We start from the raw sequence: 57,671 nt of genomic DNA on the forward strand, positions 1-57,671 counted from the left end.
ATGATAGAAAAGAAGGAACCAAACTCCTTTCCAAAGGCAGTGATGAAGCGTGTCCATGTTTTCCTCCTGATCTGCTGTGCTTCTCGCCTTTGCCGGAAAACGGCAGCACCATTCTTGCCGGAGAAGCGGTTCTTTTCCGATGGTATGCTGATCCCCGCCATGTTGCTCCCTGTGCCAAAGTCCGGCTGGTGATAATGCCCCCGGACAAAACCAGTCCCCGAATTGAAGAAGACATGCAGGCCGGAGAACTGAAGACCGTAAAAGGAGATTTCAAACCCGGAGAAATTTATCAGTGGTTTGTGGAAAAGCCGGATTATACGCGATTATCAGAGAAATATGGTTTCAGTGTTCTGAGTCAGAAAGATTCGGATGGTATCCGCGGACAGTTGGATCATATCAGAACACTTTATGCAGATGCCTCGCCCGTGTTGTATCAGGCATTATACCTGCAATTCATCAGCCATGCGGCCTCTGGCCGCGAACTGAACCTTTACCCGGACAGCCTGCGGCTTTTTAAAGACTATTTGGATGAAACCGACATTGCATTCAGACTTATCGAAAATTTGAAACGTCACTACGAGAAAAATAAACCCTGAAATCAGGAAACATCAGACCACCGGGGTTTTTTTTAAACCTCGGTGGCCCCTATTGGGGGCGGGCCATCACAACTTCCGTAATTTAAACGAAAAGCAGTCCTGAAATACGCATTTTTACGGGGTTAGTAGCCTGTTTTCAGATATGAAATCGTCTCTTTAACTCGATCATCAACTCGATCATCAAATTTTTTCCGTCATTCCTGCTTTCGCAGGTTTTTTGTTTGATCCAGGTCAAAAACCTTTTCTCCTTTCCACGCTCCGCATGAAAACGCAGGCAGAAACGCTCCGCATCGTGTAATCTTTACTCCCACCCGCCGCCAATCGCCTTGACCAGCCTCACCGTGGTAACAAGGTACTCCCCCCAAATCTGAATCCCGGCCCGTTTTGCCTGCAATGCCGTGCGCTGGGCATCCACCACATCCAGATAACTGACCAGACCGCTTTTGTATCGCTCATCTGAGATTGCCTCGGCATTTTCGGCAGCCTGAACTGCTCTGTCCTGTGCTTTTGCCTGTTCGCCCAGAAAATGAAGCCCTGTCAGCCCGTCCTCTGCTTCCTGAACCGCTTTCAGAACCGTCTGACGATAATTCGCCACAGTTTCATCATACGCGGCTTCGGCTTTGTTCATATTTGCCCTGTTGCGCCCGCCGTTAAAGATCGGCAGAGAAATCCCCGGCCCCAGAGACCAGACCCGGCTGGCCCGGTCCAGAAGAGAAGAAGTTTCTCCGCTCTGATAACCCGCACTGCCGGTCAGGCGGATTGTGGGAAAAAAAGCAGCTTTTGCCACGCCAATACGGGCATTGGCAGCCGCCACAAGACGTTCCGCCCCTGCCACATCCGGACGTCTCTCCAAAAGGGACGAAGCCAGTCCCGGGGCAATCTCAGGAACGTGTATTTTCAGATTTTCCGGGGGCAGCGAAAAATTCGAGGCCGGCTTTCCCAGCAATACAGCCAGACTGTTTTCAAGTGATCCTCTTGTTTTGCGAAGCGCTGCACCCTCGGCCTCGGTGTTTGCCAGTTCGGTTTTGGCACGTTCAAGATCAAGTTTGCTTGTATAGCCATTTTTAAACCGGCTTTGCACCAGCTTCAGCGATTCCTCACGAAGCCCCGCGGTCTGTTTAACAATATCAATCTCTCTGTCCAATGCCCTGAGCTGAAAATAATTCCGGGCAACATCTGCCTGAAGCATCAGCAAAACAGTGGCGTAATCCGCAGCACTGGCACTCAGTTCGGCCTCCGCGGCCTCGTTTGAACGCCGGACCCTTCCCCAGATATCCAGTTCATAACTCAGATCAAAAGGCAGGCTGAAGAGATTCTCAGTCACAGTAGTTCCGTGTCCGGCTGACGTGCGGGAACGCCTGGCTGAAGGATTCATGTCAAGACTCGGAAAGAATTCACTCTCCGCAATTTCCGCAACGGAGCGGGCCTGCATCACACGGGCCATTGCCGCTTTCAGGTCCTGATTGGCTTCTCCGGCCTGTTTCTCCAACTTATTCAGCACGTCATCCTCAAATATCTCCCACCAGCTGCCTTTGGGAAGATGATCTTTTGGTTCGGCAATTTTCCAATTTTTATTGCCTTTAAATTCAAGAGGTATGGGCGCATCAGGCTTTGTGTAATTCGGGCCTACGGCGCAACCAGTCAGCATCAGCCCCAGGCAAAACATATAAATACAAATTTTCTTCATGAGAATCCTCCATTCAAAACAGGTCTAAGGGATTTCCTCAAAAATAAAATACCCGGTGTAGGGTGGGTGAAGCGAAGCGCAACCCACCCTACATTTTTTGTATCGGGTATGTTGTTTATTTCGTGTTCCCTAAGTATCTGATCAAGAGTTTTCGCTATCAGAGACCTCCGAGGTTTTGGAAACCTCGGAGGTCTTTATGTCTGAAAATTTATGACCCAGTACTCAGGCAGGAACCGGCCTGACAGTTTCAGGCATCTCAGCAGATTCGCTTTCCTGTTTCTTCCGTTTCCGAGAAATGAGCAGATAGGCCGCAGGCACGACAAAGAGCGTGAGCAGGGTTCCGAAGCTCATGCCGCCCACAATGACCCAGCCGATCTGCTCGCGGCTCTCCGCACCCGCGCCGTGTGCAAGGGCCAGGGGAACGGATCCTAAAATCATGGTTCCGGCAGTCATCAGAATGGGACGAAGCCTCATGACAGCGGCTTCAAGAATGGCCTCAGATTTGTTTTTTCCCTCTTCCTGCAACTGGTTGGCAAACTCCACGATGAGAATCCCGTTTTTCGTGACCAGTCCGATGAGCGTGATCAGCCCCATCTGACTGTAAATATTCAGCGTGTTGCCGGTGAGTTTCAATGCCAGCATTCCTCCGAGTGTGGAAAGCGGAACCGTGAGCATGATCACGAAAGGATCAACAAAGCTTTCAAACTGGGCCGCCAGCATCAGGTAAATAAAGGCCAGTGCCAGGAAAAAGGTGGTCAGCAAACTTGCGCCGGACTCCCGATATTCCCGTGACTGTCCGCCATAATCCACCTGCGCATGTTCCGGAAGCATCTTTTCCGCGGCAGTTTTGAGAAATGCCAGGGCTTCTCCCTGGGAATAGCCCGGAGCCAGGTTCGCACTGATGGTCACGGATCGCATTTTGCTGAAATGGTTCAATGACTGAGCTGTCACGTCTTCGCTGATGTTCACAAGGTTGGAGAGTTTCACCATCTCCCCGGAGGGTGCGCGGACAAATATCTGGTTCAGATCATCGGGTGAGGTGCGGAGCTGGTCTTCGGTCTTCACGATCACATCATACTGCTCCCCGTTCATCTTGAAACGGGTCACATCCCTGCCCCCCATGAGAGTTTCAATGGTTTTGCCAATGGTCTGCACGGAAATCCCCATGTCCGCGGCCTTGTCCCGGTTGAGAGTGAGCCGCAGTTCGGGTGTGTTGAGCTTGAGATCGGTACGCGGGGTTGTGATACCCGGATTTTTCATGATTTCCGCCATGAGCCGGCCTGTGAGTCTGCTTAATTCTTCCCATGTCCCTGATGTCTTGATAATGAATTCCACAGGCTGGCTGATGAAATCCTGCCCCAGTGAGGGCGGATTAATGGGAAAGGCCAGCACCCCCGGGATATTGAACATGGGGAATCCCAGAGTTTTCACAATCTCCTGCTGTGTGCGTTTCCGTTCCTCCCAGGGCTTGAGCATGAGAATGGACAGGGATTCCGTGACCACGTTCATACCGGTGACATTCAGAGAATAGGCTTTTTCCGGAACCGCATTGAGGATGTCTTCGACCTGTTTGCTATAATGGTCTGTGTAATCAACGCTTGCACCGTCCGGTGCGATGGCCATACTAAAAAATGCCCCGCGATCCTCCACCGGAGAAAGTTCCGAAGGCAGATGCGTAAACAGATGCACTGTTCCGAATGCCGCAAGAATTGCCAGGGCCGCCACGATGGCGCGCAGTTTCATAGACAGTTGCAACATCCGGCGATACATATTTTCCATACCCGTCAGGATGCGATCCAGAAACCGACTGAAAAAACCGGGGGTGGTTTCGTGTCGCAGCAATTTGGAACACATCATGGGAGATAATGTCAGGGCAACAAAACCGGAGACCACCACTGCTCCGGCCAGGGCCAGGGCGAATTCTGTAAACAATTTTCCGGTGCGGCCCGTCATAAACGCGACCGGCGCATATACCGCGACCAGCGTCAGGGTCATTGCAATGACCGCGAAACCGATCTCCCGGCTGCCCCTGATCGCGGCTTGAAAAGGACTCATGCCGTCTTCCACATGGCGATGAATGTTCTCCAGCATGACAATGGCATCGTCCACCACCAGTCCCACGGCCAGAATCAGCGCCAGCAGGGTCAGCGTGTTGATGCTGAAGCCCATGGCCCACATGAGTGCAAACGCGCCGATAAGGGAGACCGGGATGGTAATCAGAGGAATCAGGGTGGAACGGAAGCTGCGGAGAAAAACGAAAATCACCAGCAGCACCAGTATGACGGCCTCGAAAATCGTCTGAAACACATTGTCAATGGAGCGTTCGATAAACACGGAGGAATCATAATTGATATCCATGTCCATGCCCGGAGGCAGGTTCTTCCGCACATCCGGGAGAATTTTTCGGACAGCTTGTGAAATTTCCAGCGGATTGGCCGTGGACTGCTTGACAATGCCGATACCCACCGCATTTGCGCCGTTACTCCGTATCCGCTGCCGGTCGCTTTCAGGGCCGATTTCCACGCGGCCCACATCCCTCACCCGCACGAGATAACCGTGTTCGTTCCTCAGAATCAGATTCTCGAATTCTTCCACGCTGCTTATGGCGGTATCCGTGAGAATGGTAAATTCCCGCGCCGCGCTCTCAATGCGGCCCCCCGGAATTTCGATATTCTGCTGCTTCAGAGCGTTTTCCACATCCTGTACGGTAATTTGGCGGGCAGCCATTTTGACCGGATCAAGCCAGATACGCATGGAATAGGTGCTGCCGCCCAGAATCTGTGCTTCGGATACGCCGGAAATGGTCTCAAACCGATCCTTGATGATTCGGTCCAGATAATCCGTAATCTCTCCGGGAGTATGACGGTTGCTGTAAAAGGCCATGAAGATAATGGGGGTTGCATTGGCCTCCACTTTGGCGACAATGGGTTCCTCCACATCACCGGGAAGGTCTCCCCGCACCCGGCCCACGCGGTCTCGCACATCCGCAGCCGCGTTATCCGCATCCCGCTCCATATGAAATTTAATGGTGATTTCACTCTGCTCCTGCCGGCTTTTGGAGGTGATGGTCTTAATGCCTTCCAATCCTGAAATACCGTCTTCGATGATTTTTGTGACCTCAGTTTCGATGATCTCCGGGCTGGCTCCCTGATAAATCGTGGTGACAGAAACCACCGGCTCGTCAATGTCCGGATATTCCCGCACCGTGAGGCGGTCGTATGCGACCAGTCCCACAAGAAGGATAATCAGACTCATCACCGTTGCCAGCACAGGGCGTCGGATGCTGATATCAGATAAATACATATTTTTTCCTCCGTTTTCTAAGGGTGTTAGGTGTTAGGTGTTAGGTGTTAGGTGAAATGCTCAAATATGAAAGTGAGATCAAAATTTAACACCTGACACTTAACACTTAACACTTAACACCTGACACTTAACACTTAACACTTCACACTTCGCAAACATATCCGGATCCGCCTCAACAGCGTTTACCGGCATTCCTTCGGCAACTTTTTGAATTCCGCCGGTGATGACCATATCTCCGGGCTCAAGGCCGCTTTGAATCTCCACCATGCCTTTTTCCCGCTTGCCGGTGATCACTTCAACCATAACCGGCTTGTTATCCGCCACTTTCCAGACAAAGCTGCGTTCAGGCTGCTGCATCACGGCCTGTTCCGGCACAAACAGGGCGTCAGATGTCTCATCTGCCACCAGTGCAACGCGAACAAACAGCCCGGGACGAAGCCGCTGATCAGGATTTTCCATAACTGCCCGAAGTTCCAGGCTTCTGGTTTGCATATCAATCCGGGGATTCACAGCATAGACCTCAGCTTCAAAGACCTCATTACCGAAAGCATCTGAAGACAGACGGATTTTCTGGCCCGCCGCGGCCGCTCCGGAATATATCTCAGGAATTTTAAAAGAAACTTTGAGACTGGAGACATCTTCGAGGTTGACCAGTTCCTGACCCGCGCTGATAAAATCTCCTTTGCTCACCTTCCGGATGCCAAGGACACCGCCGAACGGAGAGCGAATCACGGTTTTGTCGAGATTTGCCTGGATGAGCTGCTCATTGGCTTTGTCAAGCTGCCACCGGGCATAAGCCTGGTCCCGCTCTCTCACTGAGATGGCCTTGTCTTTGAGAAGTTTTTTTGCCCGCTTATAATCTGCGAGATGAAGATTCAGGTCTGCCCTGGCTTTTTGCAGTTCCGCCTGAAGCACGGACTGATCCAGTGTGAAAAGCACCTTGCCCTGCTCAATGGCCTCACCTTCGGCAAATCCGATGGAAGTAATCCGTCCGCTCACTTCGGATCGGATCATCACGGATTCATTGGCCTGAAGCGTCCCCACGGTCACGATTTCACGCACTGCCGGTGCGATCCGTACTTTGCTCACCTCCACCGTGACCGGCGGCATGGCCGGGGGAGCGGCCTTGTCCTCTGGTTTGGGAGAAGCAAATAATCCCGAATACCAAAGCATACATACGCCCATGAGAATGAGGACTGTGAAGGTCCCGAAGAGTCCGCATCGGCTCAACGCCTTTCTGTTAAGTTTTTCTGATTTCAACATGCTGTCTTCTTTCATAACTGATTGTCTCCTTATTTTCAGGGTTAAAGAGTGAATGTTCACTCCGATAAAGCTTCAAAGACATCAGGAATTCCGCACCTCTGGTCTCCCCACTTCAGAACTTCAGTGCGTCCCAACAGGCTCCTGCCATTTTTCCCCCAAGCTCATCATCCAGCCGGACAGAACCGGTGAGATGTTCTTTAAACAAGAATAGGATCGGCCCGAATGCGATTGCACATAAAATTTTGTTGTCCATATCTTTGACAATATGCCGGGATTTTGCGTAATCCAGAAGGTCTGTAAACAGTGCTTCGTCCGAGGCAGATTTTTCTCTTTTTTTATTAAAATAATAAGGTGAATGATGGTATTGTTCCAGAAATTTGTATGTGTCAGGATGGGCAAGCAGATATTTCACGCGAGCTGTGAAGATTCCCATAAACCGGTCTCGGACAGGCAGCTCTTCAGAATAGTCTCTGTATATGATGTCATCCATATCCTGGCGAACTTGCATATATATCTCTCTGATCAGTGCGTCCTTGTTTTTAAAATAACGATAAAGGGTTCCCACACCGACCCCGGCATTTCGGGCAATCATGGCCGCGGGACTGGCATGAAACCCGTTTTCCGCTATCAGATGAAGGGCTGAAGTCATAATTTTTCTGCGTTTGTCCCATGCCTTGTCTTTCAAAATTTTTTCTCCCAGATTTCGGAATGATCATTCACTCCGAATATGAAAAAAATTTTTTTTGTCAAGTGTGATTTGTAAAAAATTAAAAAATTACTGATTATAACGGATTCAGGGGAGGCCGCCACGGCATATTTGCATGCTGCAAATATGCCGCCCCCTCGGGGCTTCAATGCCACAAAGACACGAAGACACAAAGACGCACAGAGAGCCTTCGTGAGACTTCGCGCCTTCGTGCCTTTGTGGCATTATTGCAGGTCGCACATCGCGCGGGTTTTCCCCTGAATGACGTCCGGGGAGGACGGCGTCCTGTGACATGATAGTTTCAGCATGCAGCGTCCTCCCCTGAATCCGTTATAATCAGAAAAATTATTTTGTCTTTTGTGTAAAAAATGGTGCTGAACATCCCGCCCCGACATCAATGTCAGGGCTGAAAGCAAAAGCAGCCTGAGGGCAGCCTGTTCAGGGTTTGTGAATTTCTCCGTCTTCTATCAGTTGAAGATACGCTTTTTCGAGTCTGTTCAGAATATTATGTGCATCAGGCGTTTTTTTTTGAAACAACAAATTTCAGACCCATGGCAGATATTTCATTAAAGCGTAATTCAGGAAAATCCATCTTTTTTAATATGATTTCCGAAACCCTTTTGTAGCTAAGTAAATAATCTGCCCGTTTTGCCCTGAGCATTTTAAATGCCAAATCATTGGAAAACACCTCATGATATTTGACATGGTTCGCAGGATTCTTAATGTAATGTATCCATCCGCCATAGCTGTAGCCGATTAAGGTGATCAATGTTTTTCCTGAAAGGTCTTCTTTGTTTATAATCGGCGGGTTTTCTCCCTTGGTGTAAGCGCACTGCGTGGCTTTGGCTATTTCGTGCCTGCCGATGACAGTGGTTCCCTTAAATCCCGGCAGAGTGGGCAATCCGAGCCACATATCCGCATCTCCCCGGACAATGGACTGAACCATTCGTTTGGCAGGGTAAGAAATTGTGTTCCACTGATATCCGGCTTTTTTCATTACCTTATCAACGAGGTCTATAAGAATGCCCTGGGATTTTCCGGATTCGTTGGTAAAATAAAAAGGTTCTGATTCAATATGAACCATCTTGAGGGTTCTGGCCTGAGCAACTGATAACATAAGATTCAGACAGAACAGGCAGAAAATAAATATTTTTAAAGCGGTTACGAAGTTCATAATTCTTCTTTTCTGAACAGAATGATTTATCCTCTTCTTTGCGAACAAAGAGGTAAAATCAACGCTTCAGCCCGTCCCAGCAGGCTTCGACAATTTTTCCGATCATTTCGTCATCTATCTGAATAAAACCTGCAATATGATCTTTAAGCAGAAAAATAAAAGGCCCGAAAGCAATGGCGTGCAGCACATGGTTATCCAGATTTTTGATAATGTGCTGTGATTTTGCATAATTCATAAGCTTCCCAAACGGGTCATCGCCTGATGACAGTTTTTCTCTTTTTTTGTCAATGCCATATGGCGAATTATAATACTGTTCTAAAAACTTGGAGATATGAGGATATCTGATCATATATTTTATCAGATTTGTAAAAACCCGAATAAACCGCTCACGTACTGGCTGTTTTTCGCTGTCCTCACTGAAGATTTCCGTAATCAGTTTTTCATGGGTCTCCTGATGAATCGCCTCTATCAGCGCGTCCTTGTTTTCAAAATAGCGATATATGGTTCCCATTCCCACCCCGGCATTTTTGGCAATCAGCGATGTGGGACTGGCGTGGAATCCGTTTTCCGCGATCAGATCAAGTGCGGCATTCATAATTCGGGTGCGTTTGTCTGTTGAATTTTTTTTCATAATTTTTCTCTGAAAACAGAGTGAATGATCATTCCGTTCTTTCCTTAAAAATAAATTAAATTTCAGATTTGTCAAGTCCTAATTTGATTTTTTTGTCATCGGGAAAGAAATGAGAAGGGTACTGAAAAACAATTTAAAGCTTAATATTTACGACTTCAGAGGTTTAAAGGGAGATTAATCCTGAAAGACCATTCATTTTTTTATCATACATTTTATTTTCTTGACAAAACTCACCGTATTTCATAGAAATAAATTATATTTATCTTTGAGATTTGGCAGGGGGATAAGGTTTTGTTTCACAATCTCAGCGCATCTGAAATCTTGCAGATATTGAACTGACAAAAATATTTTGTTCTTAATTGGTGATTATACTTGTCATCGCCATAAACCGAGCTTCTCGCGAGGCAGATTCCTGCTTTCGCAGGAATGATATTCTTTGTCATTTTGGAGCGATGTCACCGGCCTGTCATTCCTGCGAAAGCAGGAATCCAATTTTCAGAAAGCGCAATTTATGCCAGTGAACAGTATATAAGCAGTTAAATAAGAAGCTGGAAAGGGGGGTACATGCTGAAGGTAAAGGATATTATGACAAAAGACCCGGTCACGGTCTTACCGACAACGGAAATTGCTCATGCGACAAAACTCCTGCTGGAAAAACGGATAAACGGCGTCCCTGTAATGGATGAAAATGGCGCACTGGTGGGAATTCTCTGTCAGAGCGATCTTATTTCACAGCAAAAAAAACTTCCCATTCCTTCGCTTTTCACATTTTTGGACGGACTGATACCCATAACCTCTATGAAGCATCTTGAAAAGGAAGTTCAGAAAGTGACAGCCACGACCGTGGAAGATATTATGTCACCAAATCCGACAACTGTGGATACTGATACGGATATTGAAACCGTGGCAACCCTCATGGTGGAAAAAAATTTTCATACACTCCCCGTAACAGAGGGAGGGGAACTGGTCGGAGTTGTGGGAAAGGAAGATGTTCTCAGAACACTCATGCCCGGGACAGAGAAGTCCCAATAGCCAGGGGAGGAGTGCGAAAATTTTATTTTCGCAAAAGCCTCTCAGTATCAGACTGGGCGAAAATAAAATTTTCGCACTACCGGGGAATACATTGTTTGTTTAACCGCTTTTGAAAAAAAATTCGGAGGAGAGACATGTCCATAAAAAAAATTGCCTGTTGCACAGATTTTTCAGAAAATGCCGAAGCGGCTTTTGAAACTGCCCTTGAAATGGCTGAGAAATACCAGGCCAGACTTTCTGTTATTCATGTATTGCCGCCTGTTGTGAATCCTTTAACTGATACTGAACTGATGATGCTGACGGATGAGTCAAGACCCTCTCTGATTCTGAAATTGGAAGAGCGGATGGAGCAGACCTACGGGGGGAAGATTCCGGATCATATTGATCACCGGTTTGTTGTCCTTGACGGGCATATTTCAACAGAAATATTAACATATCTGGAAGAAAATAATACGGATATTGTGGTGACAGGGTCTTACGGACTGACAGGCATGGGGCTTGTTTTGTTCGGAAGTGTCGCCAAAAGGGTATCTCAGAAGGCTCCCTGTTCCGTGATGATTGTTCGGCGTCAGGAAGAGGTTCAGGAAGCGTCATTGTAATGTCCGTAATCATTTTCAGAGAATCATTTTTTCGTCACTTTTTTAAAAAGGCTGTCTGAACGCCATTTTGGTTCTGGCCGGATAAGATTTCCGAAGTTTCCGAAACTTCGGAGGTCTTATTTGTGAGGAAATTATTTATTTCTTAATGTTCAGCAGGCATGTCCTGGTTTGTTCCCGGATTTTAGTTCAATGAAAGACATATCAGCTTGTCTTTTTCCTTTCATCTCTTCCAGCCTCACCTGACTCTGCATTTCTGTTTTTTTATAATTTTCCACCACCAAATCGCACAGAAACAGTTTTAAAAAAGGATATTTGATGAGAAAATCAGATAAAAAGATTTTTGCCACTTTGTTTTTTTCCATATTTACGGTGGTTACAGGGGTCGGAATCGTGGTTCCTCTGCTGCCGGTCTATGCCCATGAACTGGGGGCCAACGGTTTTTATGTTGCCATGGTATTCGGGATATTTTCCATTTCAAGAACATGTTTCTTACCTTATTTTGGCAGATGCTCGGATGAAAAAGGGCGGAAACCGTATATTGTGACAGGACTCCTCGCTTACGGGCTGATTTCGTTTGCCTTCATGTTTGCAGACACCCTTGAACTTCTTATTATCATACGGTTTGTTCAGGGCATCGCGTCCGCCATGATCATGCCTGTGATTCATGCATATGTCGGAGATATAACACCCAAAAACAGGGAAGGCTTTACAATGGGGGTGTTCAACATGTCTGTTTTCCTGGGTCTCAGTCTCGGCCCCCTGGCCGGCGGAGTGCTTAAAGATCATTTCAGTCTTCAGTTTTCCTTTTTATGTATGGGAATGCTTTCATTTGCGAGCTTTTTTCTGAGCCTTTTTTTTCTTCCGCCTACAAGATCGGAAAAAGCAGTATGCAACAAGGAAGCCCCCGCAGGCTGGAAGCATCTTCTCAGGGACAGAGCTATTGCCGGATTGTCTTTTTTCAGATTTACTTATACCGCATGTATCGGGATTATCTGGAGTTTTTTACCGATTTTTGCGGATCTGGAATTTTCTCTTTCCAGTTCACGCATCGGCATTCTTGTCATGCTCGGGGTCTTTGTCAGCGGACTGGTACAGACGCCTATGGGATTTCTGGCGGACAGGGTGAATAAGAAAGCCATGCTGATCACCGGCGGGCTGATCACCAGCTATTCGATGTTGTTATTTGTATGGGCAGACGGATTTAAGGATTTGTTTTTATCCAATATACTGTTCGGATTCGGGGGAAGCATATCCATGGCACCGCTCATGGCTATGGCTGTCCGGAAAGGAAACCAAACCGAGGCCATGGGGTCTGTCATGGCGATTATGACCATGGCGCACAGCATGGGAATGATGTCAGGGTCTCTTCTTGCAGGTGTGATGATGGATATTTTTGAACTTCGCCAAGCATTTTCTTTCGGATCATTCCTGATGATAGGGGGACTTGTTTTGTTTTTTGTTCTCACCTATTCCAGAAAAGAGTGTGTTCAGCCGCTTATGAACAGACCTTAGTATGAAATTCAGAGAAAATTTATATGAAAGTGTCAGGTGTTAGGTGTCAGGTGTTAAGTGTTAGGAAAAACTGCAAAACTTTCATACTTCGTTGTGACCGGCAGATCATGGCCGTTTATATGAAAGTGCCTGAAGTGACTAAAGTTAATAAAGTGACTAAAGTTAAAAGTTCTTTCATGTTTCGTTGTGAGCGAACCGCTCATGGCCGTTTATATGAAAGTGTCAGGTGTCAGGTGTTAAGTGTCAGGAAAAAATGCAAAACTTCCATACTTCGTTGTGACCGGCAGGTCATGCCCGTTTATAAAGAAAGGCTGAGGGGGAACCCTCAGCAAATCAGAGGTATTGTCCCGGGAGTCTCACGCCAATGCTCCGGAGTGCAAAAATTATATTTTTGCACTTGCGAAAAAATATTTTTCGCACTCCGGAGAGAACGCCGGAAAATTTGTTCAGTCTTAAAGTCACCAGCATTGGGGTCTCATGCAGGCCAACTCATGACCGGAACGGGCATCTGCTGTTTTGAGCCTGCCTGTCAGCAGAATTTGTCAGAATCAGTTTTCTCAGACCGATATTCTCAGTCAGAAGAGCCAAACTCTGAAAGAACTGGAAGCGATTGTTTTTTAAGGAATCAAAGACCTGATGATTTTCTGCAATTTCAAACACAAGACCGCGTAAAATTACATCTTGGTGAAACCGCCTGACCTGGCCTTTATCAGACCAGTTTGCTTAAAGCTCCTGTCACAGCATCATAATCAGGCTCATCAGCAATTTCTCTGACAATCTGTGTATGCTGAATAATGCCTTCACGATCCACGACAAATACTGCCCGCGCCAGCAAGCGAAGTTCTTTGATCAGCAGGCCATAATTTGAGCCAAATGCGGCATCACGGTGATCTGAAAGCGTGACAACTTTGTCAACGCCGGCTGCCCCGCACCATCGTTTCTGAGCAAAAGGCAGATCCATGCTGAGTGTGAGGATAACCACATCTGAACTGAGATTTCCTGCTTCCTGATTGAACCTCCGGGTCTGAATGTCACATACAGGCGTATCCAGGGAAGGAACCGAGGATATGACACAGATTTTCCCCTGGTAGGATGAAAACCTGACAGGTGAAAGATCATTGTCAATAACTTCAAACTCGGGGGCCAGGTCTCCCTTTTTCAGCTCTTTTCCCAGCAAAGTGAGCGGATTTCCCTTCATAGTAATAATTTCTGTACGTTCTTCCATTTTTACCTCTCTTTCATTTTATGAAAGTGTTTTGTGATTTGCAATTTGCCCTGACTTTCATTGTTCGTTGTGGCCGGCAGATCATGGCCGTTTATATGAAAGTGTCAGGTGTTAAGTGTTAAGTGTTAGGAAAAACAGTAAAACTTTCATCATTCGTTGTGACCGGCAGGTCATGGCCGTTTATATGAAAGTTTTAAGTGTTAGGTGTTAGGTGTTAAGCATTAGGAAAAACTGAAAAAAATTCATCATTTGTTGTGACCTGGAACTCATGGCCGTCTATATGAAAGTGTTAGGTGTCAGGTGTTAAGTGTTAGGAAAAACAGCAAAATTTTCATCATTCGTTGTGACTGGCAGATCATGCCTGTTTATATGAAAGTGTCAGGTGTTAAGTGTTAGGTGTCAGGAAAAACAGTAAAACTTTCATCATTCGTTGTGAGCGGCAGGTTATGCCCGTTTATGTGAAAGTCAGCAGATCGAAAAGTTTTCGGGCTGTCGCGGGACAGACACGGCGAACGGGGGAGAAACCCGGGTCTTTCCCGCGGGGGGAGCCTTCTGTCCGGGGAAAAAGCCGGGTTTCTTTGCCATGCGGCACACAATCCGGAAATTTTTCGATCTACTGAAAGTGATTTGTGATTTGTTTCCGGCTGTTATCGTTTATAAGGCTCGCAGAGCATGAAAGTTTATATGATTTCCATAGAAAAATCCTTTTTTTCGAGGATTTTCAAGCCAACTGCCAAATACCCCCTGAAGCGGCCGGTCTTTTTTTTTGTAATATGTCTGATTTCAGTTTTTATGAAGTCGGTCTGACTCAGTAATTCAATAGGATAATATTTCATCCTTAATACATCACCTATTTTCAGATAATTCAATATCACAGAATCCTCTTTTATCAGAATACAAAGCCCCCCGGGAGATATATCCTGAAGAATGAACTGATAAACAGACCCCACCTCTTCTATTGAAAATTGAACGCTGTAGTACTGCTCAATTATCGTTCTCGGTTCAACCCTTTTTTCAAAAAAATCATTTGGTTTCTGGCTGTTATCTTTCATGATATCGTAACAGAGTTCAGTTTTCAGTTTCGTCTCAAATTTTGGTCTTAAACTTTGGCTTTCAAGTTTCGAGTTTCGAGTTCCAAGTTTTGAGTTTTGAGTTTCAAGTTTCAAGTTTCAAGTTTCGAGTTCCAAGTTCCAAGTTCCAAGTTTCAAGTTTCGAGTTTCAAGTTTCAAGTTCCGAGTTTCAAGTTCCTTTCATCAGTTCTTTTAAGACATTCTGCATCTGCGGATTTAACGGTCTCCATTTGGGATGTATGGCTTTATCGTCATGCCACACAAATTCAACATTGTCGTATTTTTCCGGGATAAAATGTTTGCCTTCGGCTCCATATGTTTTGGCAGGATAGTATTCTACCCACAGCATACGATGCGGGTCAATGTTGAATTCTCTTGTAACACAGGTGGCAACATGACTGCTGCAACCTTTTACTGACATTTTACTTTCAGGTACATCTGAGACAACAATAATAATGGGTCTTAAATGGGCCAGACCTTTTGCGCCTGTTTTTTTAAGATCATAGATGCGAAGCCTGCAACTGCCGCTTCCGAGCCTGAGCTTCCGGCCCCATCCTTCCCAGGAATATATATCATCATGTATAAGCATAGGGAAACTCCTTATTTTTGATGATCAGATTTTTTGATGTGTCGGGTTCGGATTTGTAAAAATTGCTTACTGACCGAGAATTGCCAAAACCCGGCAAGATAAAAATAGCTTATAAGACTCATTTTCGTCAAGCTTTTTCCATTTCATGTTTTTATTTCAAGCTGAAATTCATCCGTCTTACAGGCAGTTAAATCCCCGGTCATAAATTTTCGGACATAAGACCCCGGAGGTTTTTAAGATTTCGGAGGTCTCTGATGCTTGATAAGCAAGTTTTTCTGGTCTGTTCCGAACGGACCGTCTGTCATTTTGTTTGACTGAGTTCACACTGAACGGAATGACAGAAAAAAATTTGATTATCAAATGATAGCAAAAACTTTTAGCCGTGTTTAAGATCGAAAAAACTCCGTGATTTTGTTAAGAAATTGTTTGGCAAGCGTTTCTTTGTCTATTTTCTTCGCCTCATTCTCATCTTTCTTTTCTTCCATATCTATTTTCCGCTTCGTCAGAACTTCGCTGAGACGCCTGGAAATTTCAGGCTGGCGTTTGATTAAAGGATAAATATGTTCTTTTGTTATCTCAAAAAGATGGGTATCTGAAATCGCGACAATTGTGGCTGTTCTGGGTTCACCAGTGAGAAGCGCCATCTCACCCACAAAATTTCCTGTTCCCAGACGGGCAACCTCAATATCCTTATCTCCGGACCGGGAAAGCACTCGTATGCTCAGGGCACCTTCTGCGATAATAAACAAAGAATCTCCGTCATCTCCCTGACGGACCACCTCCTGTTCAGGCCGGAAATAATGGCTTTTCATTCTCTTACTGATATAGGCTTTGTCTTCATTGGAAAACGGCTTAAATATGGATATTCTCTTTAAAATGGCGAGCCGTCCGCCATCCTTGTCCTCTTTCCGGTCTTCCCTGGGCTTTATCAGGCTCATCTGAACCTCGTGACGTTCCATGATATGTCGGATTCCGGCCTGTTTCAGATGGGTCCAGACATTCAGCCAGATCATTTCATTATGGGCAAATTTTTTTCCATAATCTTCCACATAAATAGACATCAGATAATTTGCAGCCCATGATTCGCTTTGCCCTGTCATGCCCGCGGTGAGTCCCAGAAAACGAGTGGCCGGGGGAATCCGCTTTGAAATCCCCTGGGTGGAGAGGGCTGCGTCAAGGAGAACTTTTTTGACCCGCTCCGGCGGATGAGAAGGATCAACATGGATGGTAAAATATTTCCAGTAGCCATTATCAGGATAGCTGAAGTTTTCAATGGGGGACTCTGACGCGTCTTTGTTCGGAATACATAAAATGGTGTCATCCCTTGTTTGCAGACGGGTCGTCCGCCAGTTAATATCCACCACTTTTCCTTCGGTAAAATTGCCGACTTTTATCCAGTCGTCAATTTTAAAGGGACGTTCAATGTTCATGGCAATACCGGAAAAAATATTTGAAATATTGACCTGAAGTGCCAGACCGATGATCATTGCCAGCACACCGCCGGTAGCCAGAAGGCTGGTGAGTTTCTGATCAAACACAAACGCGATAATTGCCATGACCGCCAGGATATAAAAAATCAGGGACATCAGACGGCGTATGATATTGGGTATAGGCTGCCCGGTACGATTTTCAGCAGGCTGCCATATAAACCGTTCCATTGCCACCGTCAGAAAGAAGGCGGATATGAGCCACCAAAACACATCAAATGTCACGACAATGATTTTAAAATAAGCGGTAGTCAGTTGTTCTGCCAGATGATCCAGCAAAAAAACCTCCAGGGACAGAAGCAGAAGATACATGAAAAAAACTTGAAAAAACCAGACAAGCTGTGAATATTCTTTAAAATTTGGCAGGGGGGGCGGAGCGCCGCCACTGACAAAATAAGCAAGGGCCAATGTCATCATGAAGCTGACAACCATGACATAGCCTGCGAATTTATTCGGCATAATTCGTCGAACAGTGATAACATCCTCAGCAATTCTGATTCCGAAATTGAATCGGGAATACTCAAGGGTTCCGCCCCGGACATTAAAATGCTGGGGGTTGCCCAACAAATCCTTTTCTGCAATATCCTGAAAAAACCAGACCTTATTCATTTTCCACCCATATGTGGGACTCAGCACGTCATCCCTTTTCATTTTTTCCAAAAGGTCTGTATCGTTCTTCAGTCTCATACCAAGCACGTCCTTCACAAGAATCAGATTATTTCGATCCATGGCCCGGGGACGAAAACTGATTCCCAGTATATGCTGACCAAAAATATGAAGATTGGGAAGAAAATCCGCACGAAATTTTCCTTTGACATGGTAGAGACGGTAATTTAGCTGATTTATTGTTTTTTTGTGGGCGGGTGTCTCCAACAGAATCGGCTCGGCCGCATTGAGAAATTCAATGTCCTGTACATTGATATCCCCCTGATACCGGAACCACAGATAAAAATCCAGCTGATAGGTAAAATCTTTGGGGTTAATGTCGCTGATCTCATTGATTTTGATACCCGTATAGACGACATTTGTTTTGTAAGAATACCTGCCATTGAACATCAGTATCTGAGCCTCTTCCACTTTTTTTTCAAAGTCAGGAACCTGATGGATATTCGGTATGACCCGGAACTGGGTCAGTGAGGATATAAGCCTCTGATTTTTATATGTTCCCATGAAAATGGCTTTCTGAGAATCCCCGGTTTCATCAAAATAGTTATATCCGGTGACGCCTTCTATCGCGTCATATATATTGTTCAGATTTTTAATCCAATCTTTTATTTTTTCCCGGTCGTCCTCTATGTTGGCAGGCTTTCCCTGAATCTTTGTATTTTTTATGGCTTCGACGATCACCATTACCGTATCGTATGCAAAAGCAGCATGCCATCCCGGATCTTCCTTGTATTTCGCCACATATGCCTGCTTGAATTTCAGACCTTTTTCATTAGTGGTGTCAAATATCAGGGGGGTGGTTACATAAATGCCATCCGTGTAAAAACCAGGATTGCTTCTTTCTTTTGGAAAATTGATAAAAGCCTGCTGAAATGCCTCAGAGGCAAAAGCATCCGGAGCCAGTATGGGATTTTTGATGAGCGCGTCCTTCATTTTTTTTATAAGTCTGACCCCCTCTCCGGCATGGGTTGAAATAAAAATCGCACCGGCATCCTCTTTATAGCGCAGCTCATTAATAATCTGCTCCAAATCCTGTTCCAGGAATTCGCTGTTCACCTCGAACTCCCATTTGTATTTTATATCAACATTGATGGCTTTGGCAGTGTCCTCAAACACGCTCGCAAGATAAGCTCCATATGGATCATCTTCATGAATGATGCTGACCGTGTTTTTTCCTAAAACCTTTTTTGCGTAGGACGCAAGAAACCGTCCCTGGATATTGTCGTTAAACGAAGACCTGAAATACCATTCATTATCCTCAGTAACCCTGACATTGGTGGACGCGGGACTGATAGCGGGAATACCGTATTTTTTATACAGACCCCCCGCATTGATGGAGCAGGAACTGTAATGATGTCCGATAACAGCCACAGCACGATTTTGGTTTACAATTTCAAGGGCTTTTTTCTTAGCCTCTCTCGGATTGTTTTGATCATCAAAAACATCCAAAATAATTTTTTTGCCATTCACACCGCCTTTCTGATTGATCTCATTCAGATACTGTCTGATTCCCCGGAGGAAAAATTTTCCCACCGAGGACTGATCCCCGCTCATGGGACCCACCATGGCAATATGTATGGTATCTTCTTTAAAAAATTTTTTATAAATACCCCAAATAAGTCCGAACAAAACTGCCAGAATTAAAAGGATAAGAAAAATTTTGGTAATTTTTTTTTGCATAAACTGTTGCCCGTTGATTTTGAAAAGAATTTCTCAAATTTTTCAATTTTGTGATTGTGTATAGATCACCTTTGCAGTTTGTTCAAGCAAACAGTTGAAATTTTTTATAACCTGGGTCATCAGTCAGAACGAAACACTGGCAAAGGCATCCCTCGATGCCCGGCAAATTAGAATTTTGTCGCTTCAGGCGGGATATGTCCCAACTTTTTCGAATTTTTTCATCTGCTGAACATGAAAATTTCAGAAATTTTTTCCTAACACCTAACACCTAACACCTAACACCCAGCACACCTAACACCCGCATTAACAAAGCCCATATGGATTTCACTTTGTGAACCTGTTCTTTGAAAAATCCTTCAATGTTCCAGGACATCCCATCAGTCCATATGAAAATTGCAGCCAGACTTATCACCAGTGTGGCCAGAATAAGCAGAGATGTTCTGATTCGGGGCCGAACCCCGATTTTTTGGGACGGAATGGGCAAATCAGCATCCCTCATATCAAACCTTTGATATTCATCCTCTGCCCGTTTTCGGATTCTTTCCCAGCGGATTTCCGCTTTTTCAATTCTGTCCAATAAGCTTCCTACGTTTATGTATTCCGCATGTTTTTCACAAATCACGTTTTCAATGTTTTTTTCTTCGCATTTTAATAAAAAATGGTAATCAAAGCGATGTTCACATCCCGGACTGCAAATACAGGGAATTTTTTCTCTGAAACGAATCTTTCTGATGGTTTTGTGAATGATGGCAAAATGAGAACGAATAACAGCTAAAAAATCCTTTTTTGCAGGACCCTCAATCTGAATCACGATAATCTTGGTATAGGGCCGGATGCTGATTCTTGCCCGGGCATCTTTGTATTTAAAATAAGCACCCTCACGCCAGCAGAGTTTTTCACCGTCACGCTCGGCCAGAAATTCGTTCATCCGCACAATCAGACGGGTGACCACCCCCGCGGGCAAAAACTCATAATGATACTCAAACTGAAGAAAATTATAAGGATTCCAATCGTATGTAACTTCTTTGGGTGATAAGAACTCCACAACAATGTGACGTCCTCTTTCGTTCAGCGGAAAAATCAGTTCAAAATTGGCCATCAGTCGCAGAATGGTCGTATATTTGTTTCGGGGGTACAACGTCTGATCCCGCCATATCCCAGGCAGATCTCTGTTGTACAAAATGCCGTTACGTTCCTGAACAATCTTAGCATCCAATACTTTGTAAACCGCGTCCGTTCCCCATTCCGGATTAAGAATAATTGTATTTCTTAAAAGGATATCATTCTGAAAATGCAAAATAATTCCCAAATCATGAAGATAGCGGCTCAGTGTCCTGGCCTCGCTGTCCTCAATGCCGGCCTTTTCGCAGACTTCCAGGTATTTTTTATGTGAAATATAATATCTGGACGTGGCTTTCAGGGCCTTGCGAACCGTCAGCCAGAAAGAGGGCCAGAATGTCCCCATCAGCGGCAGTTTCCACGCCTGTTTACAAATAAGCGTCCGCAGGGCTTTGATACCGGTGCCGTTTTTGGCGCTGACTTTCACTGATGCGGCAATCTGAGGATAACGCTGTTTTAATTCATGAAAGTTCAAATCGTTGCTTCGCTCGTCCGCTTTGTTCATCACAATCAGAATCGGGCTGTCCTCGGCAAAAGTTTCAATGGCATTCAGCCAGTAGTCAATCCGGCTGTTTTCCTCTTCCTGGCATGCGTCCCAGACCAGCAGATAAAGCGAACGCCGGGTCAGAAAAAACTGGTGGGTGGCATGGTAGATTTCCTGACCTCCGAAATCCCAGACATTGAGAGTCATCCGGATTTTGGTCTTATCCGGTCCGGTAATTTTCCATGGCTGAATGTTAATTCCCCGGGTGCTTTTCTGGTCTTCGGAATATTCATTTTTTGTCAGCCGCTTTGTCAGACAGGTTTTGCCCACTCCGCCCTGACCCACAACCATGACCTTGCCTTCATAAAGAGGTTGCCCCCCTTTGCCTGATTCTTGCAGATAATCTCTGATCGCGGAAAGTCCCTGACTGGCGATTTCCGGGGGAGGAAACCGGAGAGGATTTTTATCCAAACTGAGATGGGTCAGCTTTTCCAACTGAGCAATCTCTTTGGGAATGTCTTTGAGTTCGTTGACATCTAAACAAAGTAACGTGAGATTCCTGAGATGAGAAATCGTTCCGGGGATCATTTTCAGTTGATTGGCACTTAAATTCAGTTCTGTGAGGTTTTCAACCTGAGCGATTTCATCAGGAAGTTTATCCAGATAATTGGAATCCAGATAAAGCAAAGTAAGATTTCTGAGCCGGGCAATCTCTTTCGGCAATGTCCTCAGATGATTAAAGCTTACATTCAGTTCCGTGAGATTTCTGAGCCGACCAATTTCTCCGGGAAGTTCCGTCATCTGATTGGAACCTAAATAAAGCCGGGTAAGGTTTGTGAGTTGCGTAATTCCTTTGGGGAATTCTTTTAGCTGATTGGAACTTAAATCGAGAATGTTCAAGTTTTCAAGCCGGGCGATTCCCTCGGGCAGTTCTTTCAGATGGTTATAACTCAGATAAAGCCGGGAAAGGTTTCTGATCTGGCCGATTTCCCCGGGCAGTTCTTTCAACTGATTATAACTCAGATAAAGCCGGGTAAGATTTCTGAGCTGGCCGATTCCTCCGGGCAGTTTACACAACTGGTTGGAATTTAAATAAAGCCGGGAAAGATTCCTGAGCTGGGCAATTTCCTCGGGCAGTTCTTTCAGTTGGTTATAACTCAGATAAAGCCGGGAAAGATTTCTGAGCTGGCCGATTTCCCCGGGCAGTTCTTTCAATCCTCTGACTACCAGAACCTGTAATGAGGAGAGCCTGCCAATCTCTGGCGGAAGGTGAGTAATTTCCTGATCAGATAAATCAAGTTCGACAGCCTGTTTTCTTTCCGCGTTTCGAATAATTTTTAATACGTCTTCATGGAACACGTTTCACTCCTCTTGACTTGAAATTTGAACTTGAAATTTGAACTCAGATCCGCGGGGGCAGCATATTTGTAGCATTCATCATGCCGGGCCGGCCAGGCCCATACGCATCAGGCTAAGGACATAACATTCTGATTTCATCGGAACCGGTCCGGGAGACAGCCGAAAGGCAGAACCTTTATTTTCGGGCGTTCCGGAATCATAAAAATCCTTAGCCTGATGCATATGCCGGCCAGACCCTGTAAATGCGGCATATTCGCAGCATGATTTGCTACAAATATACCGCTCTTACGGGGGACTTGGCGGGGGGAGCCTGCAAATCTGTTGCTACAAATATGCCGCTCTTACAGAGTTTGGTCTGCCCTCCCCTAAATTCGTTATAATCAGTCAAGTTCCGAGTTCCGAGTTCCGTGTTTCAAGTTTCGAGTTTCAAATTTCGAGTTTCGAGTTTCAAGTTTCGAGTTTCGAGTTTCAAGTTTCGAGTTTCAAGTTTCAAGTTTCAAATTTCTGAAAGGCTGTTGGTTTTATGATTTTTTTTTGGGATTTATAACAGAAGTTATTATTTTCTGAAATTTCTGATACAGTTTTTTGTGCTGAGGTTCCCCGAACTCTGACTTATTTTCAGTCATCAGTGATTTTACATGAACTGAAGGATCAAGTTCAATGGAATATTTATTCTCTGTTTTTTCCCGGATTCGTTGTTCCCGGACCTCTGATTTTTCTATGGTGTCCAGCAGTTTTTTCACGTTTACCTCTTCAACAAATACCTCACACGTCTGGGTGATTTTTCCTTTTTCCTCGCATTTCAGCAAAAAATTGTAATCAAAACGATAGTCACATCCGGGATTGCAACCACAGGGGATTTTTTCTTTAAACCGGATTTTTCTGATGGTCTTATGGAGGGCGTCAAAATGAGAACGGATCATGCTCAGAAATTCCCGTCTTTCATTACCGGAAATCTGGATTCTCGCAATTTTGGTATAAGCATTGATTCTGACCATGGCCTGACTTTCGCCGTGTTTAAAATAAGCCCCTTCACGCCAGCAAAGTTTTTTACCGCCGCGTTCGATTAAAGATTTATGCATCCGCACAATCAGACGGGTAATTAAGCCGGCAGGCAGGAACTCATAATGATACTCGAATTGCAGGCAGCCTTCGGGATTCCACTCATATTCGCCTTTTCTGGGAGGCAGAAGTTCGGTGACGATATGACGATTCCCTTTGTCAAAAGGAAATGCCAGCTCGAAGTTCGCCATCAGCCGCAGAATGGCCGCATACTTGTCTGGCGGGTATAATGCTTTGTCCGTCCATATTTTAGGCAGATCGCTGTTATGCAAAATACCGTTTCGTTTCTGAACCACATTGGCGTCCAGAACTTTATAAACCGCATCTGTTCCCCATCCCGGTTTAAGAATAATCGTATCTTTTAAAAGCGCGTCATCCTGAAAATGGAGAACAATCCCCAAGTCATGCAGATAGCGGCTCAGGGTTTTTGCTTCGCTTTCCTCAATATCAAGTTTTTTACAAATTTGCAGGTAATTATCATATGGTATGTGATAATCGGGCGTTGCTTTCAGCGTGCTGCGGACTGCCAGCCAGGAAGAGGGCCAGAACGTGCCCATGAGCGGAAGTTCCCATGCCTGCGTCTCAATAAGCTTTTGCAAAATTTCAATGCCGGTTCCGTTTTTGGCACTGACCTTCCCTGATGCGATAATCTGGGGATAACGTTGTTTCAGCCCGCTGAGATTCAGTTCCCTGGTCCGTTCATCTGATTTGTTCATCACAATCAGGATCGGACTGTCTTCGGCAAACGTATCTATGATATTCAGCCAATAGTCAATACGGTCATGCTCATCTTCCTGGCGTGCGTCCCATACCAGGACATAAAGGGAATGGCGGGTGAGGAAAAACTGGTGAGTGGCATGATATATCTCCTGGCCTCCGAAATCCCAGACATTCAGGGTCATCCGGGTTTTTTCCTCGTCAGGAGCGTTTATTTCCCAGGATTGGATCCGGATTCCCTGAGTGGTGGCCTGTTTTTCAGAGTATCTGTTCTGAATCAGGCGTTCCATGAGACAGGTTTTCCCCACACCTCCCTGTCCCACGATCATCAGCTTTGCTTCATAAAGAATCTGGCCCCCTTTGTCTGATTTTTTTAAATAATTCGTGACCGCCGGCAACCCCCGGGCCACGATCTCCATAGGCGGAAACGTCAGGGGATTCTGATCCAGTTCAAGAATTTTCAGCTTTTTCAGATGAATAATTTCCGTGGGCAGTCTGTTCATCTGATTGGAGGTCAGGTCAAGTATCGTGAGATTTTTCAACTGAACAATCTCTCTGGGCAGTTCTGCCACCTGATTGAAACTTAAATCAAGCCGGAAGAGATTTTTTAGCTGAACAATATGTTTTGGAAATTCAGTTAGCTGATTAGAATTCAGATCCAGCTGGGTGAGATTTTTTAAATGAACAATCTCCCTGGGTAGTTCGCGCAGCTGATTGGAACCCAAATAAAGCACAAAAAGATTCCTGAGCCGGCCGATTTCCCGCGGCAGTTGTGTAATGTTTCGATGGGACAAATCCAGCACCACAGATTGTTCTTTTTCTGCTTTGCGGATGATTTCAACTAGTTCTTCTTGCGTCATATCTTGTGCAGCCTGTCTGTGAACGAATAGTTATAGGGATGCGGTCTCTCTCCGGCCCTTTTCTTTAAGCAGGTTTTAGGGAACACGAAATAAATAATATACCCGATACAAAAAACGTAGGGTGGGTGGAGCGAAGCGCAACCCGCCTTGTGCGGTGGGTTGCGCTTCGCTCCACCCACCCTACACCCTACACCAGGTATTTTATTTTTGGGGAAATCCTTTAAGAGTTTGGCACTCCGGATAATACAGTTTTCCGTGTGGTTACGGATAAAAAAATTTTACTTACCATAGTTTTCTAAGATACCATTTTTTAACTTTGGGCGGTAATATTCGGTTCGTCGGCTTTGCCCCGCTCGGATACTGGTCTTCCATTTTTTCTTCAAGCCTTTTCTGACGAAGTTCTGATTTTTCGATGTTGTCCAATAATTGTTCCACCTGAACTTCTTCAACGGAAATCTGACACGTCTGGGTCATTTTTCCTTTTTCTTCACATTTTAACAAAAAATTGTAATCAAAACGATATCTGCATCCGGGGCTACAGATACAGGGGATTTTTTCCTTGAAACGAATCTTTTTTATGGTCTTGTGAAGCGCTGCAAAATGAGAACGAATGAGCATCAGCAATTCCTGCTTGTTGGCACCGTAAATTTGGATTAACGCGATTTTGTCATATGGATTGATTCTGACCATGGCCTGGCTCCCTCTGTATTTAAAATAAGCGCCTTCACGCCAACAGAGGTGTTTGCCCTCCCGCTGAATTAAAAAATCATGCATTCGCACAATCAGACGGGTAATCAGACCCGCAGGCAGGAATTCATAATGATATTCAAATTGCAGAAAATCCCGCGGGGGATGCCAATCGTATTCAGCTTCCCTCGAAGGCAGAAGTTCGGCTACAACATGACCATCCCCTCTGTCAATGGGAAAAGCCAGTTCAAATTTAGCCATCAGGCGCAAAATGGTCGCATATTTTTTCCGGGGATATAATTCCGGGTCTTTCCATATATTCGGCAGGTCCTTGTTGTACAGAATGCCGTTTCTTGCCTGAACCACTCGGGAATCCAAAACCTTGTAAACCGCGTCCGTCCCCCATTCCGGCTTGAGGATAATTGTTTTTTTTAAAAGATCATCATCCTGAAAATGCAGAATGATTCCAAGATCATGCAGGTAATGACTCAGGGACCTGGCTTCATTTTCCTCAATGTCATATTGTGTGCAGCGATCCAGATACTCCTGATAAGGCATCTGATATCGGGTGTCTGTTTCCAGGGTTCTGCGGACAGACACCCAGGAAGGGGGCCAGAATGTTCCCATTAATGGCAGTTTCCACGCCTGCTTTCGGATAAAATTTTTCAGAGGAACCATGCCGGCACCGGTCTTCGCACTGACCCTTCCGGATACGACAAGCTGGGGGCATCGTTGTTTTAAGTCATTAAAATTTAAATGTTTGATCCGTTCATCGGATTTGTTCATTACCAGCAGAATCGGGCTTTCTTCAGCAAAGGTTTCTATGGTTTTAAGCCAGTAGTCAATCCTGCCGTATTCTTCTTCCTGGCGCGCGTCCCAGACCAGAATATAAAGAGACCGCTGGGTGAGGAAAAACTGATGCGTGGCATGGTAAATCTCCTGCCCTCCGAAATCCCAGACATTCAGAATCATCTGTGTTTCAAAATCATCAGGTGCGCTTATCTCCCAGGGATGAATGTCAATTCCTTCCGTTGTGATCTGACCTTCCGAGTATTTATCCATGGTCAGCCGTCTCATCAGACAGGTTTTGCCCACTCCGCCCTGGCCCAGGATTAAAAGTTTGCCTTCATACAGGGTTTGCCCGCCCTTGCTCATTTTTTTGAAATAATCCACAATGGCAGGCAGTCCCTGACTGGCGATTTCCACGGGGGGCAACGTCAGAGGGTTGTCATCCACTTCAAGACGTTTCAGCTTTTCCAATTCGGCAATTTCCCTGGGCAGTTCGGTCAGCAGGTTAAAGCTTATATCAAGATAAAAAAGATTTTTAAGGTGAATAATTTGTCCGGGCAGTTCAATAAGCTGGTTGAAACCAATATAAAGATAGATGAGACTTTTGAGTTCAAATATTTGTTTAGGAAATTCAACGAGCTGATTATAACTCAGATTGAGAAAAGTAAGATTCTTAAGCTCTGAAATTCTTCTGGGCAGTTTTATCAGAAGATTATTTTTTAAATCAAGCTGTTGGAGATTCGTAAGATGTGCAATTTCCTCGGGCAGTTCTGTGAGCCGGTTCTTCATTAAATAAAGCTGAGTGAGATTTCTAAGCTGCGCGATATTTCCGGGCAGTCTGCTCAGTTGGTTGCAATTTAAATTCAGTTGTCTGAGATTTTTGAGTTCTGCAATTTTTACAGGAAGTTCCATTAACTTATTGTTTTTTAAATCAAGTTGTATAAGCTTTTTAAGTTCTGAAATTTCCAGGGGCAGTTCCCTGAGCTGATTGTTTTTTAAGTCAAGCTGCATGAGATTTTTAAGCTGTGTAATCTCTTTGGGTACTTTTGCCAGCTGATTGAAACTCAGATTAAGAAAAGTAAGATTTCCAAGCTGTGCAAATTCTTCAGGTAATGCTTTCAGTTTGTTGTTACTTAAAGAAATTTGGGTGAGATTTCTGAGCCGCGCGATTTCTCTGGGCACTTGTGTCAGTTTGTTGTAGCTTAAATCAAGTATCCTGAGATTTTTGAGCTGCGCAATTTCTCCGGGAACCTCGGTCAGTTCATTGTAGCTTAAATCAAGTATTTTGAGATTGGTGAGCCGGGTTATTTTCTTTGGCAGTTTTTTAATTCCGCGTTTTGACAGATCGAGTTCGATGGTCTCCCTCCTTTCTGCTCGAGGCACATTTGATCTTTTTGGTTTTCTAATAAACAGCCCCTCTTTTACCTTGTTTTTTCTTAACAATATACAATGAATTGTAACAATAACGAGTTTGCTATTGAAAAATTGGGGACAAGCTTTTCATCATAATGTACCGTCATGATTTTCCTTCTTTTGATTTAAATCTTATAGGAAAGCAGGCGTTTTCCCTCAAAAATGATAATGTTAAATTCGGAGAGCTTATTCTCAAAATCTGTGCGGGAAGAAGGGAAGCCGCGTTCTCATAAGCACATAGGAGCCATGACCCGGGAGCCTCTATGGAATAATTACCCGGATTAGCAGCTGGCACAGGACCCGAATATTCGGTCATATTTTTCCGTATCCCATAATTTAAAAAAATTTTATCATCTTTTTTCACCAACAACAAGAAATTATATACAGCCATGAAAAAATTTTCATACCCGATCATAACAAATTAAATTTTTTAATAAATTTAGTTTTTAGGGGGGTATCCTCACGCTGACAGAATAATATGAATCATCATTCATTTTTTCAAGGAGGAGTGCGTTCATATCCGGTCCGACACTTAAAAAGATGCCTCAAAGTTCTTGCCAATCATTTTTTTAGATGTTAATTTGTATGAAGGTGTTAGGTGTTAGGTGTTAGGTGTCAGCACAAACTAAAACTTTCGTTTTTATCGCGAGCAACAGGCCACGGAGCGTTGTTTATAAATCAGTGTACATTTGATATGAAATATTTTTACAATGTGTTCAGGCCGAACAGGAAATTTTATAATTTCCCATAAAAGAAGCAAGAGATGTTTTCCCCTGATTCCTAATTTTCACTACAGGGATTTTGTATAAGAACAGGATGGTAAGAAGAAAAATTTTGCATTTTTCTTATAAATTCAGTTTGTTATCATATGTCCTTGTATTATTGGCTGAATTTTATAATTTTCGGCACTGGTTCCGTTCAATGGGAAAGCTCGTAAAAACAGATGGTTATATGAACAGACCAAAAGTCGGCCAAACTGCTGTTTTTTCAAACAAATTCGATAAATTTCCCTGAAAAATCCCATTGAACGGAACCAGTGCCTAATTTTCCAGACTGTAAAAAAATTCAAAATTTAAATATTTAGAGTGATAACAAACTGATATGTTTAAAGATAAAAAAGTCATCGTTGTCATGCCTGCTTATAATGCGGCACCGACCCTTCGTAAGACCTATGATGAGGTAATGGCGCAGGATATCGTTGATCTGGTGATTGTGGTGGATGATGCCAGCCGTGATGAAACCGTGGCCATTGCAAAAACCCTTCCGAACACAGTGGTTTATCCTCATGAAACCAATCTGGGATACGGCGGTAATCAGAAATCGTGTTACAGGATAGCCCTTGAAGAGGGCGGTGATATCATTATCATGGTTCATCCGGATTATCAATATACTCCCCGGCTGATTCCGGCCATGGCATCCATGATCGGGAACGGGCTTTATCAATGTGTGCTGGGGTCCAGGATTCTCGGAGGCCATGCGTTAGGAGGCGGAATGCCTGTCTGGAAATATCTGGCAAACAGATTTCTCACGTTTGTCGAAAACATGCTTCTGGGCGCCAAGCTTTCCGAATATCACACAGGATACCGGGCATTTTCCCGGGAACTGCTGGAACAGCTGCCTCTTGAAGTCAATTCCGATGACTTTGTGTTTGATAATCAGATGCTCGCCCAGATTATCTGGTTTGGTCATATCGTGGCCGAAGTCAGCTGCCCCACAAAATATTTCCCCGAAGCTTCATCCATAAACCTGTCACGAAGCATCAAATATGGTTTCGGATGTCTGGAAACCGCGATGATCTTTTTTCTTTCAAAGATGGGGCTTGTTCGTTCAGTATTATTTCCTGCCAAACTGTGACGTTGGCACTCCGGACGCTGATGATGACTCTCAATTATTGCCTGCCAAACTGTAACTTTGGCACTCCGGAACGCTGATGAAAAAATCTCCTTGAATTTACAGAGGAATATTTGAAGGGACCGGGTAACTCCGTCCCGATTTTATAAAGGATCGCTGTAAATGGAAGTCAGAAATTCAGGCTGGCGGATTAAGATATTGCCGATATGTTTTATATTTATCCTTACCATCATATTTTTTCATCCTGTTATTTTTCAGGGGAAAACATTTTATGCGTTTGACACGCTGTTGCAATATCTGCCCTGGTCCTCTGACGCGCCGCCTGATTTCAGGGCAAACAATACACTGATAACAGATCCGGTCAATGTTTTTTATCCGTATTATAATCTTATTAAAAAGTGCATCCGTTCAGGAACGCTTTGCTTTTGGAAAGATTATATTCTTTGCGGTATTCCGACATCTCCGACAGGAAATCCCATTATATTCTTTTTTTATCTTCTTTTTTCCGAATCATCTGCCCACGATCTGCTGTTATGGCTTCATTTGTTCGGGGCAGGCTTGTTTATGTTCCTATACCTCACAGAAACGGGGCTGAGAACCTGCTCTGCTCTGATGGGTGCAATTGTCTGGATGTTCAACGGATATGTAATGGTATGGTTTGAATTCCAGAATATCATCATCCTGGCCCCCTCATTGGCAGCTTCCCTGTATTATTTTGAACGCTGGCTGAAAACAAGAGCCATACTTTACTGTCTCTGCGTTTCCTGTGCGCTCGCACTGTCAATATCTGTCGGCTGCGCCCAGCCCAATATATACCAGTTCATTTTTGCCTGTTCTTATTTTATTTTTCGATATGTATGGATGAGAAGAAACCATGCTGATTTCAGAAAAGCAGGCAGACATGAATTAATAAGCTTGGGACTGGCAATTTTTATGGGAATACTTATATGTTCAAACTTTTTATTTGCCAATATCTCCACGCTTCATGAAGGCTCACATCGTCAGGGATTCTCGTTTGAAGAACTTTATAAGCACACAGGAAAACTTCCTCCCAAATATCTGACAACCCTTATATATCCTGATTTCTTCGGAAGTCCTGCGGGTAACAGAATAAGTTTCCCTCCGAAAATCAGAGGCGCACAACCTTATAACAACTATAATGAATTGTGCATATATTTCGGAATCATACCGCTTTTCCTTATACTTACCTGCCTTCCCTGTTTATTAAAACGTAAAGAATATATACCCTTTTATTTTTTTACTGCTCTTATCACCCTGACAATGGCAATGGGAAGCATTCTTTATTATCCGCTGGCAAAATTTATTCCGGGTCTGAATTTGTCCGCTCCGCTAAGAATCCTCTATATTTTCGCATGTTGTGTTTCAGTGCTGAGTGCATTGGGTGCTGATATTTTGCTGTCTGAAGGAGATAAAGAAAAAAGGTCTTTTATAGTATTGTGGACGCTGCTGCTCGGTACAGCGGTTGTACTATATTTATTTGTCCGGACTGACACAGGTATGAAATGGGCCGCAGCTTCTGTAAATTGGAGCGACTGGCATCAGGTGCGCGGTATCTTTCAAAACCATTTCTCTTTTTCGTCTCCGATCATATCAAAACCGCTCGGGCTTGTTTTCATATCATATCTCTGTCTTATGTCCGTCCTGCTTTATCGAAAAAAACAGTCAGGAAATATTTTTCTTTTTCTGACGTTCCTTATATTGTCTTATGATCTGATTTCATTCGGACTGACATATAACACCGCATCACACAGGAACCTTGAATTTCCCCGGACAGAGGCCATACGATTTCTCAAACAGGATAAATCTCCATACAGAATCATTACCTATGGGAATTTTATGCATAATTCTTTGGCTCCCTTTGGCATTCAGGATGCCGGGGGATATTCTTCCTTTTATCTCAGACGCTATGGCGAATTTTTGCATCTGAGCCAGCATGGTCATAATATTCCATTACCTGATAAGTTCAGCAGATGGACCTACTTCAATACATTCGGTTCTCCGCTCCTTGATCTGATCAACGTGAAATATCTGCTGCTGCCTCCGTCCATGTCGGTGAATTCTCCCAAGGTGGAACTGGTCTATGAGAATGAGATAAAAATTTATGAAAATAAAGATGCGTTTCCGAGGGCATTCTTTGTTTCTGAGTATCAGTTCTGCAATGATCGAGAATCGGCTTATGAAATGATGGCGTCGTATTCTCTGGAAGATTTTAACAAAAAGGTGATACTGGAATCTTTGCTGCCAGAGGATTTTCAGAAAAACAGTATTTCTGAAAATAAAACTGAGCCGCGTGTCAGCCTTATCTCTTATCATCCCGGGAAAATAGAAATCAGCATTTCAACAGATCAGAACGGATTTTTAGTTTTAAGTGATAATTATCATCCGAGCTGGACAGCGGAAACTGACGGAATGAAAACAGAGGTGCTGCGGGCCAACTACATCATGCAGGCTGTCCCGGTAAGCCCCGGAAACCATAAAATCGTGTTTAAATTTTATCCGAAATTACGAGTGACGGGTCTGTTTATGACTGCCGCGGGATGGCTTGTCCTTGTTGTGCTGATAGCATTTTCTTTTGTCAGCAGAAGCAAGCAACTGGTTTTGACACGCTCACACAATACAGCGATTTAAAAAAAGAGTTGTCGCTCCGGAGTGCCAAACTTGCAGTTTGGCATGTTTGGAAACCGGAGACGCTGCCAAACTGCAAGTTCGTGTCCGGGAAGAAACCCGGCTTTTTATCCGGATAAGGCATCTTCCGCCGCAGGAAAAAGCCGGGTTTTTCCGCTGCCTTTTTTCGATCTGCTGAGTTTGGCATGTTTGGAAACCGGAGACGCTGCCAAACTGGCACGTTTGTGTCCGGGAAGAAACCCGGCTTTTTCTCCGGATAAGGCATCTTCCGCCGCAGGAAAAAGCCGGGTTTCTCCGCTGCCTTTTTTCGATCTGCTGAGTTTGGCATGTTTGGAAACCGGAGACGCTGCCAAACTGCAAGTTTGGCACTCCGGATAATAAAAGGGCCAAACTGTAAGTTTGGCACTCCGGATAATTCAGCGTTTAATCCCTGACAACATTCTTTTTGAACGGATGACTGATAATATCCCAAAATTTCATCGGAATTTTCATATTAACCCAAGAAAAAATCGGAATTTTTGATATATTGTTATTTATATACGACAAAAAAGTGTAAATCAGCGCTTCCTTTGTCTGCTTTGGAAGTCTGCCAGTCAGCTGAGGCACTTTTCTGCCTCTTAACTGCTCCATAAAGTAAACACTTTTAACACCTGATTTTTTCTTTTTAAACTGCCCGATTTGGGAAAAAAGCAGTCTTTCAATAGGAAGATCGCCAACAATATCAATATATGCTGAATCACATGCCTGCTCCAGAATCCTGGCTGCCTTTTTATTTTTGGCAATGACCACAGACAGACCTGCCTTGTCATCAGACATTTCAGGGAGCCATGCGTCACCAAAGCATAAATCCGCATTTTCTCCGATAACATCAGTACATGTGGTACATCTGTCCGGATTAAAAAAATTGTTTGTCCACGGGATCAGAAAGCTTCTTCGGCTGAATATATGTGTCTGACCATCTTTGGTCACCACGGTCATTTTTCCGGGCCAGCCATGGGAACGGAATTTGATATCTCGGATATCCTCAAGCTCAATATTATGCTGCTTTAACGCATACCTGGTAAGTTCAAGTGTGGCATTTCTTCCGCAAAAGAGGGAAAAGGTGAGAGGAATCTGGTGTTGTAATCTCGGGATACGCTGTTTGGCATAAAAGATTCCGTTCATCTGACATGGAATTCCCACAAACACATACTTTTTATTTCTTTTTTCCCTGTCCTGCCAAATATCTCTTACTGTTCGGCAGGCAGGAACCGGGATGTATTTTGATCCCTGAGCTTCCAGAATTTCTTCAGAGGAGGTTGCGATGAATGTCTCCGGTTCAAGAGGATGATTTTTTTTGAACCTTGTCACAACCGCACCGTCAGTTTGTCCGGATGTCAGAAGATACTGCAACAGAGCCGTGACTGCTCCTCCGCTGCTGGAGTGATACTGCGTTTTCCTATCCGAAGCTTTGACCACATAAATTTTGAAATACTGCCCGATAAGTTCATGATATGATGCAGAATCATCTGATTTATCCGGGATGCGAATTTTACGACCCGGACACACAGAAATACAGATACTTTTGCAGTCTTTACATTTATCAGGTCCTGCCGGCCAGTAGTTTCCGACGCTGTCACGGATCATCTCAATTCGTCGGTGCGGGCATACTGCCTCGCATACGCCGCACTGACAGCAGAGATATCTCGGCACATCTGATATGACGGTATTATTCATGAAACAAACATCTCCTTTTTCATTATCAGCAGATGGAAAGCACCTTGAACGATCTCGTTCCCACGCTTCGCGTGGGAATGCAGAACAGACGCTTCGCGTCACGAAGCTCCCCGCGGCGGGGAATTTTCCATCTGCTGATTATCAGCAGATCAGAAAATTTTGATTCCCGCCCGCCTCAGCTTTGCTCACCTGGGAAAGCATTTCCGACAAATTTGTCAGTTCCCCGGAGCGGCTCAGGGGGCTTTCCTGAACCAGACGCTCTGTTATCATCCGCAGATCGAAAATTTTTGCACTCCGGATTTATGAAACTTTCTGATTTGCTGGTAATAATTTATCAATATGCCTTCTGAACAAGATGAACAACATCCCCCCCAGCAATGGAATGATAATGCCGCTGACCGACCGCGACAATAAAGCGATAATGATTCCCTGTTCATTTGTAAGGCCCAGCCAGTTGAGAAAATACACAAAAGCCCCTTCTCTTAATCCCAAAGAGTTTATTGAAAGCGGCAGGGCTGAGATTAACATGATGAGCGGGGCCACAAGAAAGAGACTGCCAAAGGAAAGTGTGACATCCAGTGTAAGCCCGTAAAAAAAAATAATGACGATCAGAAGTGCCTGGAACATAACTCCCAAAAAAAGGGTGAACAGCACAATCTTTCTGTTGATCATTATTTGGTTGAATTCATCGAGCATACTGACAAGTTTGAGAACATACTTGTTTTTTATTTTGTCTTTAAAATCAGTTTTTTCTGAAAGCAGGGCCGGCAGTCTCCTTTCAATCAGCACTATAATCGCGGTAATACTGAAACCCGAATAAATCAGAGCCACCCAGAAAACGCTTTGGGAACGGATAATATGGTGGGATACAATCAGCCCCATTGTAAGAATCACGCCCATGGCCAAAAAACCAAATACCCTTGTCAGCAGAACGCTGACAACGGATTTGCTGCCGGATTTGCAGAATTTATGAATATCGTGCATTTTATACACATCTCCGCCCATATCAGAGGGAAGAAACACATTGAAAAACTGCCCCACAATTTGTGAATAAGCAAGTCTCCACAGAGGAATGCTGTTATCCCTCAGCAATGCCATCCAGCGATAGGCGTTAAGCCACACTGCCCCCAGATGCAGCAATATCGGAACCGCAAGCCATGAGATATTGATATCAGACAACACTTTTCCCAATTCTCTGAAATTGAGGGATGACAGCAGCCAGGCAATCAATATCAGCAGAACAAAAGTCTGTAACCCATGAATGAATCGTGAACGCTGAGTATTTTTAGCCATAGATAAACTTACGCACAAGTTTTGATGTGACCAATTCTCTTTCTGCCAGATTTCTTACGCCTTTGATGACTTTTTCCTTATAAATATCCCGCTTATTCCAAATTTCCGATATCTTGCGATACACAGCATCTTCAGTGAAATTATCAAAAGAGACTGTTGCTTCGGGAATATTGAGTTCATTAAAGAAACTGGCCACTTTTTTATTATAAACAATACCGACCATGGGAGTATGTGCTGCTGAGGCAAAAATCAGTGAATGCATCCGCATCCCGATAAACAGCTCAAACTGTGAAATAACAGCGGCGATTTCATTTGGCAGATGATTTTCTTTCGGAATATAGTGAACGCGTTGCCGATGCCTTACAATATTGCGAATCTGATCGAAAATTTTGCCTTCGATATCGGTCGGGACAAGTACAATATTAACATCAAGATTGTCAATCAGGCGATCAGCAATTTTTGCAACAATGGAAATAAAGGAAGCAGTATTCATAGATGCTCCCCCCTTCTGCACCATAAAATCAACAAAGCTGTTCACATTGATACCGATAAGGGGCTTGTTCAGATCAATTTCATACTTGTCGCAGATTTCTTTGGCTCTGGAGATCGGGGCAAGCTTCATTCGCAATGCCGGATCCGCCGCAAGCGCCCTGTGCGGAGGAACGCCTCCTATTGACTGTGCCAGGGTCAGACTGTCCTGATCTCTTGTCGTCATAATTGAAACACATCTGAGGACCTTGCGCATCACGGACCGCCCGAACCCCGTATTCAGGGGGCCGACGCCCACGCCATACAACACCACAGGTTTCCCAAGCATTTTTGCATAAGGGAGAATAAATCGGAAATTGAGCAAATAGCTGAATACAGGATTCCACAGCTTTTTATCAAAGAAAACTCCGCCTCGTATCAAAATCCAGTCACAACGGCGAAGGTTAAGCAAAACAGGCAATCCCATAAAGTTCAGGCTCAGATTCCACGGCATCATATCAACACGCGTTATTGCGGAATGATGTTCAGGAAAATATGCTTTTATATCCGGGTTGAGAACCGAATATAAGTCAAACTTCGCTGAAGGATCAATTTCCGCAATCTCAGACATTATCACATCAAGTGAAGCCGTGTCGCCCATGTTTCTTCCGGAAAATTGTTCCAATACGGCTATTCTTGCCATTTCAACACCTCCTTTGATTTTTTCTGGCACGCTGTGTTCTGTTATGGTTTCCAGCGATTTTTTATTGCGCTGATTTTCGGCCATGCCAAATCAGGGTAGAATTTGTGACCTCCGTCACCAATGAGCAGAAAGAGGTTCTTCTCATATCCCATTGCAGAAAAAACGCTGTTTGTACGCTCAAAGGCTTTCCGAACGCCCGACAGACTGGCAATCGGATCATACTTTCCGGCCACGATGACCAGAGACCTTGGCGCAATCAGTCCCCCAATATCGCCCATGTCGGCATATTGAAGAATCCCGGGCAAATATCCGCATGCACAGTGAGGGAATTTCATCCAGGAGTCAGCATAGGTGCAAAACGAACAGGAAACAACCGCGAGCCGTATCCGCGGATCAACACATGCGGCGTAAAACGCCACCGTGCCGCCCATTGAATTTCCCATACAGCCAATGCGCTCCATATCAAGATCAGGCTGCGTTCTGATGAAATCAATGGCTCGCATTACATCAAAGACACGCTCGCCGAGAAGCGTTTTTCCGAGCATAAGGGCATTCAGCGCTTCGTGACTGCACGAAGGCGCGGCGCGTTCTCCAAAACCGCGCTGCTCAATGGCCAACGCGGCCCATCCGTTCTGAACAGCCTGAATTGCGAAATCAAGATCATTCCTGGTTTTTTTCTGGCCGATGGAAACGCACATCCCGCCTTTCCTGTGGCCTTGCAGGCAGATCATCACCGGAAAAGGCGGATTTGTTTTCCTGGGTTTCAGAAGATATCCCGGCACAACTGCCTTCTGCTCGGCACGAAAATTTACGCTGTAAGATGTGTAGTCCTTAGTCTTTTCTTTGAAAACAACATCGGAATTCACATCCCGGTCCCATTTATCAGGCAGACATAGTATCTCTGTGAGCTTTGCCCGAAGTTTTTTCTGCCACCCCTCCGCGTCATCTGTTTTTTCAAAGGCAAGACAGGGCTTCGTCTGTTGAAGCGCGTGGCGATGGTATTGCGGAAGACTCAGCAGTTCTTTGGACCGTTTTATGTCACCCGCTTGCCCCATACTCAGGCATGTTGCAAGAGAGAAACACAGAAATAAACACGATATGCTAATAAATTGTTTCATTGATATTTACCCCGCTGATGAGAATCTGATCTTAGGCGATTCCACAGTTCGTAGTTCCGCCTTCAGGCGGTGTGAGACCGCCGTTCGTAGTTCCGCCTTTAGGCGGTGTGAGACCGCCGTTCGTAGTTCCGCCTTTAGGCGGTGTGAGACCGCCTAAAGGCGGAACTACGAACCGAAACACAGACACAAGTCATATATCACACTTCTGAGTTATTGTTTCTGTACCATTCTTCCAATATAAGAAGCGTCCATATTCGTCTGCCATGATTGATCCTGCCTTTTTGGTGTTCATTTACCATATGTTGAATGCAGTCCGGCCTGAAAAAATTGTAAATTTTTGAACTTGGGGAAAGAAGGCGGTCTTGTATCAAATCTCTGAGGTCTTTTTTGCACCATTCTTCCACAGGCGCGGCAAAGCCCCTTTTATTTCTGTCCCGAATATTATCTGGCAGAGAATCCGTCCACATCTTACGAAGCAGATATTTGGTCCGGCGGCCTTTTATTTTCATTTTTTCGGGCAGACGGGCTGAAAATTCAACATATTCTTTATCAAGCAGCGGCGATCTTGCTTCCAGACTGTGGGCCATGGTCATCCTGTCCATTTTTACAAGATTGTTCCCCGGCAGATAATTAAGCAGGTCTGTATAAAGCGTTCTGTCAAGAAAGGAATCCGCATAAGCGCGGTCAAAAAATTCAGCTAAAAAAGCATCAGACTGATGCCCCTCGACAAGGGAACGCATTTCATCATTAAAGCATTCCTGTTTCATATCCTCGCTAAAATATGACCCCCATCGGACAATGCTGGCTTTTGGCGAAGTTTTGGCAACCTGGGCAAGACGTTTGAGTCCCATAATCCAATTTGCCTCCACAGGTATGTCTGAAGGCTCCGGTATCCGACTGACCATTTCAGGTATGATGCCTTGTGTAATAAATCGGGGAAGCGCGGCATAAGGTCTCACATAACGATCCAGCCAGTAGCGGGGATAACCTGCAAAAGTCTCATCCCCCCCGTCCCCGTTGAGTGCTACAGTAACATGTTGACGCGTCAGCTGTGCCAGATAATACGTTTGAAACGCACATGAATCAGCAAACGGTTCGTCAAAGCTGCGAATAAGTTTGGGGATGATGTCTGCCATGCTTTCCGGGGTGACAATGAATTCATGATGCTCTGTCCCCCATTTTTCAGCGATTGCTCTGGCATATGGCAGTTCATTAAATGCTTCATAATTAAAGCCAATGGAAAACGTCTTAACAGGTTCCGTGCAAAGCTCGGCCATCAGCGTTACGACAATGGAGGAATCTATGCCGCCGCTTAAAAACGCGCCCAGCGGAACATCGCTTATCAGCCGTTTTTTCACAGCTTGTTTTAATATCCTGTGAAGCTCCTCTGCTGCTTCATTTTCAGAAATCTGTATTTTGGGTTGATAGACAACATCCCAATATCGTCGTATCTGGTATGTGTTATCTTTTAAAATCAGAAAATGCGCCGAAGGAAGTTTGAATATATCTTTGTAAATACTATAGGGATCGGGAACATATTGAAGTGTCAGATAATGATGCAGGGCAACAGGATCAATTTCTTTTTTCACCGAAGGATGCTGCAAAAGAGATTTGAGTTCTGATCCGAAAACAAACCCTTCGCTGTTGCGGGTATAATAAAATGGTTTTTTCCCCATTCTGTCGCGGGCTGCAAAGAGTGTTTTTTCTCTGTCGTCCCATAAGGCAAAAGAAAACATTCCGTCGAGATGTTCAAGACAGTTTGTTCCATATTCCTCATACGCATGAACAATGACTTCCGTATCTGTATTTGTGCGAAAAGCATGGCCTGCTGATTGCAGAGAAGAACGAAGCTCCGGGAAATTATAGATTTCTCCATTAAAAACAATCCATATGCTTTCATCTTCGTTAGAAAGCGGCTGCTCTCCGGTTACAAGATCAATAATTGCCAGACGCCTGTGCCCAAGTCCGACATTATCCCGGATGTATGCTCCGTCACCATCAGGGCCGCGATGTGAAAGCACATTGTTCATTTTGTCTAACACATGAGTTTCGACCTTGTGTTGTAAATCAGAATAAACCAGCCCGCATATTCCGCACATAATGAAAATCCTCGTTATCCTCTTAAGTACCTAACCATAAGTTTTCGATATTTGCCAGGGAAAGAAACCCGGCTTTTTTTTCGGAATGATCCGCCTCCGCTCAGGGAAAAAGCCGGGTTTCTCCGCGGTTCACGGAAAAAAAAGATGTATAAAAAACTTTTGATCGGGTACTTATTTTCACCTGATAAGAAACCTCAGTTTCTCCGTTCTAAAATATGGTTACAGACATCTGCATACTGCCTTGCAACAGCATCCCAGCCGAATTGAGATTTTATTTTTTGAATATTATTTTGGCCCATTTTGTTTCGTAAATCCCGCGATGAAGCCAGTCTGCATATCGCATCGGCAATGGATTTCACGTCTTTCGGAGGCACTAAGAATCCGTTGATGCCATTTTCAACAAATTCCTGAACCCCTCCGCTGCGAGCCGCGATAATTGGCAGTCCGCAGGCCATGGCCTCGGTGAACACCTGCCCGAAACTGTCGCCGTAAGATGGAAGCACAAAAATATCCGCGTGACAATATATCCGGGGTAATTCATGATGCGCCACAGGTCCCAGAAAAGCAACTGAATCTGTTAAATTCAGCAAGGCTGTTTTTCTTTTCAACGCTGTTTCAAAGTATCCCGTACCCGCGATGGAAAGATGAAACTGATCTTTTGGCAGTTGGGAAAGGGCTTCGAGCAAATACTGGATGCCCTTCAGTTCCAGCAGGCGGGCAACCGTCAGAATACGCACAGGACCGCCTGTATTTCTGGGAATTTCAGAAGGCTGAAAAAGATGGGTGTCCGCACCGTTATAAATTACCTGATAGTTTAATGTCGGCTCAATTTGCTTTGCAAATCGTCCCAGATCATCACTCAGCGCAACCACTGCATCGGCTCTGCGCCAAATCAGGCGGTTCACAGGGGTCAGCAGTCTGTGCATAGTCCGAAGTTCACCCGGATTGTATCCCGGGACATCTCCTCCCCTGAGAGAAACAATAAAAGGGAGAGACCTGCCCACACAGAATGAAAGCAGACCTGTGGGAATACTGAAAAAATAATGAATCAGATCATACTTGTTTTCCCTGACAAGCCTTCGGATAAGAAAAAACGCCCGTATAAGAAACTCGGCCATTCCTCGGATTCCGGTCTCATGAACGCTTTTGCGACGCACTTTCAATGAATAAATACGCGCTCCCTCCAAATGATAATAAAAATTTCTGGTTCCATGAGAGGTGACAACGTCCACGCGTGCCCCGATCCTGGCGAGTTCCCGGCACAAATGCCAGCTGGCCCGGCCCGCGCCACCGCCAACCGGAGGAAATTCATAATTGACAATCAGCACCCGCATCATTCACCTGTAATTCCATTCCGATTCTTTTTGGGTGAACAGCCAAGTATTCCAGAGAAAAAGCCTGTGGTCATTTTTACCTTCCTGATGTGCCTTTATTTTGTTTTCAATAAAGGACTTGTTCATAAAAAAGTCATTCCTGTTTTCGGGCCATGATAACATGCCTTTTGAAAACCATTCGCCAATTGGCACTCCGAATCCTTTTTTCGGACGATAAAGGATGGTTTTGGGAAGAACAGGCTCCAGTGCTTTCTTGAGTATATATTTGGTCTGCCCATTGCGATATTTCCATTCATGAGGAATCCTTCTCACAAAATCCACCAGTTCTATATCCAGAAACGGCGCACGGACTTCAAGAGAATTCATCATACTTGCCCTGTCCGCCTTTACCAGAATGCCATCCTGCAAATAAAGTTTTGTGTAAAACTGCAATGTTTTATCCACAAGATTATCCTGAGAACACGCTTCCCACTGCTCAATGGCTTCGGAATAAATATCTTCAATGTCGGCAGGTTCCTGAAAAAGTTCTTCAAGATCATTCGGTTCCAGAGGCCCCAGCCACACCGGATTCCAAAGGTGTTTCGGATACGAGAGTCCGCTTAATGTGCGTTTCAGCTTGAAGTCCAGGCTGATATTCTTATGCGAAACCGGAAGCAGGCTCACTGCCATTCGGATGCCCTGGTGAACTGGCCGGGGAACGAGTTTGCTGTAAAGCTCTGCGAGTTTCAGGGCATGAAACGGATCATATCCCGCGAACAATTCATCTCCGCCGTCTCCGCCCAGTGCCACCGTCACATTTTTTCTGGTTTCGCGGTTCAGCAGATATGTGGGAAGGAGAGAGCTGTCTCCCATGGGTTCATCCAGCCGGGCCGTGATTTCCGGCAGCATATTTCTGGCTTCCTCAATGGAAAGTATTTTTAAATGATGATCTGTCTCAAAAAGTTCAGCAACTCTTTGTGCGTATTCAGACTCATCAAAACTTGCCTCCTGAAACCCAATGGAAAAAGTTGAAAGTTTCTCGCTGTCTGTATCTTGTGCGGCAAAAGCGGTGATGGCGGATGAATCAATGCCGCCGCTCAGGAAAACGCCCAGAGGCACATCAGACATCAGCCTGCGACGGACTGCTTTGCGAAGCAGGTCCCGCAGGTGTTCCCCCCATTCTTCTTCGGGATTTTCAGGAACAGATTCAAAGGGTTCCAACACAAAATCCCAGTATTTGCTGACCGTTAGCGAAAAGTTGTTCAGATTGAAAATCAGATGATGACCCCCGGGAAGCTTATAAACCCGCTCGTAAAGGGAACCGGGCGCGGGGATGTAGCCATAAGCAAAATACTTTTTCAGACTTCTCTGAGAAACAGCCGCGTCCACAAAAGAATGCTTTGTTAATGCTGTCAATTCCGATGCAAAAACAAACGTGTTATTTTGCTGAGTGTAAAAAAGCGGCTTTTTGCCAAACCGGTCACGGCTTAAAAACAGAATATTCCGGGTCCTGTCATAAATGGCAAAGGCCCACATACCGTTAAGCCGGTTTGGCAGCTCCGTTCCCCATTCCCGGAATCCGTGCAACAGCACTTCTGTATCTGAATGATCAGACAGGAAAACATGCCCTCTGTCCCGGAGTTCATTACGGAGTTCTTTATGGTTATAAATCTCTCCGTTAAAAACCACTCCCAGGGTCTGGTCGGACGTCCACATGGGCTGGTCTCCGCCAATGATATCTATGACAGACAGCCTTCTGTGTCCGAGGTAAATTCCCTTGTCCTGATGATACCACAGGCCCTCGGCATCAGGCCCCCGGTGAGAGAGTGCGGCCGTCATCACGCTGAGATCATCAGTACTGCCTTTTCCTGCAAAACCGCATATACCGCACATGATTCAAAATTCCAGTTTCACTCGATGTTCAAGTGTTTTTTGTCATTCCTGCGAAAGCAGGAATCCACTGTCTCCGGATTCGTAAAATCTGTAAAAAACGGATTCCTGCTTTCGCAGGAATGACAGACTTTTTGTTCGAATCAGGTCAAAAAACTTGAACATCGAGTTTCAAGTTTCAAGTTTCACTTTTGGGTTTCAGCTGATCCCCCCGGAAAATCCATGACTGATGGTAGCCTCGGTAATTTATAACGAACTCAGGCGGAACAACATCAAAGTTCAAAGGATTTTTCTTTTTATGTGCAGGGGGGCGGACAGTTTCAAATTTCAGATATTTTATACCGTCGTACATAAAAGCACTGCGAGTGATAACATAATAGTCATTTTTTGTAAATCGCAATTCATTACGCAGCATAGAAAGCACTTTGACCGGTATTTTTGCATCCAGCCAATCTCCTGGGAAAATATAGTATAAGCGGACATCATCGCAATTTGCTTTTTTTTGCAAGCACATTTGCTCGATTTTTTTTCCTGCGATCATAATCTCCTCTCCCCAGCCTCTCCACGCACCGCTGCGTTGTCTTCCCACAGGAGGCTGAAGATTAAATTCATCTGGAAAATTGCACCATACAGGACGAAACGCGCCGTGTACAGGAGCAAACGGCATAACTTCCAAAAACATGGCAAATATCGTAATGAAGATTATAAAAGTGCGCAAATTCCGGCTGATCATAAGTTTATCAAAAAGATATAACAGAAACAGCAGAAAAAGCAACAATGGTATGTTCAGATATCGCATTCCTGCCGGCGTAAGTGTCAATCCGTAAACTAACGGGACTGCCAGGACGCTGACACCAATGACAAACCACCAGATTGAAGCCCCTCTGCCCTTTAAAAATAACAGCATAACGATCATCAGCAGAACGAAGACCGTTGGCAGCGCGTCGAAAAAAACAGCATAACATTTCATACTATAAAAGAGAGTATGGGGTATCAGACCAGATGCGCCGTAGTGTCCCGCCATCCTGTTAAATGTCGGTGGCTGATAATTCCCGGGTGCTACCGGTATGATTGGATCTATAAAAGTTTCCGGAGGAAAGAAGTTTCCAATGACTCCGATAAGTAACGTCGAAACAAACACAAACAGAACAAATTTATAATTATACTTTTCAAAGTAATCCGTCAGATAGTATATACCTTTTTTGTTTTTCAATCGAAAAGCGATGAACCTTATGAATTCTGAAATCAGGACCACTCCGAGTAATTCCGCCAAAATAATAAAAACATGAAATATCGGTTCTGCTTTCAATGACTGATATATACTCAGTTTGCCCAATATCGGCCATGTCCAGTTAATTAAAGGATGAGCCAGTCCTTTTAACGGAGGGAGTGATCCCCCGCGGGCCATGCCCACAATTAAATAACTGAGCAGGCTGACAGATAAAGCTGTCCCTATGGCGATGGTGGCATACCACATGAGCATGCCGAGTCGCTTTTTAACATCAGGGACATAAAAAAAATTTGAATGCTGATAGGAGCAGTAAACATACACAAGAATTGATATAAGCAGGATGGGAGACGCACTCAGTTTTTCCTGGGCGGCAAACATGGCGACAACGACCGCAAGCAAACCGGCTTTGTTATCATGGTGTTTAATCAAAACAGAGAGACAGATAATTGCGATGACCGCGAACAACATTGAAAACAGATCATAGTTAAATATTATCAGGGCCATATTGTTTGAGGGAAACAAAAAGAACACCCCCATAAATAAGACAAAGTTCAATTCCCTGTTTTCATTTTTAAAAAAATATTTATCCATTAAAAAATGAATAAACAAAATTGGCATCCTTCATATTTGCCCAAAAGTACTTTACACTTTTGGTGATTTGAAAAAAAGTCCATTTTTTTTCAATCTACAAATTTTGTAGCTAAATAAAAGTAATATTTACAAATAGATATTGTAAAATCTACAAATTTTGTAGTTTTTTACACACTTCAAACATGATTAGCTAAAATTAACTACAAAATTTGTAGTTTTTTTTGTAATAGGTTGTTTATATTATAAAAATAATCAAAATTATCATGAATTAAAAAAAACATAAAAAATTCATTTTAGCTGAAAGTGTAAACTACTAAATGAAGGATGCCACAAAATTGATATAAATCCCATATACCAGTGCAATGCCTTGGCAATTATTTTAGGGATATTAACATTTTTTGAAAAATCAGTAAGCAGATTTAAAATCGAAAAAATTGTCCCGATTGTCAGGTCTGTGGTCCGGCTGGCGCCAAGGTTCCATTGCCGCATGTCCGAATTTTTAAGATCGGTTGCCTCCCGAATGATATAAGTTTCATCAACAGTCAGAAATGACAAGCTGTTACTCATTGAAAAGCAGAGTACAGGGATGAGTACTATCGTGATGAATATGCTGAATTTGAAGTTTTTTTTTCTTGGAATATAATACGCATACAAAAACAAAGTGATCAGACAAACAACAAGCAAATTATATTCAAATATATTCAAAGCGTATCCTTTTTGTCCTTTGCAAATCACGATGCGGATGCAGGTAAAACAAATATAAACAGCAGATTAAATAAAATATTTCATAGTACACGACCAAATAAATTTTGAAGGGCGAAGACCTCCGAGGTTTTCAAAACCTCGGAGGTCTGATATCCAACTCACCCGTCAGAACTTATTTGGTTAGACACTAGTCTGTCCAAACACATGCTTCTGTTTCTGTATTTTTTCCATCCGGGAAATGAATATTAATCGTGTTTTGCCCCTCATGAAGTTTGAGGAGAGCCATCCTTGCAAACTGAAAATAAGTTTTCACCCGGAAAGAAGATAAAAGAACAGAAGTCTTTGCTTTTAATCGAAAAAGCACTGAATATGCATATGTGGGGGACGGGGTCAGGACAGCAAAAAAAGCATCGGTCGTCAAATTAAGATCAGGCATGAGTTTATGATGATGTGTTGTATTGTTTGCCTGATCAATGAGCAGCAGATCCGCATCTCCTTCAGAGCGGACGGTGCCGGATATGCGCCCGCCCACAAACGGGAAGGGAGATTCAAAATCCACCTGAATGCTTCCGTCTTCTTCCGAATCATTTACAATGGCAATTCCGTCCTTTGTTTCCTCTGCTCTGATCTTCCCTGATACGAGCTTCAGGTCAGCAACATTCAGGTGATACTCAAAAAAACCATTATAATACTCCGGAACATTCTGGGGATATTTGCCGAGAAAATATTTTCCGATGTTATGATTCATAAACACAATTTTTTCCCCGGTCCGTAACTGATATCTGATTTTATGATCCGCGGCCGCGTTGTTCCAAACTCTTTTTCGGCCCTTTATGTAAAAACTGAGTTCTTCTTCGGGTTTCAGGATATCTGTCTGACCGTTTGTGTAAAAACCGATTTCCTCCCCGGGGACATTTCCGAGCATGCAAATTTCTTCCACACCATAGAGTTCTCCTGAATTTTTGTCATAAAAACAGATGCCTCGGTCCGCATCGAACATTCTCCATTTTCCGTTTGCATAAATTTCCGACACCACATGACGGCCTTCGCCAATCACCCAGGTTCTGGCTCTCAGCCCTGCCATTTCTGCCAGTTTTGAAAGCGTTCCGGCTGTATCATCACAGAAACCGTAACCATAAACAGACAAATATTTAATAACATCATATTCTTCAGACTCCTCTGTGACCGGCACGAAATGATAGCGGTTCTCTGCGACAAATCGCCAAAGCGACCTTGCCCGTTCCAATTCATTCTCAATAGAAAGATGCCCCGCGGATTCCAGAAGATGCTCTGCCGTGTCCCAAAGGTGTTTCTGATACAGAATGGGACCGGTCACGGTTTTTTCTCCCTTATTTAAAATTTCATATTGATAGTTCTGAATTTTGGGAAGCTCAATGTTGGCCGTTTTTTTTGAAAGAATGATAGGAAACTTTTTTTGATAATTATTTTCGTCAGACAAAGTTTCAGTGGAATTTGCAGCAATCTCCTCATAATAATTCGCTCGGATATTCAGCTTGCATAACACTCTCAGCATATCTTTCATAGAAATTTCATCAATGCTTTTGGCGGGAAATGCTAACGCTTTTCTCAGGTTGGTGAGATATAAGATTTCCTGTGAACTGAAGGAGAGGCGGCTTTGTCTGGCACAAATATCATGGTACAGTTCATTGTCGTAAACAGCGATTGCCAGCAATGCAAGCACAATGATGCCTGCTAATATCGCAACAACATGCCGTGTGAAATGATAATGTTTTTTTACAGGATTTTTATCCGAGACTTGTCTCTGCATAAACAATGAATAAAATCTGATTCCCTGTTTTCATTTGCAATTTCCTGATGATCAAATTTTTTGCTCCGATCCGGCCGGACAGGAAAAAATTTGATCATCGGGTGATTTGTGATTGAAGACTTAATTCTCAATGTTACGAATACGGTAAGGTTTTTTCTGCTGGGATTCATAATAGGTCCGCATGACTATTTCCGCGAGTATTCCCATCAGAACAGCCATGCCCCCCATCAGCACAAAAAGCACTGTAAGCGTTGGCAGGGGCGTTTCTGTAAAAGACTTCCCTCCCCAGAATTTATAATAAATCATTGTGGTAAAGGAGATACCTGCAAAAAGAAAGTTTGTCAGCCCAAAACCTCCGAAAAAATGAATGGGACGTTGCAGATACTTGTCCCAAAATCTTATAAGGGCCAGATCCAGTATCACCCTGCCTGTTCTTGAAATCCCGTAATGTGATATCCCTGAATGGCGCGCATGGTGGCTGACGACTATCTCAGCCACTTTTGCCCCCCTCCACGACGTAAAAACAGGAATGAACCGATGCATTTCACCGTACAGCTTGACATCTTTTATGACATCCTTTTTATATGCTTTCAAAGAACATCCGTAATCATGCAATTTGACGCCTGCAATTTTGGAAATGAGCCAGTTGGCAATCCTGGAGGGAATTATCCGTAACACCTTGGCATCTTTTCTGTTCTTCCTCCATCCGCTTACAACATCATATCCTTGTTCTATTTTTGCCAAAAGCCGCGGAATATCCGAGGGATCATTCTGATTGTCTCCGTCCATTGCAATAATAATATCACCTGCCGCATGGTCAAATCCGGCCATCATTGCGCATGTCTGCCCATAGTTGTGGAGCAAATGTATGGCTTTGACACGATGGTCATGTTCTGCAAGAGAAGACAAAATTTTTCCTGAGTTGTCATCGGATCCGTCATTTATCATGATAATTTCAAATTCACCGTCCATGGGTTCCAGTGATTTGATCAGATTTTTATAGAGTATTTCCAGATTGCTGTCTTCATTATGAATGGGAATGGTTATTGATATTTTCATTTATGCTGAATCAGGATTAAGGGTTAAGGATTTCATCTGTGTATTTATTCATATCTCAGTTACAAGTTACAAGTATCATATCCGAAGTCTGACCATCAAGTTATTTTTGATATATTATTTATACAGCCTTGTCATTGCCGAAGATCATTTAACATTGCTTTAATATTAAAATGCACATACCCGCCGTATTGTGCGGGAAAATCATTGATCGCCAGCCATATGTCACCTGTACCGGGATAAGCGACAAGGCTCCACATATTGGAAACACATGCGTTAAACTCCTCAACGGGTTCGGGTGCCTGAAAAGTAAAATCCGGATATAACGCACAAATGGTACAAAGAATATTGTTTGTCCAGGAACGTTGTTCCTTCTGACGAGCCATGCGGGTATAAGGATCAAACCGGTCACTCATCATTTTAATGGCATTTTCCTGTGTGATGTTTCCATAATATTCATGGATTAACTGTCCGTAGCGTTCAAAACGGCTCGGTGCCTGAACATAAAAGTTGTAGGGTTCTTTCAGGCTGTTTTGCCAATTCTGGATCGTGGAGATGTCCTTCAGCTCGTTTACAGGAACCTGATCAGCCGCCATATTATAGCCGGAATATCCCATCCATCCGGGATAACAGTTGGAATGGTTTGCCTGATACAATGCGTTTATATCAGGTGCGGGGTAACGTACACAGACCATTTTTGAAGAAGTTTCCACCACGGCTGCTTTATTGGCTTTTGCATCAGCCACATGATATGCGATACCCGCGCATCGCGGGTATTTATGAAAAATATCAATTGCCTCATCCAGCGTGCCTGCGTTGGTAAGCAGTAATCGGGTAAAAATACCGATGCCGCAGCCTTCCATTGTCTCATCTTTCATGCTGTTCAGATGCGTCATCATTTCCAATCCGTGTTCATTCAGACCTCCGTCCAGCCCGATCATACCCGGATAAGTCAGAAACGCATGGCCATGACCTTTCTCGGGTGCAGCAATCACCATCATCCGATTATCCAACTGGGCAGGCATGTTGAAATTGTCCATATTTTTACCAAAAATCAGATTGCCGTTGCCGCCTGCCCATTCATCCCACGCGCTGAAGCTGCTGCATCCCCCCGAACCTGGCAAGGTCCTGCCCGATATTTTTTCAGATTTTTTGCCTTCCGGTTGCCAGTAATGCGGATGGCAATAGATACACCACTGATCATAATTGGTGTTCCACAGAAATATCTGATCAGATGTGACACTCACGCCAGCATCGTTGGCACCGTCTGCAATGCCCTGCATTTCTTCTTTCAGTTCTTCCGGCAAAAATGGTTCTGCTGCTTTTTGGCCCAGCCAGAGAAGTTTTTCAGCAGTTTCCAGGTCTGAGCCTGTCTGTGCCGCAACATAGGCTGTTGTTGCCGGCAGAGTGCGGCTGATCATCAGGTCTATTTTATCCGCAAGCAGAAAACCATGCTGATATCCCATTTCATAAGGGGTTCCTTTAATTTGCAATACGTTTACCCCATTTATTTGTCCAAATTTTCCTTTTTGTATCAGTTTCTGTTTTTTCACAATTACCTTCCTCTTATTTTGATTTCGCAAAAACCTTACGATAACTATTACTCGATGATCAAGTTTTTTTCTGTCATTCCTGTGAAAGCAGGAATCCAATGCCTCCGGCTTCGTAAAATCTGGAAAAAGCAAATTCCTGCTTTCGCGGGAATGACAGGTTTCTTATTCGAACCAGGTCAAAAAATTTGATCATCGGATAGTCCTGCAAAGGTAGTGATGAATCCCGCTCAATCCTCCGGATATCAGGACACTGAATCTCATTCATCACTGCTTGTGCAGGACTACCGATCATCGGATATTAAAATAGTATCTGCTAAATTTCAGGGTTCGCGGCAGCTCAAAAAATCCCGAACAATATTTATGAATTCCATAGGTTTTTCCATGTCTATGGAATGCCCTGCATGCTCAACAAAAGAAAAAATTGCACCCGGAATCGCATGCAACACCTCGGTACTTTCCTCAGGCGGAATCAACTGGTCTTCCTTCCCGCAAATCACCATGGTTTCTGATGTGATAGTATGCAGAGCATCTCGGCAGTCAAACGCCTTAATAGCATTGACCTGATTCTTAAATCCAATTTCAGTCTGCGGATAGGGATATTCGATTGCGAACCGGAGGGCATTATCCAATGCTTCTTTGTCCTCAAAAAAACGCCTTGAAAATATCCAGTAAAAAATATTTCTGAACCACAGTTCGGGATTCATTCCACTTTCCATATAAGAAGACCAATCAGACAAAAGGGCATTATTTCGTTCAGAACAGCAAGCAGAGGTTCCCGCCAGGATTAGTTTTGAAACATGTTCAGGATATCGGATCGCACAATCCAGCGCGACAAATCCGCCCATGGAATGTCCGAGAAGATTGACGGACGAAAGTCCCATATATCGGATCAGAGCGATACAGTCATCAGTAATATGCCGAATACTTGTTTCAACATTCTGAGGCATTGTTCTGCCCACTCCTCTGTTGTCAGGAATGATGAGACGGTAATATCGGGAGAGTTCTTTCACTATGGGCTGCCAGCTTTGGGAGTCACTGGCCAGACCGGCAACAAGCATCAGCGGTGCGCCTTCTCCATAGAGTTCATAGTAAAGATCAATATCCTTAGTTATCATATTTGGCATTTCGTAATAATCTCCTGAATAAATTATCGCGTAGGTTCATAGTTATAACAGACCCGCTGTTTTGTTTTAGCATCCGAAGAATTTCGTGCTTCATGCACAGCCACATGCTTTTGAGATTAACAGCGAGCCGAGGACATTTTCCCAGTTTTCTTCAGTGCAGTCAGCAGCGGAAACGCTGGTGCCGGGAATTCCGGCGTTGTTCAATGTACAATCCAACCGGCTGTAAGCGTCCACTGTCTTGGCAATCAGCGAGTCAACTTCTGTGGATTGGATCCATCCGTTTTGACAAAAAAACTCCGAATGTCCAGCCAGCTAATTTCTCTGATATCACCATGTATGCAATCCTTGCCATACTACACATTTTCCGGTTATGCAACTCGTTCCTGGCTGGCAATCCTGATCCGGACAGCAAACAGATCTTGACAAAGCTGTAATGTGTTGAAGAACGGCAATCTGTTGTACTGGCTGATTATTTTTCAGCAGCCTTATTTTTCGAGGAAAGCTTTGATTCTAGCTCCGGCCTGTTTAATATTCAGCACACCGTCAAGATGGCCGCGTGTAGCTTGAAGCTGGGGTGATGAAAATGTCACAAACCGGGCTGATAATTGCGATCCCATTTTTATTCCGCAAATTTTTTATGAGTTAAAAATCAGGAAGTTAAAAAATGCGGGGAACAAAAACGGGATCAGCTTTTTCAGAGCCTTGTAAACATTTTCATCACCCCAGTTTTATGCCATAGTCTTAACGGGCGGTTTCGGAGAACATATCGGTAAGCCCTGGCTTTTTCAAGAATTGAAATTCTGTCATTCCTGAACAGGTTATGCTCATTGTGAAAATCTGTCAAAAGCCGGGGCCGTTCGGTGCATATCTCAGGCATCGCGTCAAAATAGGCTTTTCGCAGACCGCGAACACGCTCCGTCAGCCCATATGCCTGAAGTGAAATATCTTTTAATGTGATGTCAGCCATAATACATTCCTCTTGTTTCTTTTTTTCTTTACAAATTTTCCATCTGTCTGATGCGTTTGCCCAGGTATTTTTTGTGCTTCCCGATTTCTTCGGCCGCGACTCGCGAGAATTCATTCCATGTGGGAGCTGTCTTTTTTACCAGTTCTCTGACATGCTGAGTCAGCGCACCGGGCGCGCCGCCACTGACTTCTTTTACCTGAACCTCATATTTCCCCTCGTTATAAAGGCGCAGCGATGTCACATTGAGATCATCATCCAGCAGCACGGCCGCGGCCCCGTAAATCGGCGCGGTTGTCGTCTTCTCTACAACCCAGCCGCCCGTATTGTAAACATTGACCAAGGTGCGGGGATAGCCTGAAAGCTGGTACTGGGTCTCGCAGGGTTTGTGGGTATGCCCGAAAATGAACGTGACATCTCTGGGGTCCCGCCCGATTTCGTGTGTCATCTGAGCAAGCACCGGACCTGTCAGGTATTTTTTTAATCCTTGTTCTGCCTCGTCACTGAGGGCTTTTCCACCTCCCTTTGATCGCTCACGCGTGACAATAGCGTCCGCAGTCTTTTGTAAAATAAATTCGAGGGGTTTGCGCATCAGCCTCAGCCACCAGAAGCCGTGTTTTCTGATCAGTCCCCGGGTCAGGTTTTTTAAAAGTTTGTCTCTGGCTTTTTCGACGCTCAGACTGATATAAATATTCTCAATCAGGGGACCCACTTTTCCGGAACGCCCCATGGCTGACCAGAAGAAATCTATCCACGCAAAATTTTCAGCCTCAATATCCCCGACTGTGGCTGACGGCTGTTTTTTATCAGGGAAGAACATTCTTGCCAAGTCACTCATCAGATGATAAATCTCCTCCACAAAATGCCCGTGGTGAAAGATTGCACAGCGATCATTGTTGTAAAGACCGAAATTGGGATAGGCAACCGATACTTCGAAATTTTTCAGATATTCAGCACGATGAATCAGGTTGCTGAGATAATAGCCGCGCGGCAAAGGCTTTTTGTCCTCTTTCTCAAACATTCTGCTGTCGTGCCAGGGCGGGGTTAACAGAGAATCAGGCGGGACCTCTTTCAGATGTTCCACATACTGGGTTTCCCGGGCCAGTTCCCACATATGATGATCATGATTCCCCGGAATAAAGACGATCTTGTCAAACAAGTTCTCCTCTTCTTTGGGCAAAATGTGCCTGATGAATTGCTCAAAGGCTGCTGAGGCATTGTTCATCGGGGTCAGGGCAATTTCGAGAATATCACCCGCCAAAATCAGAGTCGGCGGAGTGTCCTGTTTATCATTTGCTTTGATCATATCCCTCAGACCATTGCACAGGGCAACCATAGCAGGACTCGGTTTGGACAAATCAATACCGGAAAGGTTTGTTCTGAGGTTTGTCAGAATGCTGTCGTGCTGGCCGAAGTGCATGTCTGACAGGCAAATATAGCGGATGTTGCTCATGCGGAAATCCTCCTGTTTGCGGATGGGAATAAGGTTCGTTCAATGGAGCGGAATCTTCCTGAAGTTTTTAATGTCGCCGTGAAAGTGCGGAAAATGAACACAGTCAGCAAATCAAAAAAGTTCACCTTCCGCAAAAAGCATTATAACCAAATATATTCTATATAGATAGAAAATATTGTAAATCAGGAAAATCCTGATTTAAAGATAAAAATTTCTTAAAAATGGGAAAGGCATTTCCCATATCAGGCAACAGGTTCCGGGAGTTACGACTCTTTCCGAAGGCCAATGCTTATCAACTTGATGAATATGATGGGACATTTTTCAGAAAAACCATTGACAAATTATAGGTCTTACGAATATGGAGGATATGACGAAAGGAACAGAAAGCAACACTTAACACCTGGCACTTTCATAAGTACCTAACCATAAGTTTCCGATATTCGCACGCGAAAGAAACCCGGCTTTTTTTTCGGAATGATCCGCGGCCCCTGAAGAAAAAAGCCGGGTTTCTCCCCTGTTAGCGGAAAAAAAGATGTATAAAAAACTTTTGATCGGGTATTTACAAACAGACATGACCTCTGGTCACAACGAAGCATGAAAGCCGGCCCATAGCCCATAGCCCATAGCCCATAGCCCATAGCCCATAGCCCTTATGAAAATAAAACTTTCCTACAAACTTTTCACGGCGTTTTTAGTGGCATCCCTGATGATCGTGGCCTTGCTGATCGGAATCATGCAGTTTTTTGTTCATCGCAAGTTTTCGGATTATGTGAACAGAGTGGAAATGGAGAAGCTTACTGATCTTACAGAAGCCCTGAGCGCGGAATATCAGAGGCATCAGGGATGGGAATCATTGAGAAGGGATCCTGAGCGGTGGCAGAGAATTTTAAGATCAAATCTTGCGAGAGATGATTTTGACAGGATGAGACCTCCTCCCCCTGCGCCTCCGCCTTTTGAGGAAAATATGGAAACAGGACAAATACAGAAAAAACAGGGGCCTCGTGAACGTGGACGGCACCCCCCGCCGCCCCGGGATCATCGCCTGAAACCTGATCCCGGAAAGCTTTCGCTTTTTGACGCACAGAAACATCATGTCATCGGCCGTTGGTTTTCTATTGAAAAATATACAGTTCGGAAAATTACGGCTGACAGCAGGATCATAGGATGGTTAGGGCTCAGGAAAAGAAAGCGTCTGTCCCATCCGCTGGATGTTGGTTTTTTAAAAGAGCAGATAAAGGCGTTTTATTTTATCGGATGCGGCATTCTGGTGCTAGGCACTGTTGTCTCATTTTTTTTATCAAAGCACTTGCTCATGCCAATCAGACAGCTTAGAGCAGGCACTCGGGCATTGATCTCCCGTGAGTTTAAAACGAGAATTGAGGTCTGCTCCACAGATGAGCTGGGGGACTTGGCCGCGGATTTTAATGTGATGGCCCGGACCCTTGAAAAATATGAGCAAATGCGTAAACAATGGCTTTCTGATATTTCGCACGAACTGAGAACGCCTTTGTCCATCCTTCGCGGTGAAATTGAAGCATTGCAGGACGGAATTCGGGAGATGAATTCGGAATCGCTGGAATCGCTGCATTCGGAAGTGATTTATCTCGGTAAGACCATTGATGAGCTTCACCAACTCTCGCTGGCTGACACGGAAACCCTTTCTTTTAAAAAAGAGCCTGTCAGTCCGCTGCATGTTCTGAAAGACACGCTCAGACGCTTCCGAACCCGTCTGATTCAGCGTGAGATTGCGGTTCAGGACAATACAGAGCATGAGAAGAATATCATCTTACTGGGAGATGCTGACCGCCTGAGCCAGCTCTTTTCCAATCTCTTAGAAAATACCCTGCGTTATACGGAAATTCCGGGAACCCTGAAAATTTGGCAGAAACTCACCGACACGAAGATGTCTCTGTTTTTTCAGGATTCAGGTCCGGGCGTGCCGGAGGAATCAGCCGAACATTTGTTTGACAGGCTTTACCGGGTGGATAAGTCCAGAAGCCGTATGCTGGGAGGGAGCGGACTGGGCCTTTCCATTTGCAAACAGATTGTGGAAAATCACGGTGGTAAAATCAGCGCGGCCAATATGCCGTCAGAGGGACTGCGAATTGAAATCACATTTCCTCTTGATCTAAACAAAAAAACAAAAGCGACATCATCCAATGACAAACCCAGATATTCTCATTGTTGAAGATGAAAAAAAAATTGCCCGGATCCTTCGTGATTATTTGGAAAAAGCAGGCTATGCTGTTTCCGTCCTGGAACGCGGAGATCAGGTCCTTCCGTGTGTCAGAAGAAAACCGCCAAATCTGATTCTGCTGGATATCATGCTCCCGGGCGCGGACGGCATGGAAATATGCCGGGAACTCAGGAAATTTTCCAATGTTCCGGTTATTATGATTACTGCGCGAACCGAGGAAATTGACCGGCTGGTCGGTCTGGAACTCGGAGCAGATGACTACATTTGCAAGCCGTTCAGTCCCAGAGAGGTGGTTGCCCGGGTGAAAGCAGTGTTCAGAAGAGTATATGCCGAACCTTCGGAAAACCAAATGGCTGTCGGGCCAATAATATTGAATGAAGACACGCACCGGGTGACGATTGACAATAGCGAATTGAAACTGACGCGCAGCGAGTTCGGACTGTTAAAAGTAATGATGGCCCGTCCTGACCGTGTTTTTTCCCGTAATGAACTACTGAATAAAGTACAAGGCTATGACTTTGAGGGCTATGACCGCACCATTGACACCCATATAAAAAATCTGCGGAAAAAATTCTCAAAAATGCTTCCCGATAAGGAGATTATCACCACGGTTTACGGACTGGGATATAAATTCAGTGTTCCTTCCGAATGACTCGAGTGTGAAAAAGAGAAAAGATTCTTCCGGGGCAGGGGGGAGTAATCTGACATGCTGGCAATGAGGCTTCAACCCTCCCTCAGCGGGAGAGTTATAAAGCCAAATATTGTTCTGATTCAGTCTGACTGAATTTCACGCTGGGGGGGGGTTAACGGGGTACGATAATGCGGGAATCTTCCTTCTGTTGCTGTTCCTTCGCCTCTGCGATCATTCTTTCAACGGTCTCATTCACGGCCTCGGGAAAATTTTTGATAGCTTCCTCAATTGTTTTTCCCTCAAGAGAGCATTGAATCGGCAAGGGCCCGTTGGGAGATATCAGCTGAGTATGTCCGAAGAAAATAGTTTCACGGGTTTCATCTGGTGAGCCGTCAGCTTTTACAGGGGTGAGCCGCCGGATCGAGCCGACCCTGAGATCAGTATAAGCTTCCTCACGATAGAGATTGTTCCCGTCCATCCTGATTTCGTTCATATTCATCCGGTTGGTGGTGGTCATAATATGTTTGTCTCCTTTTTTAATTCCTTGTGGGAATAAATGCTGTGAACAAATCCGCGGTTTAAAATCGGATTGGAAGCTTCTGCCCTTCAATAAACTCGTAAAAATAAACCGGCCAGCAGAAAATTCCTCTGGTCATCGCCAATTAAATTCGCTGACTTACTGACATCATTAATTCTGAGATTTTAATCTTACATCCTATTTATTCCGATCAGTTCCGAAAAATAAGCACAAGTACCCGGACAAAAGTTTTTCGATATTTTTTCCGGAGTACTGAAATGGAATATCAGCACTCAGAATCAGAAAAAATGTCGGAAAATTTACAGGCAGGTGGTGAGTAACATCAGAATGTCTTACTGTCCGGAAATAAAGAAGCATCCTGTCTTACGGATAGAATGCTTCCTATTCATTCATTGATCTCTATACTTTTTGAACATTAGCAGCAGCAGGGCCTTTGGGGCCCTCTTCCACATCAAATGTTACTCTGTCACCCTGTGTCAGGGACCTGAAACCGGTTGAATTAATTGCCGAGTGATGAACAAATATGTCATGGCCGTCTTCATGTTCGATGAAACCATAACCTTTTTGGTCATTAAACCATTTTACAATTCCGTTTGCCATCGTGCTAAACTCCTTTTAAAAATTTGTACTTACGGTCTCGGACTTCAGGTTGCCACTTTGACAAAAAAAAACAGTCCCTCAGAACGAAACCGGCCAGAAAAAGAGCCGAAGCTTTTTCAATCGGAAAAGAATAAGACTTTTTGGCATAATAGTCAAGCATATAAAAAAAATTTTTTGTTTAAAAACAATGGGTCGGACATTTTTTATAACCTGTTGTTTTTACGGGATTTGCGGATTTTGGCTTTAAAATTTTAAATTATTTAATTTCAATAGGTTACAGTTATGAAACGCCTTGATTTACAGAACCTGTACGAACCATTGTAAAAAAATATTAAGCAGATATCCAATCATGTTGTAATATTTGCAGAATAGTAAGAAATATAGCTTCAAGTACTTATGTTATAAATTACTAAGGTTATCAAATTTTTTTGA

43 protein-coding genes (2 of these 43 only partly in view) are annotated in these 57,671 nt (G+C 44.3%); 10 read left to right on the forward strand and 33 right to left on the reverse strand.

Annotated elements, in window-relative coordinates; genetic code table 11:
- On the forward strand, window positions 1–596 hold the 3' portion of the coding sequence (locus tag dnm_RS04845) for a hypothetical protein (RefSeq protein ID WP_207681573.1). The gene continues 340 nt to the left of window position 1, outside the view; the window shows 596 of its 936 coding nt (coding positions 341–936); its start codon lies off the left edge, out of view; it ends in the stop codon at window positions 594–596.
- Window positions 597–897: 301 nt separating this feature from the next.
- Here the strand turns inward: dnm_RS04845 and dnm_RS04850 are convergent, their stop codons facing one another.
- The 7 genes from dnm_RS04850 to dnm_RS04880 form a co-directional block, all read right to left on the reverse strand.
- A complete protein-coding gene (locus dnm_RS04850; protein ID WP_207681574.1) occupies window positions 898–2,283 on the reverse strand; it encodes an efflux transporter outer membrane subunit in 1,386 nt (461 codons plus the stop codon).
- A gap of 222 nt (window positions 2,284–2,505) precedes the next feature.
- Window positions 2,506–5,586, reverse strand: a complete 3,081-nt coding sequence (locus dnm_RS04855; protein WP_207681575.1) for an efflux RND transporter permease subunit — start codon at window positions 5,584–5,586, stop codon at window positions 2,506–2,508.
- A gap of 99 nt (window positions 5,587–5,685) precedes the next feature.
- Entirely contained in the window at window positions 5,686–6,864 is a 1,179-nt protein-coding gene (locus tag dnm_RS04860; protein ID WP_207681576.1) for an efflux RND transporter periplasmic adaptor subunit, read from the reverse strand.
- A 97-nt stretch (window positions 6,865–6,961) separates the two neighbouring features.
- Window positions 6,962–7,534, reverse strand: a complete 573-nt coding sequence (locus dnm_RS04865; protein WP_207681577.1) for a TetR/AcrR family transcriptional regulator — start codon at window positions 7,532–7,534, stop codon at window positions 6,962–6,964.
- Window positions 7,535–8,069: 535 nt separating this feature from the next.
- Entirely contained in the window at window positions 8,070–8,729 is a 660-nt protein-coding gene (locus dnm_RS04870; protein WP_207681578.1) for a substrate-binding periplasmic protein, read from the reverse strand.
- 58 nt (window positions 8,730–8,787) lie between these two features.
- Complete coding sequence (locus tag dnm_RS04875) at window positions 8,788–9,360, reverse strand: TetR/AcrR family transcriptional regulator (protein ID WP_207681579.1); 573 nt, start codon at window positions 9,358–9,360, stop codon at window positions 8,788–8,790.
- Between the two features lie 296 nt (window positions 9,361–9,656).
- The gene (locus tag dnm_RS04880; protein ID WP_207681580.1) at window positions 9,657–9,803 is read right to left on the reverse strand and encodes a hypothetical protein; all 147 of its coding nucleotides are present in this window, start codon (window positions 9,801–9,803) and stop codon (window positions 9,657–9,659) included.
- A gap of 121 nt (window positions 9,804–9,924) precedes the next feature.
- Here dnm_RS04880 and dnm_RS04885 point away from each other — a divergent pair, with 121 nt between their 5' ends.
- The 3 genes from dnm_RS04885 (at window position 9,925) to dnm_RS04895 (ending at window position 12,503) form a co-directional block, all read left to right on the forward strand.
- Entirely contained in the window at window positions 9,925–10,392 is a 468-nt protein-coding gene (locus dnm_RS04885) for a CBS domain-containing protein (protein ID WP_207681581.1), read from the forward strand.
- Between the two features lie 134 nt (window positions 10,393–10,526).
- Entirely contained in the window at window positions 10,527–10,991 is a 465-nt protein-coding gene (locus dnm_RS04890; protein ID WP_207681582.1) for a universal stress protein, read from the forward strand.
- A 315-nt stretch (window positions 10,992–11,306) separates the two neighbouring features.
- Window positions 11,307–12,503 carry an MFS transporter gene (locus dnm_RS04895; protein WP_207681583.1) on the forward strand — a complete coding sequence of 399 codons (1,197 nt, stop codon included), beginning with the start codon at window positions 11,307–11,309 and terminating at the stop codon, window positions 12,501–12,503.
- A 709-nt stretch (window positions 12,504–13,212) separates the two neighbouring features.
- On the opposite strand, the gene tpx is transcribed toward dnm_RS04895, so the two are convergent.
- From tpx to dnm_RS04920, 5 genes are all read right to left on the reverse strand, one after another.
- Window positions 13,213–13,728: a thiol peroxidase gene (tpx, locus tag dnm_RS04900; protein WP_207681584.1), complete on the reverse strand. Its 516-nt coding sequence runs from the start codon at window positions 13,726–13,728 to the stop codon at window positions 13,213–13,215.
- Window positions 13,729–14,408: 680 nt separating this feature from the next.
- On the reverse strand, window positions 14,409–14,894 hold the full coding sequence (locus dnm_RS04905) for a PilZ domain-containing protein (protein ID WP_207681585.1): 486 nt from the start codon (window positions 14,892–14,894) through the stop codon (window positions 14,409–14,411).
- Between the two features lie 73 nt (window positions 14,895–14,967).
- Window positions 14,968–15,387, reverse strand: a complete 420-nt coding sequence (locus dnm_RS04910; RefSeq protein WP_207681586.1) for a hypothetical protein — start codon at window positions 15,385–15,387, stop codon at window positions 14,968–14,970.
- Window positions 15,388–15,773: 386 nt separating this feature from the next.
- On the reverse strand, window positions 15,774–19,220 hold the full coding sequence (locus dnm_RS04915) for an ABC transporter substrate-binding protein (RefSeq protein WP_207681587.1): 3,447 nt from the start codon (window positions 19,218–19,220) through the stop codon (window positions 15,774–15,776).
- Between the two features lie 268 nt (window positions 19,221–19,488).
- The gene (locus dnm_RS04920; RefSeq protein ID WP_207681588.1) at window positions 19,489–22,182 is read right to left on the reverse strand and encodes a leucine-rich repeat domain-containing protein; all 2,694 of its coding nucleotides are present in this window, start codon (window positions 22,180–22,182) and stop codon (window positions 19,489–19,491) included.
- A gap of 265 nt (window positions 22,183–22,447) precedes the next feature.
- Here dnm_RS04920 and dnm_RS04925 point away from each other — a divergent pair, with 265 nt between their 5' ends.
- Window positions 22,448–22,690 (forward strand): hypothetical protein, encoded by a 243-nt coding sequence (locus dnm_RS04925; protein ID WP_207681589.1) that lies wholly within the window; start codon window positions 22,448–22,450, stop codon window positions 22,688–22,690.
- Between the two features lie 13 nt (window positions 22,691–22,703).
- Here dnm_RS04925 and dnm_RS04930 read toward each other — a convergent pair whose 3' ends face one another.
- Both dnm_RS04930 and dnm_RS04935 read right to left on the reverse strand, forming a co-directional pair.
- Window positions 22,704–24,821 carry a COR domain-containing protein gene (locus tag dnm_RS04930; RefSeq protein WP_207681590.1) on the reverse strand — a complete coding sequence of 706 codons (2,118 nt, stop codon included), beginning with the start codon at window positions 24,819–24,821 and terminating at the stop codon, window positions 22,704–22,706.
- Window positions 24,822–25,103: 282 nt separating this feature from the next.
- Complete coding sequence (locus dnm_RS04935) at window positions 25,104–27,680, reverse strand: COR domain-containing protein (protein ID WP_207681591.1); 2,577 nt, start codon at window positions 27,678–27,680, stop codon at window positions 25,104–25,106.
- Between the two features lie 1,131 nt (window positions 27,681–28,811).
- On the opposite strand from dnm_RS04935, the gene dnm_RS04940 reads away from it, so the two are divergent.
- Window positions 28,812–29,564 carry a glycosyltransferase family 2 protein gene (locus dnm_RS04940; protein ID WP_207681592.1) on the forward strand — a complete coding sequence of 251 codons (753 nt, stop codon included), beginning with the start codon at window positions 28,812–28,814 and terminating at the stop codon, window positions 29,562–29,564.
- 159 nt (window positions 29,565–29,723) lie between these two features.
- Complete coding sequence (locus tag dnm_RS04945) at window positions 29,724–32,210, forward strand: YfhO family protein (RefSeq protein WP_207681593.1); 2,487 nt, start codon at window positions 29,724–29,726, stop codon at window positions 32,208–32,210.
- A 104-nt stretch (window positions 32,211–32,314) separates the two neighbouring features.
- On the opposite strand, the gene dnm_RS04950 is transcribed toward dnm_RS04945, so the two are convergent.
- Window positions 32,315–32,560: a hypothetical protein gene (locus tag dnm_RS04950; RefSeq protein WP_207681594.1), complete on the reverse strand. Its 246-nt coding sequence runs from the start codon at window positions 32,558–32,560 to the stop codon at window positions 32,315–32,317.
- Window positions 32,561–32,630: 70 nt separating this feature from the next.
- Window positions 32,631–33,923 (reverse strand): Coenzyme F420 hydrogenase/dehydrogenase, beta subunit C-terminal domain, encoded by a 1,293-nt coding sequence (locus dnm_RS04955; RefSeq protein WP_207681595.1) that lies wholly within the window; start codon window positions 33,921–33,923, stop codon window positions 32,631–32,633.
- Here dnm_RS04955 and dnm_RS04960 point away from each other — a divergent pair.
- Window positions 33,922–34,086 (forward strand): hypothetical protein, encoded by a 165-nt coding sequence (locus dnm_RS04960; RefSeq protein WP_207681596.1) that lies wholly within the window; start codon window positions 33,922–33,924, stop codon window positions 34,084–34,086. The genes dnm_RS04955 and dnm_RS04960 overlap by 2 nt on opposite strands.
- 137 nt (window positions 34,087–34,223) lie before the next feature.
- Here the strand turns inward: dnm_RS04960 and dnm_RS04965 are convergent, their stop codons facing one another.
- The 14 genes from dnm_RS04965 to dnm_RS05030 form a co-directional block, all read right to left on the reverse strand.
- Complete coding sequence (locus dnm_RS04965) at window positions 34,224–35,216, reverse strand: lysylphosphatidylglycerol synthase transmembrane domain-containing protein (RefSeq protein WP_207681597.1); 993 nt, start codon at window positions 35,214–35,216, stop codon at window positions 34,224–34,226.
- On the reverse strand, window positions 35,209–36,387 hold the full coding sequence (locus tag dnm_RS04970) for a polysaccharide pyruvyl transferase family protein (protein ID WP_207681598.1): 1,179 nt from the start codon (window positions 36,385–36,387) through the stop codon (window positions 35,209–35,211). The genes dnm_RS04965 and dnm_RS04970 overlap by 8 nt, the downstream gene beginning before the upstream one ends.
- 41 nt (window positions 36,388–36,428) lie before the next feature.
- Window positions 36,429–37,505 (reverse strand): dienelactone hydrolase family protein, encoded by a 1,077-nt coding sequence (locus dnm_RS04975; protein WP_207681599.1) that lies wholly within the window; start codon window positions 37,503–37,505, stop codon window positions 36,429–36,431.
- A gap of 31 nt (window positions 37,506–37,536) precedes the next feature.
- The gene (locus dnm_RS04980) at window positions 37,537–37,686 is read right to left on the reverse strand and encodes a hypothetical protein (protein WP_207681600.1); all 150 of its coding nucleotides are present in this window, start codon (window positions 37,684–37,686) and stop codon (window positions 37,537–37,539) included.
- A gap of 16 nt (window positions 37,687–37,702) precedes the next feature.
- Window positions 37,703–39,604, reverse strand: coding sequence for an asparagine synthase (glutamine-hydrolyzing) (gene asnB, locus dnm_RS04985; RefSeq protein WP_207681601.1), 1,902 nt, complete (start codon window positions 39,602–39,604; stop codon window positions 37,703–37,705).
- A gap of 194 nt (window positions 39,605–39,798) precedes the next feature.
- Window positions 39,799–40,941, reverse strand: a complete 1,143-nt coding sequence (locus dnm_RS04990) for a glycosyltransferase family 4 protein (protein WP_207681602.1) — start codon at window positions 40,939–40,941, stop codon at window positions 39,799–39,801.
- A complete protein-coding gene (gene asnB / locus dnm_RS04995) occupies window positions 40,942–42,810 on the reverse strand; it encodes an asparagine synthase (glutamine-hydrolyzing) (protein ID WP_207681603.1) in 1,869 nt (622 codons plus the stop codon).
- 175 nt (window positions 42,811–42,985) lie between these two features.
- Window positions 42,986–44,560: a hypothetical protein gene (locus dnm_RS05000; RefSeq protein WP_207681604.1), complete on the reverse strand. Its 1,575-nt coding sequence runs from the start codon at window positions 44,558–44,560 to the stop codon at window positions 42,986–42,988.
- Between the two features lie 961 nt (window positions 44,561–45,521).
- Window positions 45,522–47,123: a transglutaminase domain-containing protein gene (locus tag dnm_RS05005; protein ID WP_207681605.1), complete on the reverse strand. Its 1,602-nt coding sequence runs from the start codon at window positions 47,121–47,123 to the stop codon at window positions 45,522–45,524.
- A 120-nt stretch (window positions 47,124–47,243) separates the two neighbouring features.
- A complete protein-coding gene (locus dnm_RS05010; RefSeq protein WP_207681606.1) occupies window positions 47,244–48,182 on the reverse strand; it encodes a glycosyltransferase family 2 protein in 939 nt (312 codons plus the stop codon).
- A 131-nt stretch (window positions 48,183–48,313) separates the two neighbouring features.
- On the reverse strand, window positions 48,314–49,732 hold the full coding sequence (locus tag dnm_RS05015) for a C45 family autoproteolytic acyltransferase/hydrolase (protein ID WP_207681607.1): 1,419 nt from the start codon (window positions 49,730–49,732) through the stop codon (window positions 48,314–48,316).
- 320 nt (window positions 49,733–50,052) lie between these two features.
- Window positions 50,053–50,856, reverse strand: coding sequence for an alpha/beta fold hydrolase (locus dnm_RS05020; protein ID WP_207681608.1), 804 nt, complete (start codon window positions 50,854–50,856; stop codon window positions 50,053–50,055).
- Between the two features lie 694 nt (window positions 50,857–51,550).
- Window positions 51,551–51,823, reverse strand: coding sequence for a hypothetical protein (locus dnm_RS05025; protein WP_207681609.1), 273 nt, complete (start codon window positions 51,821–51,823; stop codon window positions 51,551–51,553).
- 28 nt (window positions 51,824–51,851) lie between these two features.
- On the reverse strand, window positions 51,852–53,273 hold the full coding sequence (locus dnm_RS05030) for a metallophosphoesterase (RefSeq protein WP_207681610.1): 1,422 nt from the start codon (window positions 53,271–53,273) through the stop codon (window positions 51,852–51,854).
- Window positions 53,274–53,925: 652 nt separating this feature from the next.
- Here dnm_RS05030 and dnm_RS05035 point away from each other — a divergent pair.
- Both dnm_RS05035 and dnm_RS05040 read left to right on the forward strand, forming a co-directional pair.
- Entirely contained in the window at window positions 53,926–55,461 is a 1,536-nt protein-coding gene (locus dnm_RS05035; RefSeq protein ID WP_207681611.1) for an ATP-binding protein, read from the forward strand.
- Window positions 55,433–56,122, forward strand: a complete 690-nt coding sequence (locus dnm_RS05040; RefSeq protein ID WP_207681612.1) for a response regulator — start codon at window positions 55,433–55,435, stop codon at window positions 56,120–56,122. The genes dnm_RS05035 and dnm_RS05040 overlap by 29 nt, the downstream gene beginning before the upstream one ends.
- Window positions 56,123–56,273: 151 nt before the next feature.
- On the opposite strand, the gene dnm_RS05045 is transcribed toward dnm_RS05040, so the two are convergent.
- The 3 genes from dnm_RS05045 to dnm_RS05055 form a co-directional block, all read right to left on the reverse strand.
- A complete protein-coding gene (locus tag dnm_RS05045; protein WP_246556204.1) occupies window positions 56,274–56,618 on the reverse strand; it encodes a cytoplasmic protein in 345 nt (114 codons plus the stop codon).
- A 420-nt stretch (window positions 56,619–57,038) separates the two neighbouring features.
- Complete coding sequence (locus dnm_RS05050) at window positions 57,039–57,239, reverse strand: cold-shock protein (protein ID WP_207681613.1); 201 nt, start codon at window positions 57,237–57,239, stop codon at window positions 57,039–57,041.
- Window positions 57,240–57,657: 418 nt separating this feature from the next.
- Window positions 57,658–57,671 carry the 3' portion of a YigZ family protein gene (locus tag dnm_RS05055; protein ID WP_207681614.1) on the reverse strand. 595 nt of this gene lie beyond the right edge of the window, so the window shows 14 of its 609 coding nt (coding positions 596–609); its start codon lies beyond the right edge, outside the window; the stop codon is at window positions 57,658–57,660.

It is taken from the genome of Desulfonema magnum, from assembly GCF_017377395.1.
GTDB lineage: Bacteria > Desulfobacterota > Desulfobacteria > Desulfobacterales > 4be13 > Desulfonema_C > Desulfonema_C magnum.

What these genes read in the sequence shown, in the direction of transcription:
- tpx (WP_207681584.1), bottom strand. Translation starts at nt 13,728, where the DNA reads ATGGAAGAACGTACAGAAATTATTACTATGAAGGGAAATCCGCTCACT.
- dnm_RS04915 (WP_207681587.1), bottom strand. Translation starts at nt 19,220, where the DNA reads ATGCAAAAAAAAATTACCAAAATTTTTCTTATCCTTTTAATTCTGGCA.
- dnm_RS04870 (WP_207681578.1), bottom strand. Translation starts at nt 8,729, where the DNA reads ATGAACTTCGTAACCGCTTTAAAAATATTTATTTTCTGCCTGTTCTGT.
- dnm_RS04940 (WP_207681592.1), top strand. Translation starts at nt 28,812, where the DNA reads ATGTTTAAAGATAAAAAAGTCATCGTTGTCATGCCTGCTTATAATGCG.
- dnm_RS04890 (WP_207681582.1), top strand. Translation starts at nt 10,527, where the DNA reads ATGTCCATAAAAAAAATTGCCTGTTGCACAGATTTTTCAGAAAATGCC.
- dnm_RS05035 (WP_207681611.1), top strand. Translation starts at nt 53,926, where the DNA reads ATGAAAATAAAACTTTCCTACAAACTTTTCACGGCGTTTTTAGTGGCA.
- dnm_RS05005 (WP_207681605.1), bottom strand. Translation starts at nt 47,123, where the DNA reads ATGCAGAGACAAGTCTCGGATAAAAATCCTGTAAAAAAACATTATCAT.
- dnm_RS04895 (WP_207681583.1), top strand. Translation starts at nt 11,307, where the DNA reads ATGAGAAAATCAGATAAAAAGATTTTTGCCACTTTGTTTTTTTCCATA.
- dnm_RS04875 (WP_207681579.1), bottom strand. Translation starts at nt 9,360, where the DNA reads ATGAAAAAAAATTCAACAGACAAACGCACCCGAATTATGAATGCCGCA.
- dnm_RS05040 (WP_207681612.1), top strand. Translation starts at nt 55,433, where the DNA reads ATGACAAACCCAGATATTCTCATTGTTGAAGATGAAAAAAAAATTGCC.
- dnm_RS04945 (WP_207681593.1), top strand. Translation starts at nt 29,724, where the DNA reads ATGGAAGTCAGAAATTCAGGCTGGCGGATTAAGATATTGCCGATATGT.
- dnm_RS04955 (WP_207681595.1), bottom strand. Translation starts at nt 33,923, where the DNA reads ATGAATAATACCGTCATATCAGATGTGCCGAGATATCTCTGCTGTCAG.
- dnm_RS05030 (WP_207681610.1), bottom strand. Translation starts at nt 53,273, where the DNA reads ATGAGCAACATCCGCTATATTTGCCTGTCAGACATGCACTTCGGCCAG.
- dnm_RS04990 (WP_207681602.1), bottom strand. Translation starts at nt 40,941, where the DNA reads ATGATGCGGGTGCTGATTGTCAATTATGAATTTCCTCCGGTTGGCGGT.
- dnm_RS04970 (WP_207681598.1), bottom strand. Translation starts at nt 36,387, where the DNA reads ATGGCAAGAATAGCCGTATTGGAACAATTTTCCGGAAGAAACATGGGC.
- dnm_RS04860 (WP_207681576.1), bottom strand. Translation starts at nt 6,864, where the DNA reads ATGAAAGAAGACAGCATGTTGAAATCAGAAAAACTTAACAGAAAGGCG.
- dnm_RS04975 (WP_207681599.1), bottom strand. Translation starts at nt 37,505, where the DNA reads ATGAAACAATTTATTAGCATATCGTGTTTATTTCTGTGTTTCTCTCTT.
- dnm_RS04930 (WP_207681590.1), bottom strand. Translation starts at nt 24,821, where the DNA reads ATGACGCAAGAAGAACTAGTTGAAATCATCCGCAAAGCAGAAAAAGAA.
- dnm_RS04850 (WP_207681574.1), bottom strand. Translation starts at nt 2,283, where the DNA reads ATGAAGAAAATTTGTATTTATATGTTTTGCCTGGGGCTGATGCTGACT.
- asnB (WP_207681603.1), bottom strand. Translation starts at nt 42,810, where the DNA reads ATGTGCGGTATATGCGGTTTTGCAGGAAAAGGCAGTACTGATGATCTC.
- dnm_RS05025 (WP_207681609.1), bottom strand. Translation starts at nt 51,823, where the DNA reads ATGGCTGACATCACATTAAAAGATATTTCACTTCAGGCATATGGGCTG.
- dnm_RS04960 (WP_207681596.1), top strand. Translation starts at nt 33,922, where the DNA reads ATGAAACAAACATCTCCTTTTTCATTATCAGCAGATGGAAAGCACCTT.
- dnm_RS04910 (WP_207681586.1), bottom strand. Translation starts at nt 15,387, where the DNA reads ATGCTTATACATGATGATATATATTCCTGGGAAGGATGGGGCCGGAAG.
- dnm_RS05045 (WP_246556204.1), bottom strand. Translation starts at nt 56,618, where the DNA reads ATGACCACCACCAACCGGATGAATATGAACGAAATCAGGATGGACGGG.
- dnm_RS05010 (WP_207681606.1), bottom strand. Translation starts at nt 48,182, where the DNA reads ATGAAAATATCAATAACCATTCCCATTCATAATGAAGACAGCAATCTG.
- dnm_RS05050 (WP_207681613.1), bottom strand. Translation starts at nt 57,239, where the DNA reads ATGGCAAACGGAATTGTAAAATGGTTTAATGACCAAAAAGGTTATGGT.
- dnm_RS04880 (WP_207681580.1), bottom strand. Translation starts at nt 9,803, where the DNA reads ATGACAAAGAATATCATTCCTGCGAAAGCAGGAATCTGCCTCGCGAGA.
- dnm_RS05020 (WP_207681608.1), bottom strand. Translation starts at nt 50,856, where the DNA reads ATGCCAAATATGATAACTAAGGATATTGATCTTTACTATGAACTCTAT.
- dnm_RS04855 (WP_207681575.1), bottom strand. Translation starts at nt 5,586, where the DNA reads ATGTATTTATCTGATATCAGCATCCGACGCCCTGTGCTGGCAACGGTG.
- asnB (WP_207681601.1), bottom strand. Translation starts at nt 39,604, where the DNA reads ATGTGCGGAATATGCGGGCTGGTTTATTCTGATTTACAACACAAGGTC.
- dnm_RS04885 (WP_207681581.1), top strand. Translation starts at nt 9,925, where the DNA reads ATGCTGAAGGTAAAGGATATTATGACAAAAGACCCGGTCACGGTCTTA.
- dnm_RS04965 (WP_207681597.1), bottom strand. Translation starts at nt 35,216, where the DNA reads ATGGCTAAAAATACTCAGCGTTCACGATTCATTCATGGGTTACAGACT.